The organism is Azospirillum sp. 11R-A (assembly GCF_049472615.1).
GTDB lineage: Bacteria > Pseudomonadota > Alphaproteobacteria > Azospirillales > Azospirillaceae > Azospirillum > Azospirillum palustre.
Window position 1 is genome coordinate 1 of record NZ_JBCEBL010000041.1, and the last position, 55,224, is coordinate 55,224.

The following is a 55,224-nucleotide window of genomic DNA, read 5'->3' on the forward strand; positions in this document are numbered from 1 at the left end:
AACTCCCAGGGAATGCCCGAACGCAACACGAACAGGATACCGGTTAGCGCAGCGCGGTTGTCCAGCCGAGGCCGCCCGCCCTTCGGCTTGGGCGCCTCCGGTGGGAGCAACGGTTCAATCAGCGCCCAAAGGGCGTCGGATACAAGAGGGGAAGCCATACCCCTCTCAACCGCCCAAATGCCGTTTTGTTAGGTGCTCTAAGCGTCACGGTCCGCGTCATCCGCCTTGGGCGCCAGTCCCTTCAACGGACTGTCGATGGTGCATTTCCCCTCGATCTTCGCCCAATTGAGCATCGCGTTCACGTACTTGAAGTTCTGGATGATGGTGTTGTTCGACAACTCCATATCGGCCAGCGCATCGCGCCAGTCACGGACATCATCCCGAGTGAGGTCATCAACCGCCTTGTTGTTCAGGATTTCGGAAAAACGGGTCAACTTCGGCTTGGTGTTGGTGAGGGTACGTCCCTTCCATTCCCCGTCCCTGACCTTCGCTTCGGCGTAGACTTCCACCAACTCCGCCAGCGCCATGGATTGGGGTGTGCGATCAACCGGCGGGGCTACGGTGGTCGCCACGGGCGGCAGGGCGAACAACGGATCACGGGCGGGGTGCCCATAGTCGCCCACCCGCCGAGCCTTGGTCTGGTTCAGCAACTCCACCTGTGCCCGAAGGAGGGTGCGACAAAACCGCCCATAGGCATCGCTTGCCCGATCCACGGACAGCCCGCCTGCGGCCAAGAGTTCATCGGCCACAACCTCAATCTGCTTGTAGTCGTTGACGGCCAGCGCCTCCCGGCTGTCCCCGATCAGGTCGGACAAGAGCGTCAAGTCGGCCTGGATCGGCTCAATCTCGGGATCGGGGGCGGCATAGAGGGTTTCCCCTGCCCTGACCTTCTCCAAGTCGCGTTCCGCCGCGTCGAGTTCCTTCGCCAGCCAATCGCGGGCAATGGCGTTGATCCTGTCGGTGGTGAGGGCGGTATCGGTCATGGCGCTGGCGAACAACCTGTCGGCAACCGCGGTCAGCCTCCGTCCCCTGACGATGGCCGTGGCGCGATCCTTGGTCCGCAGGGACACCACCAGTTCCCGCTTAACAAACCGCGAACGCAGGCCCTCAGGCACCTTGCGCCGCCACCTGAACCCATCGCCCCGACGTTGGACGTGAAGCACCCCATGCCCTCATTCACGGGCGCCGACAGGTCGTTCCGGTGTACCTTTCCGGTGTACCTGCGGGCGCGGCTTAAGCCGTGCAATGAGAAAAATCTAAGGATTTCAAGACCATGCCGCACCCGATCGAGTACAAGATGTACTACTCGGTCTGATGTTGCCTCGCGGCGTCCGGCAACGGGCGCCGCGGTTGGTCACGCATCATTCGAAAGCCGCTCCCGGTTCGCGCCGGGGGCGGTTTTCTTTTTTGGCCTCTTCGATCCAGGCGCCGACATCCGGTGGCGCGCATCCCCTGCGTTCCGCGCAGTCCGCCTTCGCGCAGCTGCAGGCGGGGAACAGGCAGCCGTCGCCGTTCAGGTCGGTTGCCCGCACCGCAAGGTCATAGCGCACACCGCGCATGATGGCCGGTCCGGCGGTGCTGTAGCGCTCGTAATGCTCCACGACATGGCGGACGCGGGTGAGCAGTTCGCGCCGTTGATCGTGTCCCGGATCCATGCTTACGCCCCCAATCGCCATGATTGCCGACATCTACAGGGACGCCGGAAGGCCCTCTCCTGTTCCGCCATCCAAGCGCAGTACGGCGCATGGGCGACGGTGGAGCAGGGATAAGGGCCGGGAATGATGAACCGGCCCGGCTGTTACCACAGCAGTGATCAAGTTGGGTGACCAAGACGGGAGAGCATCATGGACCGCGATAAGCTGCGCCGCGTCGCCAAGGCGCTGGGCGACGTCCGCCTTTACGAAAAGCATCACACCGGCGAACTCATCACCATGCGCCTGCGCGACTCCCTGGCCGACAATCCCGGCTATGACGAGGAGGAGGTGGACAGGAAACTGCTGGAACTGGCGCAGGTGGCATTGGAGGCTGCCGAATAGCGGGGCCGGGGGTAACGATGCGGCGGATGGCCTGTTGGTGGGGATGAACCGAGCCAACGAAGGAGCGAACCGCCATGGCCGACGAGAAGACGTCCGATATGCCGCAGAATGACCGGTCCGCCAGCGACCGTCCGGCGAGCAAGCCGGTCCCGGTGAAGCCTGCGGTCGAACCGATGGGCGACAAGGATGAAGCGCCACCGGGCACGCCGGGGACGGGCGAGAACATCGATCCGAAGACCGGCGAGACCTATGTTCAGGGCATCGGCGGAGCGTAAGAGCCGCCACCCCCAATCCAAACGAAAAGGGCCGGCTCGCAGGAGCCGGCCCTTTCGCTGTCAAGACACCCGCGTCACGCCACGAAGGGCGGAACAGCGGTGAAGTTGGCGGCCTTCTCGACGACCTGACCAACGCGCAGCAGCGTCTCCTCGTCGAACGGGCGGCCGATCAGCTGGAGGCCGAGCGGCAGGCCGTCGGCACCCAGACCGGCCGGGACCGACATCGCCGGCAGGCCGGCAAGGTTGATCGGAACGGTGAAGACGTCGTTCAGGTACATCTGCACCGGATCGTCCATCTTCTCGCCGATGGCAAAGGGCGTGCTGGGGGCGGTCGGCGTCAGGATGACGTCGCAGCTCTTGAACGCCTCGTCGAAGTCCCACTTGATGCGCGTGCGCACCTGACGGGCCTTGTTGTAGTAGGCGTCGTAATAGCCGGCCGACAGCACATAGGTGCCGATCAGGATGCGGCGCTGCACTTCCTTGCCGAAGCCGGCGCCGCGGGTGTTCTCGTACATTTCCGCGAGGTTGCCGCCCTCGACCCGCAGGCCGTAGCGCACGCCGTCATAGCGCGCGAGGTTGGACGACGCCTCGGCCGGCGCGATGATGTAATAGGCGGCCAGCGCGTATTTGGTGTGCGGCAGGCTGACCTCGACCGGCTCGGCGCCGGCCTCCTTCAGCCAGGCGATGCCCTGCTCCCACAGCGCGGCGATCTCGGCCGACAGGCCCTCGACACGGTATTCCTTGGGAATGCCGACGCGCAGGCCGCGGATGTCGCCGGTGAGGGCGGCGCGGAAGTCCGGCACCGGCATGTCGACCGAGGTGGAGTCCTTCGGATCGAACCCGCACATGGAGCGCAGCATGATTGCCGCATCCTCGACCGTGCGGGTCATCGGCCCGGCCTGGTCCAGCGAGGAGGCGTAGGCCACGATGCCCCAGCGCGAGCAGCGGCCGTAGGTCGGCTTGATGCCGACGGTGCCGGTGTAGCCGGCCGGCTGGCGGATCGAACCGCCGGTGTCGGTTCCGGTGGCGCCCAGCGCGGCACGCGCGGCGATCACCGCGGCGGACCCGCCCGACGACCCGCCGGCAACGATCTTCTTCTCCCAGGCGCCCGGGGCGCCGGGGCTCCACGGGCTGACCGTCTCGCCCTGATGGGCGGTGATGGTGGCCGAGCCCATGGCGAACTCGTCCAGGTTCACCTTGCCCAGCATGACGGCGCCGTCGCGCCACAGCTGGGAGGTCACCGTGGACTCATATTCCGGCTTGAAGCCGTCCAGGATGTGGCTGCCGGCGGTGGTGGCGACGCCCTTGGTGCAGAACAGGTCCTTCACCGCGATGGGCAGTCCGTCCATCGGACCGGCGGTCCCCTGCGCGCGGCGCTCGTCGCTGGCCTTGGCCATCGAGAGGGCGGCGTCGGGGGTCTCGGTGATGAAGATGTTGAAGGGACGCACGGCTTCGACCGCGCGCACATGCGCCTCGGTCAGCTCGACCGCGGTGAATTCCTTCTTGCCGAGGCCGTCCAGGGCCTCGGCCATCGTCAGATGCGTGAGCGCCGTCATCACTCGACCACCTTGGGCACGACAAAGAAGCCTTCGGCCGTTTCCGGACCGTTCGACAGGACCTGCGCGGCGTAGCCGCCGTCGGTGACCTCGTCCTTGCGGCGGCGCAGCTTCTGCGCGGCGACGCTGGTCATCGGCGGCACGTCCTTCGTGTCGACCTCGTTGAGCTGTTCCACGAAGGTCAGAATCTGGCTCAGTTCCCCAGCCAGGGATTCCAGTTCCTCGTCCGGCACCTTGATGCGGGCCAGATGCGCGATCTTGGCCACCGTGGCCTTGTCGAGCGACATGCCTCTACTCTCTTCCAAAACATTGGAAATCGGCCGCGAAGCTAGCACCCGCCGGCTTCATCCGCAACGATTGCGGCCATTCCGCCGCTCAGAAGGCGCCGGCATCCCCTTTCGCAAGCCCGGCGGCCAGCGCCAGCGGGCATCCGCAGGACGGGCATTGGGTGCGCTGCAACGCCTCCATCACCCGCGCGTCGGGGAGAAGAGCGCCCAGAGTCGTCTCCACAGCGGCGATCTGGCGCTTGTGGTCGGCACTGGCGCCGCAGGCGGCATCCAGCATGGCGCCGTAATCCGAACTGGACTGCGCGGTGATCGCCTTCGCCCCACCGGCGGCAAACAGCCCGGCACCGCCGGCGACAAGTCCGGCCAGCACCGCACGCCGGTTCGCATCCGCGCCCAATTTGCTCATCCGTCCGCTCCGTCGATGGTTCGGGCCGTCCGTCCGGAACAGCCACGTCCACAGGCGACCGACTATACGCCTCATGTCCCGCCCCGCCAGCGGCCCAATCATTAAATATTCGGAAGGTCAGGCGGCGATGGGAGCGGCCGAACACCAGCTCGCATGGTCCACGCTCAGCTTGAACAGCGCGACCGGCTGGCCCCAGGGCGTCACCCGCGTCTCCAGCGCGATGGGCGCCATGCCCAGCTTGGCATAGAGCAGCAGGGCCGGCGTGTTGGTGTTGAAGCAGTAGAGCGTCAGTTCGGGCAGGCGGTGATGGTCGAAGGCGCGGTCGATCATCGTCCGCACCAGATATTCGGCGATGCCGCGCCGACGCAGGGCCGGATCGACACTGACATTGCCGATGCTGGCGGTGCGGCCATCCTCGAAGGTGGCGTAGTTGGCATAGCCGACCACACGCTCCCGCCCGTTCTCCGCCAGAGTGACGACGGTGGGATCGCGGCGGATGCCCAATGTCGCCCTGACCTGATCCGGGGTCAGCGGCCAGACCGCCCGCGGAAACAGGAAATACAGTTCTTCGGCCGTGCGGGGAAAGCCGCAGATCGTGGGGATGTCGGCGTCGGCAAGCGGCCGGTGCGACAGGACGGCATGGGAGAGGGAACTGCTCATACTTAGAAGAGTAAGTATCTTTGAGATCAACTCAAGCGATCTTGCGGTGACAAGGCCGCGGCCCTATGGTCGGGCGATGATTCACACCCTCTCCGAACTCGCGGCCCGGCTGGGCAAAAACCAACGATTGCTTGGCCTTGACGTCGGCACCAAGACCGTCGGGCTGGCGGTGGCCGATCCCGGACTGATCGTCGCATCCCCCATCGGCACGCTGAAGCGCACCAAATTCACCCAGGACGCACGCGAGCTGGGCAAGACCATCCGCGATTACAGCATCGGCGGGCTGGTGGTCGGGCTGCCGTTGAACATGGACGGGACGGAAGGGCCGCGCGCCGAGTCGGTGCGGGCCTTTGCCAACAATCTGCTGGAGCGCTCCGATCTGCTGGGCTGGGACGCTGAGATCGCCTTCTGGGACGAGCGGCTGTCGACCTCCGCCGTCGAGCGCTTCATGATCGGCGAGGCCGACATGACCCGCAAGCGCCGGGACGAGGTGGTCGACAAGATGGCCGCCGCCTACATCCTCCAGGGCGCGCTCGACATGCTGGCCAACCAGCGCCGCCTCGCCGCCGAAGCAGACGAGGACGAGCGGGACGAAGACTACGACGACCGCGACTGACCGAGGCCCTGGCGGCGGTTCGGTCAGCCCTGGCGTTCGGGCTGAAGCAGTGCGGCACGGCGCAGCAGTTTGGACGGGTCAACCCCCTGCACCAACATCAGGGCGCTTGCCTTGACGAGAGCGGCCGGCGTGCCGGGGGTCAGCGCCAGCGCGCGACAGTAACAGCCCTCCGCCAGATCGGCGTGGCCGGAAGCGGCCAGCGTCTCCGCCGCCGCCAGCAGGCCGTCCATCGCCATGGCGAGATCGCCGTCGAGGTTCAGCGCCCCGGCGAAGGCCTGCACCGCACCCGGCAGATCGCCCTGGCTTTCCATCACCAGCCCATAGGTGGCCCACCAGACGGCGACGCCGGGACGGGCGGTGATGGCTTGGGCAATCGCCTCCTGCGCCTCGGCCCAGCGGCCGGCCTGCGCGGCGATCAGGCCTCGGCGATAGATGCTTTCGGCCTGATCCGGCGTCATGGGTCCAACTCCCCTCTTACGCTTCGCTGCGGCCGAGCTGGTCCATCAGTTCGCGCCACTCGCGCTTGGACAGGCCGCTGGCCTCCTGGCTCACCGGCTCGCCGGCCAGCAGGCGCTTCACCACGTCCAGGCCGGTGCGCGACAGGTGGGCGCCGCCCATGCGGTATTCGGTGAAGGACTCGTATACCGCCGGGACCCAACGCTTCACCACGTCCAGCATCGCGTCGGCATAGACGCGGATCTCATACTGGGCATGGGCATCGGCGCGCAGCGACAGGAAATGCAAAAGGTTGTGGAGATCGACCTTCCAGTACCATTGCGTGTAGTAGTTCAGCGACAGGTTCATCCGCGCCAATTCGCGCGCCAGCCCCTGGCGGGAAGGATCGATGACCGAACCGTCCTCGCGGTTGTTCAGCATCTCCTCATAATGGCTGTAGGCGCGTTCGGAATCCTCGCGCAGCAGCCGCATGACGTTGGCGGCCTCCTCGCCCTCCAGCACGTCGCCGCGGCCCTGGCGGTTGACCACGGCCTGGGCGCCCAGCTGTTCCGGCGCCGGCACGTAGAACTCGCGGTCGAGGATGGAGTAGCGCGCCGAATATTCGTTCACGTTCGCGGTGCGGTGGCGAATCCACTGGCGGGCGACGAAGATCGGCAGCTTCACATGGAACTTGATCTCGCACATCTCGAACGGGGTCGAGTGGCGATGGCGCATCAGATACTTGATGAGGCCGGAATCCTCGCTGACCTTCTTGGTGCCCTTGCCATAGGACACGCGCGCCGCCTGCACGACCGCAGCATCGTCGCCCATATAGTCGATGACGCGGACGAAGCCGTGGTCCAGCACCTCCAGCGGCTGATAGAGGATGTCCTCCAGGGCCGGGACGGTGGCGCGGCGGGTGGTGGCGGTGACGGCGCGCAGGCGATCGATTTCGTCGCGCTGCTCGGGCGTGATCGGCATGGTGACTCCGGGGCTGCAACGGCCGGACTCTTAAGCAGTGCGGGACGAGGGTGCAAGCCGCCTTTCTGGAATGCGTCCTACCCGCGTCACCGCAACGCATTTGGCGATCACGTCACACAAGCCCTTCCCTTGCCGGGCGGGAGTGCCTATATTCGCGACGTCGGTTCGCCGACTATGGCGATAAACGCCTTGTGGAATAAGCGTTGTGGACCCGGGGGCGGTACCCGGCGCCTCCACCAACCATACACCGGACTCGTTGACCGGGGTCGTTGGGGGCGAAACAGGATCGACACGCGTAGTAAAGGCATGGTTTTCGCTCGGCATGGTTCCGCCGTTATCGGGCCGTTGCAATAGTTGCCAACGACAACGTTGCTCAGGCTCGCCTCGCTGCCTAACGGCGGCTGGTAGCCTAAACCTAATCCCCGAGGGTTAGCGCCTAAGGGTGGGGCCGTGGGCCGCCTAGCAACAGAAGGCCCACACCTCTTCCCAGCGTTTCGTGCCGGCCCTTGGCCAAGGCGGGACGCAAGACCGATCGCGTTACCAGGGACCCGCCCAAGCATGCCGAAAGAGCAGCTCCGCTATGACCGGATGGTCGAAACCGCGTTGCGCGGCGTTGTCCGCGACGCGCTGACCGAGGTTGCCGAGCGCGGCTTGCCGGGCAATCACCATTTCTACCTGACCTTCCGCACCGGTTTCCCCGGTGTCGACATTCCGGATTACCTGTCCTCGCAGTATCCGAACGAGATGACCATCGTCCTCCAGTTCCAGTATTATGGGCTGGACGTGACGGACGATCATTTCGAGGTCACACTGAGCTTCAACAACGTGCATGAGCGGCTGGTGATTCCGTTCGCCGCCATCACCACCTTCGCCGACCCGTCGGTGAACTTCGCCCTCCAGTTCCAACCGCTTGCCGCCGCCGAATCGGCGGAGGTCGCGACCATGCCGCCCCGTGCCGCCGTCGAGCGTGCGGAGGAGAAGGCAGAGGAAAGCGCCCCGGCCGAAGAGCCGAAGCGTGGCGAGGTCGTGGCCCTGGACGCCTTCCGCAAGAAGTAACCTTCCAAACAGATGCCCGCCCAGCAGCCCAGTGAGTATGTCGCGACACTCTGCGAGATGCTGGCGCCGCTGGGCGACGTGCGTGTGCGCCGCATGTTCGGCGGCTACGGCCTGTCCATCGACGGGCTGACCTTCGCGCTGATCGCCGACGAAATTCTGTACTTCAAGGCGGATGACGTGAACCGCGCGTCCTTCGCGGAGCTGGGCCTGGAGCCCTTCCGGCCGATGCCGGACAAGCCCACCACCCTGTCCTACTACCCGCCTCCCGATTCGGCATTCGACGACCGCGATGAACTGCTGCCCTGGGCCCGGTCGGGGTTCGAGGCGGCGCTGCGGGCCGCGGCGAAGAAGGCCGCCAAGGCGAAGCGGACATAAAGCGCCCTCTCCCGCGTCGGGAGAGGGCGTATTCCCCTTAGATATTTTCGGCCATATGGACCGTGGCGTTGCTCGCCTGGGCGCCGGTGGTGCGCTGGCGCATCTGGCGGGCGAAACGCAGCGGGTTGGGGATGAGGTTCAGCATCGAGCCGAGCTTGCCGACCGACGAGGTCGCCTTGCCCACCGCCATCACGTCGGCCAGACGGCGGTCGATGAAGGCGCGGGTCTCGGCATGGTCGTCCGACTTGTCGTCCAGCCAATAGAAGGTGGAGGAGCTGACCACCGCCGCCAGCAGCGCCCGCTTGGTGTAGTGGTTGTAGTCGGTCGAACTGTCGCCGGCGGCGAACCACATGGCATCGACCGTGCGGTAAAGCAGCCGCAGGCCGAGCGCCACATTCTGCGGCATGGCCAGATAGGACAGCTGCCGGCGCTTGGCCTCGCGGTACGGCTCCAGCACCTCGAAATAGGTGCGGACGGCGAGCGAGATGCGTTCGCGCACTTTCATCTCGGCCAGCGGCTGGGCCTCCAGCCGGTCGAGCATCTGGCGGTCGGCCCAGTCGGCGAAATGCTCCACCGCATCGGTGACGCCGCCGGGAAAGGCGCGCAGCAGCGCCGACGGCTCATGTCCCGCCGTCTGGGTGCCGTCGCGCAGGGACTGCAGGCTCCAGCCGTCGAAAACGACGTTGGGCAGGCTCGCCACCAGGATCTCGTCGCGAAGCGTGTCGATGCTCATAGCAAACTCTCCCTGCGCCGGCCCTCAGGTCCGGGACGGCGCGTCGGTGTCACGAGTCGCCGCGGCCAGCGCGGCGTTGAGGTGATGCATCTCCTCGGTGCAGACCAGGAGCTGCAGATCGTCCATGCGATCAAGATAGAGCACGCCATCCAGGTGGTCGACCTCGTGCTGGACCACACGGGCATGGAAACCCGACGCCTCCCGCTCGATCCGGGCGCCGTCGAGGCCATAACCACGGTAGCGGATGCGCTTGTAGCGCGGCACCAGCCCGCGCAGGCCCGGAATCGACAGGCAGCCTTCCCATCCCAGAACCTTTTCGTCGGTCAGCGGCTCGATCACCGGATTGACCAAGACGGTGTTCGCCACCTCCTCCCCCTCGCCACGGTCGGCGGGGACGCGGAAGACGACGATCCGGCGCGGCTCGGAGATCTGCGGAGCGGCAAGGCCGACTCCGGGCGCGTCCAGCATGGTGGCGATCATGTCGGCCGCCAGCCGGGCGACTGCCGGATCGGTCGGGTCGGCGATGGGCTCCGCGATCTTGCGGAGTACGGGATTGCCCATCCGGGCGATTGGAAGCACTGGCATGTCTCTATATCTGGAGTGCGGGCACGGCCGGGGCAACCGTTTCCTGTGGTTCCCAACAGGGCTTATGGCCGGGCTTATGCTGGTGAACCGAAGACTCTCCTTCACAAAGGCGATGGGGCGTGCTACACACTGCGCCCACACAAGGGGTGCGCCCGCCGCGCATGCCTATTTGTTGCCTTGGCGCAACATGCTTCACTTGGAAGGGTGACGGTTAACGTGCAAGTTCTGGTCCGAGATAACAACGTCGATCAGGCCCTCCGCGCGCTCAAGAAGAAGATGCAGCGCGAGGGCATTTTCCGTGAAATGAAGCTCCGCCGTAACTACGAGAAGCCCTCGGAGAAGCGTGCGCGTGAGAAGGCCGAAGCGGTGCGTCGCACCCGTAAGCTGCTCCGCAAGCGGATGGAACGCGAGGGCTACTAATCGTCGGTCGCGCTTAGCGACTGCGAAGGGCGCGTGTGATGCGCGCCCAAGACCCCTTGTGTCTTGCACCCGACCGTCCCGCGAACCTCGCGTGGGCGGTTTTGGTGTATCTGCGCCATTTTTCTTGGTTCGACTGTGCGTCGGCCAAGCGTATTGAATGGTCAGCGAGCTGGACCGCCCCCCTTCGGCCCGCTGCATCCAGCCTTGGAAAGGCCCGATCATGAGCGCTTCCAACCTCACCGCCCGCCATTCGGTCCCGGCGCTGCGCGCCCGCAAGGGGGGCGAGCCCATTGTCTGCCTGACCGCCTACACCGCCCCGGTGGCCCGGCTGCTCGACCCGCATGTCGACATCCTGCTGGTCGGCGATTCGCTGGGCATGGTGGTCTATGGGCTGGACAGCACGCTTCCGGTGACGCTGGACATGATGATCGCCCACGGCGCCGCCGTGGTGCGCGCGTCGGAGCGCGCCTGCGTGGTGGTCGACCTGCCCTTCGGCAGCTATCAGGAGAGCAAGGAGGCGGCCTTCCGTGCGTCGGCCCGCGTGATGGCCGAGACCGGCGCCCAGGCGGTCAAGCTGGAGGGCGGCATCGAGATGGCCGAGACGGTCGCCTTCCTGACCGCCCGCGGCATCCCGGTGATGGGCCATGTCGGTCTGACGCCGCAATCGGTGAACACGCTGGGCGGCTACAAGGCGGTCGGCCGCGATGCCGAGGCGGCGGAGCGGATCGTCGCCGACGCCTGCGCCATTGCCGAGGCCGGAGCCTTCACCCTGGTGATCGAAGGCACGATGGAGGCGCTGGCCCGCCGCATCACCGATGAGGTGGCGATCCCCACCATCGGCATCGGCGGCTCGCCGGCCTGCGACGGTCAGGTCCTGGTCACCGACGACATGCTGGGGCTGTTCGGCGCTTTCCAGCCGAAATTCGTCAAGCGCTACGCCAATCTGGGCGAGACGGTCAGCGAGGCTGCCGCGACCTATGCCGCCGAAGTCCGGGCGCGCGCCTTCCCCGGACCGGAGCATTGCTTCGGGATGAAGAAGGCGGCGGCGGTCTAACCACCCCTACTTCGTTCTTCCTACGTTCCAGGCGATCCATTACAGTCCGGCCGCCATGGATGCATCCCCCCCTGCCTTGATCCCGCCCAACGTCGCCGCGTGGTTCCGGTCGCGCGGCTGGGCACCCCACCCGCATCAGGTCGCGATGGTGGAGGCAGCCGAACGGGGCGAAAGCGCGCTGCTGATCGCGCCGACCGGCGGCGGCAAGACGCTGGCCGGCTTCCTACCCTCGCTGATCGAACTGGCGGAACGGCCGCGCGAGGGGCTGCACACCCTCTATATCTCGCCGCTGAAGGCGCTGGCGGTCGACATCCAGCGCAATCTGGAACAGCCGATCGCCGAGATGCGGCTGCCGATCCGGGCGGAGAACCGCACCGGCGACACGCCGGAGGCCAAGCGCCGCCGCCAGCGCACCCATCCGCCGCACATGCTGATGACGACGCCGGAAAGCCTGGCGCTGCTGCTCTCCTACACCGACGCCGACAAGCTGTTCCGCACTCTCCGCTGCGTCATTATCGACGAACTGCATGCCCTGGCCGGCACCAAGCGCGGCGATCTGCTGGCGCTCGGGCTGGCCCGGCTGTCGCGGCTCGCCCCTGCCGCCCGCCGCGTCGGGCTGTCCGCCACGGTGGCGGAACCGGAACGGCTGCTGGCCTGGCTGTCGCGTCGCGGCCGGCATGACGGAAGCGACTCCGACGATGTGCGCCTCGTGCTGGGCCGCAGCGGCGCCCAGGCGGAGGTCGAGATCCTGACCTCGCAGGAACGGGTGCCATGGGCCGGCCACATGGCGATGCACGCCATGAAGGAGATCTACGAGCGCGTCCGCCGCCAGCGCACCACCCTGCTGTTCGTCAACACCCGTGCCCAGGCCGAGCTGGTGTTCCAGGCGCTGTGGCGCGTCAACGACGACAATCTGCCCATCGCGCTGCACCACGGCTCGCTGGCGGTGGAGCAGCGCCGCAAGGTCGAGGGCGCTATGGCGCGCGGCGAACTGCGGGCGGTGGTCGCAACGTCCTCGCTCGATCTCGGCATCGACTGGGCGGCGGTCGATCTGGTGGTGCAGATCGGCGCGCCGAAGGGGTCGAGCCGGCTGGTCCAGCGCATCGGCCGCGCCAACCACCGGCTGGACGAGCCGAGCCGCGCCCTGCTGGTCCCCGCCAACCGTTTCGAGGTGCTGGAGTGCCGCGCCGCGCTGGAGGCGGTGCACGACCACACGCTGGACGGCGAAGCGCCGCGGCCGGGCGGGCTCGACGTGCTGTCCCAGCATCTGCTCGGCATGGCCTGCGCCGCCCCCTTCCTGCCCGACCAGCTGTATGAGGAGGTGGTCTCCGCCGCCCCCTATGCCGCGATGACGCGCGACGAGTTCGACGACGTTCTGGATTTCGTCACCACCGGCGGCTACGCGCTCGGCGCCTATGACCGGTTCCAGCGCCTGAAGCTGCGCGAGGATGGCCGGATGGCGGTGGCCGGCCCGGCGGTGGCGCGCCAATACCGCATGAATGTCGGCACTATCACCCAGGAGGCGCTGCTGCGCGTCCGCCTGAACCGCGGCCCGGTGCTGGGCGAGGTGGAGGAGTATTTCATCCAGGGCCTGACGCCCGGCGACACCTTCCTGTTCGCCGGCCAGCTGTTGAAATTCCTCGGCGTGCGCGAGATGGAGGCGCAGGTCGCCAAGGGCGGCACCGGCGATCCGAAGGTTCCCGCCTATGCCGGCGGGCGTCTGCCGCTGTCCACCCATCTTGCAGAGCGCGTGCGCGCCATGCTGGCCGATCCGCGCCAGTGGGATGGCTTGCCGGAGGATGTGCAGGAATGGCTGCGGCTTCAGCGCCACCGCTCGGTCCTGCCCAACCGCGACGGGCTGCTGGTCGAAACCTTCCCCAAGGCGGGAAAGCAGTTCCTCGTCGCCTATGCCTTCGAGGGGCGCAATGCCCACCAGACGCTGGGCATGCTGCTGACCCGGCGTATGGAACGGTTCGGTCTGGGGCCGCTGGGCTTCGTCGCCACCGATTACGTGCTGGCTGTGTGGTCGCTGCGCTCGCCGACGGACATGGACGCGCTGTTCGATCAGGACATGCTGGGCGACGATCTGGAAGCCTGGATGGACGAATCGTCGATGCTGCGGCGGACCTTCCGCAATGTGGCGCTGATCGCCGGGGTGATCGACCGCCGCCATCCGGGACAGGAGAAGACCGGACGGCAGGTCACCTTCTCCTCCGACCTGATCTATGACGTGCTGCGCAAGCACGACCCCGGCCATGTGCTGCTGCGGGCGACGCGGGCCGATGCCGCCGGCGGGCTGACCGACATCCGCCGCCTGTCCGATTTCCTGGCGCGGGTGCGCGGGCGCATCACCCACAAGGCTCTCGACCGCATCTCACCCCTCGCCGTGCCGGTGATCCTGGAGATCGGCCGCGAGCGGGTGGACGGCAGCGCCACCGACGAACTGCTCGCCGCCGCCGAGGCCGAACTGCTGGCCGAGGCGATGCCGGAACTGGCTCCGCCGCGGCCCGCGAAAACGAAAACGGGCCGCCCGCAGCAGGGACGCCCCCAGCAGGGGCGGCTGTCGTTGTGACACCGCCCCATGCCGATCGCAGGTTACTTGCGCAGTTCCGGCTCCACGCCCGGTTCGCCGCTGAACTCGACCAGAATGGTCTCGTCACGGACGATGAACTGGCAGGCCAGACGGTAGGGCGGCGGACGGTGGGCGTTCTCCGCCGCCTCCAACAGGTCCCGGTTCAGCTTGCCGTTAACGGACAGGGTGACCTTCTCCTTTTCGGTCAGATCGATGGCCATCGGGGTCTTCCCGTCCAGATAGGTCACCTTGACGAGGCAGGATCCGCACTCGCCGTCCTGGCACTGGAACGGGATCGGGATGTCGTGCTTCTTCGCCAGCGCCAGCAGAGTGCCGGTATCGCCGGCGACCGCGTAGACGGTCAGGTCCTTGGGCATGTTCAGGCCGGTGAACGTCACTGTGGCCATGGGTATCCTCCGGGTATGATTGTGATCCGCCATGCCTCCACGGCGGCGGCCCATCCGGCTGCAAACATCATGCCCACAAAAATTTCATGGAAATTGGCCATTTCCGATGATCGCCTGTAAACGAATGTTGTCAGCTTCCTCCCAAGCTCCCGGCCCTGCCTGTCAGGGCGATGACACCCGCGCCGCCCTGACACTCCGCGGTGCCAACCTGCTGGCCGATCCATCGGGCGCTCTGCTGTGGCCGGATGAGAGCATCCTCGCCGTCGCCGACCTGCATCTGGAAAAGGGCTCCGCCTTCGCCGCACGCGGCCGGATGTTGCCGCCCTACGACACGCGGGCGACGCTGGACCGGCTGGCCGGGCTGATCGCGATTGCGCGGCCGGCGCGCGTGCTGTGCCTGGGCGACAGCTTCCACGACCGCCGGGCGGCAGAGCGGATGGACCCGGCGGATGTCGGGCGGCTGCGCGCCCTGACCGACGCAGTCGCCGACTGGGTGTGGATCACCGGCAACCACGACCCCGAACCGCCGCAGGGCTTCGGCGGCCGGGTGGTGGAAGAGCTGTCCATCGGCCCGCTGACCTTCCGGCACGAGGCCGAGCCGGGAGCCGTCGGCGAGCTGTCGGGCCACCTGCATCCGGCCGCCGCGGTGGCGCTCGCCGGGCGGCGGGTGCGCGAGCGCTGCTTCGCCCATGACGGCGCCAAGCTGATCCTGCCGGCCTTCGGCAGCTTCACCGGCGGGCTGAATGTGCTGGACGTGGCCTTCGACGGGCTGCTGGCACCGGGGTTCGAGGTGCTGATGACGGCGCGCGGCCGGGTCTACCGCTTCCCCTGCGCCCGTTTGTCGCCGGACCGCGCGCGCTGACTCTGCCGAACGCTCTGGCCGAAGCGTGAGCGCAGCCTATATCGGGTGGTCCGGAGACATCCAACCGAGCGCTGTGCATGTCCGCCTCTCCCATCATCGTCTGGTTCCGCAACGACCTGCGCCTTGCCGACAACCCGGCGCTGACCGCCGCCGCCCAGGCCTCCGCCGAACGCGGCGCACCGGTCATCCCGCTCTATATCCTGGAAGAGGAGACCGGCGATCCCTGGCCCTTGGGCGGGGCGCAGCGCTGGTGGCTGCATGGCAGCCTGGAGCGGCTCGCCACCTGCTGCGCCCGCCATGGCTCGCCACTGGTGCTGCGCCGGGGTGAGCCGGAGGCGGTGCTGGAAAAGCTGATCGCGGAAACCGGTGCGGACTGCGTGCTGTGGAACCGCCGCTACGCCCCCGCCCAGACCGCCCGCGACGCGGCGATCAAGGAACGGCTGAAGGCGCGCGGTGTCGATGCCCGCAGCTTCAATGCCGGCCTGCTGGCCGAACCCTGGACCGTCAAGAACAAGAGCGGCGGTCCGTTCAAGGTCTTCACCCCCTTCTGGCGGCATCTGTCGGCCACACTCGACCCGCCGCTGCCGACCCGCGCCCCCGCCGCGCTGACGGCACCGAAATCCGCGCTGGCCAGCGACGCCCTCGAAAGCTGGGACCTGTTGCCGGCCAAGCCCGATTGGGCCGCGGGCCTGCGCAAGCGCTGGGTGCCGGGGGAGACGGCCGCACGCTCGCGTCTCGCCGATTTCCTCGACGGGCCGGTCGGGGTCTATGGGACGGAGCGCGACCGGCCGGACCATCCCGGCACGTCCGCCCTGTCGCCCTATCTGGCCTTCGGGGAGATCGGGCCGCGGCAGGTCTGGCACGCCGCCCGCCATGCCGCCGACGCCCGGCCGGAACTGGCGCCCGGAGTCGAGGTCTTCCTGCGCGAGATCGGCTGGCGCGAGTTCCAGCATCACCTGCTGCACCATGCGCCGGAGCTTCCCGACAGCCCGCTCGACCGCCGCTTCGCCGACTTCCCCTGGCGCAAGGACGCGGCCGGCCTGCGGGCCTGGCAGCGCGGGCGCACCGGCTATCCCATCGTCGATGCCGGCATGCGCCAGCTGTGGGAAACCGGCTGGATGCACAACCGGGTGCGGATGATCGTCGCCTCCTTCCTGATCAAGGATCTGCTGCTGCCCTGGCAGGAGGGGGAGCGCTGGTTCTGGGACACGCTGGTCGACGGCGATCTGGCCCAGAACGCCGGCAACTGGCAGTGGGTGGCCGGCTGCGGCGCCGACGCCGCTCCCTTCTTCCGCGTCTTCAATCCCGTCCTGCAAGGCGAGAAGTTCGACCCCCAGGGCGATTACGTCCGCCGCTACGTGCCTGAACTGGACCGGCTGCCGTCGCGCTGGATCCATCAGCCCTGGGCGGCCCCGACCGAGGTTCTGCGGCAGGCCGGCGTCCGGCTGGGCGACGATTACCCGCGCCCGATCCTCGACCATGCCGTTGCGCGCGACCGGGCGCTGGCCCTCTACAACGAGCGCAAGGGCAAGGCGGAGACGGCCGACTGACGGGCAATCTTCATCGAACGGTCACGGCCAAGCCCGCAAACGGTCATGCCGGCCCGCTATCCTGCCAACAGCGGCCCGGTGCGGTCGCCCTGCCCGTCCCAAATGGGCCAGCGAGAAGGACGGCGACCCCTGCCCCGCGGTCGCGCCACGTCCCGGCTCTTGAAAAAGACGGCCCCAAGAAAAACAATCGCCACTCGGCAAGGCGGTCCCTCCCCCGGGGCCGCCTTTCCCTTGACCGGGTTGCAACGGCCGACAGAGTGTTATAAAGTAACACCCATGTCCGCGCTTCACGACCATACCCACTGCATCGCCGATGCCCTGACCCGTGCCGACGCGCTCTGCGCCGAACGGGGGGCGCGGCTGACCGCGCTGCGCCGCCGCGTGCTGGAACTGGTGTGGTCCAGCCACCGGCCGCGCGGCGCCTATGCGATCCTGGAGGATCTCAGCCAGCAGGAGGGCAAGGCGGCAGCGCCGCTGACCGTCTACCGCGCGCTGGAGTTCCTGGTCGAACAGGGGCTGGTCCACCGCATCGAATCGCTGAACGCCTATGTCGGCTGTGCCGCGCCGGGGGATGTCCATTCCGGGCAGTTCCTGGTGTGCGAGGCCTGCGGCGACGCCGCCGAGATCGACGATCCGGATGTCGGCGCCGCCATCGACGCCGCGGCGGCCGGGCGCGGCTTCCGTGTCCAGCGCCCCACCGTCGAGGTGCGCGGCCTGTGCAAATCCTGTCAGGAGAATCCCCGTTGAGCGCTCCCGCCGCCCCTCCCGCCCGTCTTCCCGTCTCGGTGCTGACCGGCTTCCTCGGCAGCGGCAAGACCACGCTGCTCCAGGCGCTGCTGCGCAACCCGGCCATGGCCCGCACCGCCATCGTCATCAACGAGTTCGGCGAGGTCGGGCTGGACCATCTGCTGGTCGCCAAGGCGTCGGAGAACATGGTGCTGATGGACAGCGGCTGCCTGTGCTGCACCATCCGCGGCGATCTGGTCGACACGCTCCGCGACCTGTTCCTGAAGCGGGTGAAGGGCGAGATCCCCGATTTCGACCGGGTGGTGGTTGAGACGACCGGCCTCGCCGACCCGGCCCCGATCATCCACACCCTGATGTCGGACCCGCTGCTGGCCGCGCGCTTCCGCCTGGACGGCGTCATTGCCACGGTCGATGCGGCGCACGGCTCGCTCCAGCTCGACCGTCAGCCGGAAAGCGTGAAGCAGGCCGCCGTCGCCGACCGCATCGTGCTGACCAAGACCGACGTTGCCACCCCGGCGGCGACCGTCGCCCTGATGCAGCGCCTCGCCGCCATCAACCCGGCCGCCCCGGTCATTCCCGCCGCCCATGGCGACATCGATCCGGCCAAGCTGTTCGACGCCGGCCTCTACAATCCGGAGACCAAGAGCCCCGACGTCGCCCGCTGGCTGCGCGAGGAGGCCTATCGCGACGAGCAGGCCAAGACGCATGAGCATCATGATCACGGGCACGAGCATCATGACCATGATCACCATGGGCACGATCACGGCCATCACCACGATCACGACCATGGCGACCATTGCGGTCCCGACTGCGGCCATGAGCATCACCACCACGACGCCAACCGCCATGACGACCACATCCGCGCCTTCTGCATGGTGATCGACCGGCCGATTCCCTGGAACGGCTTCGTCGATTTCATGGAGGCGCTGATCGCCCAGGCCGGCGAGAACCTGCTGCGGGTGAAAGGGCTGCTGAACGTTCAGGAAAGCGAGCTGCCCGTGGTCGTCCACGGCGTCCAGCACATGTTCCACCCACCGGTCCGGCTGGAGGACTGGCCCAGCGACGACCACCGCACCAAGCTGGTTTTCATCACCCGCGACGTCGGCCAGCCGGTGATCGAGCCGCTGTTCAACGGGCTGGTCTGGGGCGAAGGGAAAGAGGGATAAGGTCGAAGGCAGGGCGCCACACCCGCTGCATGTGTGGCGCCCGCTCTTTCCTTTACCTGTCCACAACCCGGCGCAACGGGCTGTCGCCGGCGGCCCACACCCCGCGATCCACCGCCTTGGCCCCCTCGAACACCAGCCAGCTTTGCCGTCCGTAATGCGGCAGCGGCCGGAGCAGCGCGCGCAGGGCCTCGGCATCGGCGCCCGATACCACCAGCGCCGTCCGGCCGTCCGCCGCACGCGACACCCACACCCTGGCACTGCCGCGTCCGGCCAGTTCCGCCGGCACCGGGGACAGACCGCGTTGCGCCAGTTCCCGTGCCACCGCCGCGTCGGTCCCCACCAGCAGCACCGGCGCCGCCTTGTCGCCGCCCTCTTTTCCGGCACCGTCGATCAGCCAGCCGGCCAAAGTCCGGGCCGCGTCCGCCGCGCCACCATCCGCAGCGATCACCCGCTCGGCACCCGGCCGCAGGGTAACGTCGCGCAGGATCGGCGGCGCCTCCCCCGGCGCCAGACGGCGGAACAGGTCGAAATCGGGGTCAACCGACACAGCCCTTACCGCCGTCTTGGCGGGCAGCCGTAGCGTCGCCTGCCGGCCGTCGAGGCGGACGACGCGGCCCTCCACCCCGGCCGCCGTCTCCAACCGCACCGGCACCGCCAAAGCATAGGGCGCGTCGGCCTCCTGCCGCAGGGTCAGCAGCACACCGTCGCCGTCGGTGCGGACATCGGCCAGGGTCAGCATCGGCGCGCCCCGCCGCTCCACCCATTGGCCGAACAGCCCGCCGAGGTCGCGGCCGGACGCCGCCTCGAAGGTTCGGCGCAGGTCCGTCCAGCCGGCATTGCGGAAGGCGAAGCCGCTCCAGAATTTCCGGATGCCGGCGTCGAAGGCGTCGCGGCCGATCTCCGCCTCCAGCATGTGGAACAGCATCGCCGCCTTGCCATAGCCGACGATCTGCGAGGCATCGTGCGTCTTGGACAGGAAATCGGTCAGCGGCCGGTCGCGCTCGGCCGGCAGGGCGGCATAGTCACGCAGCCAGTCCAGCCGCATCGCCTGCGCCGCGTCGCCGCCGCGCGCCTGGGCCGCCGCATAATCGGCCATATAGGTGGTCAGCCCCTCCGCCCAATTGCCGCCCTCGCCCACCCTGACGCCGTTGCCCCACCAGTTGTGCATGATCTCGTGGGTCAGCGACTGGCTGCGGATGAAGGGCAGCGGCAGCACCGCCCGGCCGATGGCGGTCAGGCCGGGAAAGCCCAGCCCGACCGGGGGCGGAACCGAGACGATGCTGAAACCGTCGAAGGGATAGGCACCGATGCGGGCAGCCCCCGCCGCGATCACCTGCTCCGACAGGCCGAGATAGCCGTCGGCCAGCCCGGTCTGCTCCGGATGGCGGTAGAGGCGCAGGCGCAAGGGTCCAGCCGGCCGCTCCTCCACCGTCCAGGCCCCGGCGAAGATGGACGGTTCCTCGACGCTGCGATCCTCCGCGAACACCGCGCGGTAACCGCCGGCCTCATTCCCCTCCTCCACCAGCCGGCCGGTGGCGACCGCGACATAGGGGGCCGGCACCCGCACCGACAGGCGCCAGCTCGGCGGCTCGTCGGCGGCAGAGGCCGGATCGGGCAGCCAGCCGCCCAGCCCCGGCAGGAAGGCGCCCTCGCCATCCAGCGCCAGACCGGTGCCGGCGGCGAAGCCGGGCAGCCGCCCGCCATAGCGGATGGTCACCGCCTCCACCCCCTCCGGCACCACCAGCCGCAGGCGGTCGCCGCGCCGATCCACCGGAACCGGCCTGTCGCCGGCCCGCACCTCCTGCACCGTCAGCGCCGGGTCCAGCCGCAGGGACTGCGCCCCGGCCGGCAGGGTCAGCCGGTCCACCGCCTCCATCCGTCCGGCGGCGGGATCGAGCGTCAGGTCGATATCGTGATGGAGCGGTGCGGCGCCGGCCGGGGCGACCACGCCCAGGACCAGCGCCGCTCCCGCCAAGGCCAGAGCCGGGATGCGCAGGATCGTCATGCCCATGAAGATGGTCGCCCCGACAACGGAGCGCCAGCGTGGCGTCACGCCACCCAGATGTTGTCCAGGATGCAGTCCGCCTCCCTGAACGACCGCCGGATCACCCCGGAACGCCACGCACCCGATCGTACAGCTTCGACAGCCGGGCGTCGCAGATGCCAAGCTCCTTCAGATGCTCGACCGTGTTGGCGAGGTAATCGATGTTGGGGCCGCGCTGGCCGCAGCAGTCGGCGATGCGGCAGACGACCGACGCCTCGTCCAGACCGCGGCAATATTGCGGATGGCTGCGGTCGACGATGAAGCAGCAGGCGCTGACAGACTCCCCCCCTTCAGCAGCCCCGCCATCGCGCAGGCGCACCCGCAGCATCCTCGGCAGATAGACCCGGTTGTCCATCTCCCGCTCCCACAGGTAATCCAGCGTGGCCGGCACATCGGCCGCCACCACCCGGAAGACGATGCCGCGGCAGGAGCCGCCGCGGTCCAGCCCCAGCACCAGCCCCGGCCGCTCCGGCGTCCCGCGGTAGCGGTGGGAGGCGACGCAGAAGCTGCGGTGGTATCCCGGCAGGGTCGCCGGGTGCCGCTCCACAAAGGGGAAGCCGGGGTTCCACATCAGCGAGCCATAGCCGAAGACCCACAGGTCGGCGCCGGGTTCGACGGCGATGTCGTGCGTCCAGGCGGGATGCGGAAGCGATGAGTCGGGGGCCATTGAGGGTCGCTGAGGAGGATCGCTGGGAAAATTCGCAGGGAAAACGGAACCGAATCGGCAGCCACCGAGCCTAGCATGCGGGTTCCGGGGTCGCTATAACGGTACGGAGATGGAACGGACATGCCACCGATGCAACCCAACGCCCTTTCTCCCACGCCCCGCCGCCTGCTGACCGGCCGCCGGATCGCGACCATCCTCGTGCTGATGATGGTGCTGCTGCCGGCCGTCGCCTATTCGCTGTGGTGGTGGCAGGCGGCCCGCACCGTGCGCGACGGGCTGGAGAGCTGGGTCGCCGACCAGCGCGCCAACGGCGCGGTGGTGGAGCATGGCGGACTGACCGTCCATGGCTTCCCCCTCACCCTGCGGGCGGAGCTGGACAAGCCTCATCTGGCCACGCGCGGCGCCGAGTGGCAGGGCGCGCGTCTGGTGGCGGAGGCCGCACCCTGGAACCCCACCCGCATCGCGCTGACCTTTCCCGGCGACCATCGCCTGTCCGTCGTCCAGCCCGGCCAGCCGCCGATCGACATCCTGGCCCCGAATGGCGGAAACGGCGACCTGACCATGCGGATGTCGGGCACGCTGGAACGGCTCGCCCTGCGCTTCACCGGCCTGACCGCACAGGTCGCGGGCCAGACGGTGCCGGTCGCCGCGCTGGACATCGGCGCCGCCCAGCCGGAACAGCCGCCGGCCGAACGCGGTATCGCCGGCCTGACCCTGACGCTGACCGCCGACGGGCTGACCCTGCCCGACGGCATGCCGCCGAACCTGGGCCGCGAGGTGAAGCGGACCGAGCTGACCCTGCGCGTCATGGGAACCCCGCCGCGGCCGGAGCCGGCCAGCCTGTCGGCCTGGAGCCGCGACGGCGGCACGGTCGAGGTCGACCGGCTGGCGCTGGACTGGGGGCCGCTGGGGGCGGTGCTGTCGGGCACGCTGGCGCTGGACGCCCAGTTGCAGCCGCAGGCGGCGCTGACCGCGGAAATCCGTGGCGCCCCCGCGGTTCTCGATGCGGTCAAGCCGATGATGCGTCCGAACGAGGCGGCCATCGCCAGGACCGTGCTGACCATGCTGGCCCGTCCGACCGGCCCGAACGGCGAGCCGGTGGTCACCGCCCCGGTCACCGTGCAGGACCGGTCCCTGTTCGTCGGACCGCTGCGCGTCGCCGCCCTGCCCAAACTCGTCTGGTGACAAAAACGGGGCAGCCCCTGTCCGAACGGCGGAAATGCAACACCTGCCGCAGCGCATGACGGTTCCGTGACCGGCGCATCTTGTTTCACACGGCGCATCGGGTCAAATTGACGCAGTCCTTGTCGCGGCTGCCATGGTGCGTCGGTCGATGTGTCGGTTTCTTGCCTATTGCGGCGAGCCTGTGTTCCTGGAAACGCTGGTCTGCACGCCCTGTCATTCCCTGATCGAACAGTCGATGCACGCCGCGGAGGCGAAGACCGAGACCAACGGCGACGGCTTCGGCGTCGGCTGGTACAGCGAGCGGACCGAGCCCGGCCGCTATTGCGAGATCCGCCCGGCCTGGTCGGACGAGAATCTGCAGTCGATCTGCAGCCATGTCCGCTCTCACCTGTTCTTCGCCCATGTGCGGGCGGCGACCGGCACCGCGGTCAGCCGGGCCAACTGTCACCCCTTCAAGGCCGGGCGTTTCCTGTTCATGCACAACGGGCAGGTCGGCGACTGGCCGCGCCTGCGCCGCCGGGTCGAGGCGATGATCCCGGACGAGCTGTACAGCACCCGCACCGGCACCACAGACAGCGAAGCGATCTTCCTCGCCGCCTTGGGCCAGGGGTTGGAGCGCGATTCGGTCGGCGCCTTCCAGCGCGTGCTGCACGCCATCCGCGACGAGATGCGGGCGCTGGACATCACCGCGCCGCTGCGCTTCACCGCCACCTGGACCGATGGCGACCGGGTGTGGGCGGTGCGCTGGGCCTCCGACGACAAGCCGCCGAGCCTCTATTGGCGCCGCGGCGAGAATGGCCTGGTCGTGGTGTCGGAACCGGTCGATTCCCAGCGCGACCAGTGGCGTCCGGTGCCGCCCAGCGGCGGGCTGGTGGCGCGCGTCGGCGCCGCGCCGGAGATGTTCACTTTTCATTGAGCCAGGGAGATCGGGGAGGAAAGCGTCCGCCGTCCTCCCCTTTCCTTACAGCAGCCGGTCCTTCGGCAGCAGGATTGTTACCGCCGTCCCGCGGCCTGACACGCTGTCCAGTTCCACCCCGCCGCCATGCAGTTCGGCGAAACGCCGCACGATGGGCAGGCCCAGCCCGACCCCTTCATGCTGGCGCACCAGCGAGCGTTCGGCCTGGGTGAAGGGGTTGAAGATGCGGCCCATCAGTTCGGTCGGGATGCCCGGCCCGTCGTCACGCACGGTCAGCCCGACGAACTCGCCGCGATCCTCGACCGTCACCGCGACATGGCCGCCGGACTGGGTGAACTTCACCGCATTGTCCAGCAGGTTCAGCACCATCTCGCGCAGCCGCCGACGGTCGATGCGCATGCGGAAGGACGGACAGGGCTGGACGGTCAGCGACAGCTGCTTGCCCACAGCCTTCGGCGCCAGCATGTCGGCGCAGCCGGCCAGCAGTTGCGGGATGTTGACGTCGCTTTCCTGGATCTCGATGGAACCGGTGGAGCCGCGCGTGTAGTCGAGGATGTTGTTGACCATGGTCAGCAGCGACCGGCCGCTTTCCTCGATCAGCTTCACATATTCCAGGTAATCGGGATGGCCCAGCTTGCCCATCCCCTCGGCCGCCAGCACGTCGGCGAAGCCGATGATGGAGTTCAGCGGGGTGCGCAGTTCGTGGCTCATCACCGCCAGGAAGTCCAGCTTGGCGCGGTCGGCCTTGCGCGCCGCCTCCAGCGCGTCCGACAGCTCCGCGGTGCGTTCCGTCACCCGGTGTTCCAGCTCGCGGTTCTGCTCGGCGGCGCGGCGGTAGAGCTTGCGGATCTCCACCATGTTGCGGACACGGTGCAGCAGTTCCCAGGCGATGAAGGGTTTGGTCAGGAAATCGTTGGCGCCCAGCTCCAGCGACTTGCGCCGGGTTTCCTGATCGGTCTGGGCGGTCAGCACGAGGATCGGCACGTAATCGTCGCCGAAGACCGGCTTCAGCCGCTCCATCAGATCGAAGCCGCTCATGTGCGGCATGCGGATGTCGATCAGCAGCAGGTCGAACGGCTCGGCCGCACAGAGGTCGGGCACCTTGCGCGGGTCGGTCTCGCCGCGGACCCGGCTGTACCCGTCATGGCTGAGGATTTCCCGCAGGAGTTCGACGTTGGACGGGTTGTCGTCCACGATCAGGATGCTCGCGTCCTTGACCTGCTGGGCGAGCGCCGGGTCGATCTGGCTCCTGTTCATCGGAGCATGCACCTTTGAACCGTCCGCATAGGCAATCAATTTTGCCTCTGAACGGATCGAATGCAATGGAAATGAACGGACACCGTCAAAGGCAGCCACTCAGGCACGCTTTTCCCAGCCGCCGCGGTCGGTCTGCTGCCAATAGGTCAGGCTGTGGCCGGCTGTCTTGCAGGCCTTCCAGCGCTGGCGGGCGGCCAGCACCGCCTCCTCGTCGTTGCCGTCGAACAGGTCGCAGACGAGGTCGTACCCATCCATCCGGTCGCTGACGCAGCCGTCCACCGTGACCAGCACGGTGGCGCTGTTCGGATTCTCGTCCGTATCGGTCAGCCACACCGGCTGGCGCTCGGCGAAGCCGTCGCGCGCAGCCCCGTGCGGCAGGAAGGAGCCGGGATCGTAGGTCCACAGATGCTGGTTCAGCATGTCCACCCGCTCGACCGAGCCGGCCAGCACGACGGCACGCCAGTTCCGCTCAAGAACCTTCTCCAGGATCTTGGGCAGCGCCTGTTCCATTGTGCGCCGTTGCAGGTGGTAGAAGCGGACTTCGGTCATGGCTCCGTCACGCACTCAGATGATCAACCCTCGTGGAAGTCGGCCACGAAGCGGTCGAGCAGCCGCACGCCGAAGGCCGACGCCCCCTTCGGAACCGTGGCGCCGTCCTTCTTCGCCCAGGCCACGCCGGCGATGTCGATGTGCGCCCACGGCGTGTCGTTGACGAAGCGTTTCAGGAACTGCGCGCCGACGATGCTGCCGGCGCCGCCGCCCGAGCCGGTGTTCTTCATGTCGGCGGCCGGCGACTCGATTTCCTTGTCATAGGCGTCGCCCATCGGCATGCGCCACACCGGCTGGCCCACCTTCAGGCCGGCGGCCGTCAGGTTCATGGCGAGATCGTCGTTGTTGCAGAACAGGCCGGCATGCTCGTGGCCCAGCGCCACGATGATGGCGCCGGTCAGGGTGGCGAGATCGACCATCAGCTTGGGCTTGTAGGCGTCCTGCGCGTACCACAGGCAGTCGGCCAGCACCAGGCGGCCTTCGGCGTCGGTGTTGATGACCTCGATGGTCTGGCCCGACGCCGAGGTAACGATGTCGCCCGGACGCTGCGCGGTGCCGGACGGCATGTTCTCCACCAGCCCGACGATGCCGACGGCATTGACCTTCGCCTTGCGGGCGGCCAGCGCGTACATGGTGCCGATCACGGTGGCCGAGCCGCCCATGTCCCACTTCATGTCTTCCATGCCGGCCGCACCCTTGATCGAGATGCCGCCGCTGTCGAAGGTCACGCCCTTGCCGATGAAGGCGACCGGACGCTTGTCGTCGGCCTCCGAGTTGCCGTTCCAGCGCATGACGACGACCCGCGGCTCGCAGGCGCTGCCCTGGGCGACGCCCAGCAGGGCGCCCATGCCGAGCTTGCGCAGCTTTTTCTGGTCGAGGATCTCGACCTCGACGCCGAACTGCTCCAGCTCCTTCGTCTTTTCAGCGAGGCTTTCCGGATAGATGACGTTGGCCGGCTCAGACACCAGATCGCGGGTGAAGCGGATGGCGTCGGCCAGCGTGTCCAGCTTCTTGAAGGTCGATTTGGCCGCACCGTCGTCCTCGACCAGCAGCGTCAGCTTGCGCAGGCTGGGCTTCGGCTCCTTCTTGTCGGACTTGCGGTCGTTGGTGCGGTACTTGTCGAACTTGTAGCTGCGCAGCTGTGCGCCGAAGGCGATCTCGGCCGCGGCGGCGGCGGGCGACAGGGTGGTCCCCTCGGGCAGCTCGACCAGCAGCGCAGCCTCGTCGGCGGCCTTGTCCAGCTGCACGGCGATGGCGCCGCCGGCGGACTGGAGAACCAGATCGGTCAGGTCGGCGCCCTTGCCGATGCCGACCAGCAGGATGCGGTCAAGCTCGGTCCCGGCCGGGGCGAGCAGCGTCAGCGTCTCGTCCTTCTTGCCATTGAAGCGGGCGGCGGCCATGGCGCGGGCCAGCGCCCCGCCGGTCTTCTGATCCAGCTCGCGCCCGATCGGGCCGAGGCTGCGGTCGGCGGCGACGGTCACGGCGAGCACGCCGGAGGCCGGCAGGGACAGCTTGGCGAAGGAGAACTTCATCTGGTCCTCTTGAGGGGTTGGGCGAACGCGCCCGGATGGTCTCGACGGCGGAAAGCCTACTCCACCGATAAGGAGCGCGCCACCCCGGCTGTCAAGGGTGGGGAGGGGGAGATGCCCCCTCCCCTTCGCTCACGCATCGATCGCCTTGCCCAGCTCGACGGGATCGACCTCGCCCTGCTCGATGCCGACGTCGGAAACGCTCTCCTCCGACACCGTCTCCTCGGCGCGGCGTTCCAGCACGGCGGCGAAGAAGCCGTCGGTGTCGTGCTTGGCAGGCGTCAGGCGCAGGTACGGACCGTCGACCGGCGGCGGCGCGCCGACCTCCTCCTCCGCCCAGACCTCGGCGACCGGCTTCACAATGAAGTCGTGGTGGGTCTGCAGGAAAGCCTCGACCTGAGCCTCGTTCTCGTCATGCAGCATGGAGCAGGTGGCGTAGATCAGCCGCCCGCCCGGCTTCACCAGACGCGCCGCGCTGTCGAGGATGTTGGCCTGAAGCGGCAGCAACTGCTCCAGCCCCGGACCGAGCTGGCGCCAGCGGGCGTCGGGGTTGCGGCGCCAGGTGCCGGTGCCGGAGCACGGCGCATCGACCAGCACGCGGTCGAACTTGCGCTTGTGGCGCTTCACCCAGGGATCGCGCTCGCTGGTCAGCGGATGCGCCTCGATGTTGTGCAGGCCGGCGCGGCGGAACCGCTCGGCAGCGCGCTTCAGCCGCTTGTCCAGCACGTCGCAGGCGACGACCCGGCCCTTGTTCTTCATCAGCGCCGCCACGGCCAGCGTCTTGCCGCCGGCACCGGCGCAGAAATCCACCACCTGATGGCCGGGCTTCGGCGCCACCGCCAGCGCGACCAGCTGCGAGCCCTCGTCCTGGATCTCGACCAGACCGTCCTTAAACGCATCGACGCTGCCGAGCGGCGGACGGCCCTTCACCCGCAGGCCCAGCGGCGACCATTGCGTGGTCTCCGCCGTGATCTGCGCCTTGGCCAGCGCCTTGATCGCGCTCTGCTGGTTGGCCTTCAGCGGGTTGATGCGCAGGTCGAGCGGAGCCGCCTCCAGCAGCTTCTCCATCTCCACCCCGAAGCGGTCGCCCAGCGAGGCGCGCATCGCCGCTTCCGCCCAGTCCGGACATTCCACCCGCACCGTTTCCGGCATGTCGGGATGGTCCATCGTGTGGCTTTCCAGCTTGCCGACCATCGCCAGCTCGTCGTCGGTCAGGCGGGCCGGGGCGAACTTGCCGCCGCTGAACATCTCCAGCACGACGCCGGCGTTGCGGTTCTCCTCCAGCAGGAGATAGGCCAGGACGCGGGCGCGCGGGGTGGCGCGCTCGTAGCCGCCGCGCTCGATCCACCAGCCGAGCCGGGCATGGCGGCGCAGGATCGCGTAGGCCATCTGGGCGACGGCGGTGCGGTCCTTCGAGCCGATGTAGCGGCGGTTGCGGAAATAGGCGCTCATCACCGCGTCGGCGGGGCGAGGGGTCTCGTCGATCTCGGTCAGCAGATCGATGACCGCCTGGAGGCGGGCGGCGGGTGTCATGGCGTCTTGTCCCTCGGGAGTCTCACGGCGACGAACAGGACCGGCCGCCCGCATCGTCCCCCCGTATGATCCGGGGGCGAGATGCGTTTTCGAACGGTCCTTCGCGTATGGGCTGTCGATACCGCGTTTGTCGCGTTCTGTCACGTCTCGCCACCGCGCGGCAGCTCCGCTCGGCCCCCAAACCCTCCTGCCGCGCCCACGCCCGTGACAAGCGGACGCGACCTATCCGAAAGTGCAGGTTGGGGATTGACGACTCGGGGTAACCACCGGCACAAACGGTCGGGTGATGTGACCTTGTCGTGACCGGACCGCCAGGGGCGGGAGACCGGTCGGGGGTCTTCGACGGACATATCGGATGCTGGTGGCGGAGTGCGCGATGGCGGCTGCGGCTGGGGTGGCGTGTGCGCGTGAGGTGAAGAAAGCCGCAGGCCGTGGCCTGCGGATGGCGCTGATCGGAGGGCTGCTGGCGACGCTGGCGGCCTGCGCCGGCACGGCCCCGACGGTGGACGGGCAGCGGCGGACCGCCCAACGCCCGACCTGGGATCAGGTCTCGCCCGATTTCCGCCACCTCGCCGGCTGGATCGACGACGACCATGCCCAGGCGGTCCCGGCGGTGCAGCGGACCTGCGGCTGGGTGAAGAACCAGCCGCCGGGCAAGTCGCTGGGACAGCTGCGCGCCGCCGGCACCACCGACGACTGGCGCGCCATCTGCGCCGCCGCCCGCGACCTGCCCCCCGGCGACAGCGAGGCGGCCCGCCGCTTCTTCGAGACCTTCTTCACCCCGCGCGACGTCAGCAACGGCGAGAACGGCCTCTTCACCGGCTATTACGAGATCGAGCTGCACGGCAGCTGGACCCGGACCGAGCGTTACAACGTCCCGCTCTACCGCATGCCGTCACGCGGCAAGAACGGCATGCCCAGCCGCGCCCGCATCGAAAACGGCGCCTTGAAGGGTAAGGGCCTGGAACTGATGTGGGTGGACGACCCGGTCGACGCCTTCTTCCTCGAAATCCAGGGCTCCGGCCGGGCGATCATGGCCGACGGCTCGGTGGTCGGCATCCATTACGCCGGCCAGAACGGTCACAGCTATTACCCGATCGGCCGCCATATCATCGACATCGGCGACACCACGCCGGAACAGATGTCCTTGCAGACGATCCGGCGCTGGCTGAAGGACCATCCGGCCGAGGCCCAGCGGGTGATGAACCTCAACCCCTCCTATGTCTTCTTCAAGGTGAAGCCCGAGGTCGGCGCCCGTGGCGCCCGCAACATGGAGCTGACCCCCGGCCGCAGCCTTGCGGTGGATGCCGAGCATATCCCGCTGGGCGTGCCGCTGTGGCTGGAGGTGCGCGACGCCCCGGTTCCGGGCGGCGCCATCAACCGGCTGGTGATGGCGCAGGACACCGGCGGCGCCATCAAGGGCCCCGTGCGCGGCGACCTGTTCTGGGGCCACGGCCCGCAGGCGGAGGAAGGGGCCGGCGTGATGAAGGCGCGCGGTCACTACACCATGCTGGCGCCGCGCACCCTGTCGGTCGAGACCGCCCAGCGGAAATGACCGCAGAGGACCGCATCCGGCTGGAACGGCTGACCGCCCTGCCCGACCGCGGGGCGGCGCTGGTGGCATTGGAGGAGATCTTCTTCGCCTCCACCACCCGGACGGAGTTCGCGTCCGCTGCCGGGCGCGCCGCCTTCCTCGCCACCTGGACCGGCTGGTTCGTGGATGAGGCACCGCGGGACATCTGGATGGCGGTGGCGGCCGACGGACAGGCCGTCGGCTACCTCACTGGCTGCAAGGACAGCGCCGGCTCGGTCGAACTGGCCCGGCGCATCCCGAAATACGAGATCTTCGCCGATCATTTCGCCGCCTACCCCGCCCATTTCCATGTCAATGTCCGGCCGGGCTGGCGGGAGCATGGGCTGGGGCGGCGGCTGGTCGACCGGTTTGCCGAGGATTGCCGGGAGGACGGCCTGCCCGGCGTGCATCTGGTCACCGCCGTCTTCGCCCGCAATGTCGAGTTCTACCAGCGCGCCGGCTTCACCGACGCCTGCCAGCGCGGCCCCCTGCTGTTCCTCGGCCGCCGCCTCAACACCTGACTTCCGCGGCGCTGCTGTGCTAGGCAGGGGCATCTCCCTGCCGGAAAGCCTGCTGCCATGACCCGTCCGCCCCTGCTGATCGAAAGCCCACAGAACCCGCAGTTCAAGCTGTGGGAATCGGCGCTGGAAAGCCGTGGGCTGAAGAAGAACGGCAAGTTCCTGCTGGCCGGCCTGAAGACCGTTCCGGAAGCGCTGCGCCAGCATCCGGAACGGTTCGAGCGGCTGCTGTTCACCGACCCGGCGCAGATATCCTCCTGGCGCCTGCCGCCGGGGGTGGAGCCGGTGCAACTGGCTCCGGCGCTGTTCCGGATGCTGGACGTGTCGGGCACCGGCTTTCCGCTGCTGGTCGGCGCCGTGCCGAAGATGCCGGCCATCGATTTGTCGCAGCCGCCGCAGGGGCTGGAGCTGCTGTGCGCGCTGGGCGATCCCAGCAACCTCGGCGCCCTGCTGCGCAGTGCCGCGGCCTTCGGCGTGTCGCGGGTCGTCCTGCTGGAGGGGGCGGCGCACCCCTTTCACCCCAAATGCCTGCGCGCGGCGTCGAACGCGCAGTTCACGCTGACCCTGCTGCGCGGACCGCGCTGGACGGCGGTGAACGAGGCGGCGGGGCCGCTCTACGCCCTGGACGGCGGCGGAGAGGATCTGACCCGCTTCGACTGGCCGGCGGACATGCGGCTGATCCTGGGCGAGGAAGGCCAGGGCGTGCCGGCCGACTGCCCGGCAACGCGGCTGTCGGTGCCGACCACCGGGGCGGTGGAGTCGCTGAACGCCACCGTGGCGGTCAGCGTGGCCCTGTTCGCACGGTATGCGGCGGTCAAGGGGTAAGGCGGCGGAGCTTGGGCGACGGTGGTCAGGCGACGGGCGCCCTACCCCATCACGGACGCCAGCACCTGCACCACCTGATCCGACCCGTACGGCTTCTTCAGCACCGGCACGTCGGCGAACCGCTCCGGCACCGCGGCGCTCTCGCCATAGCCGGTCGCGAACACGAAGGGGATGCCCAGCTCCCGCAGCCGTTCGGCGACCGCGACCGACGTCTCGTTGCCCAGATTGATGTCCAGCACGCCGACCACCGGCGGATCCTCGTCGATCAGGCGCAGGGCGTGGCGGACGCCGGCGGCGGTGTTGACGCGGCTGGCGTTGAAACTGAGCAGCACGTCCTCCGTCGCCATGGCGATGATCATGTTGTCCTCCAGCAGCAGCACCGGGCCGCCGATGGAGAAATCGGCAGCCGGAACCGGCATGCTGCGCCGGCTGCCGGTGGGCAGGCTGTCGGCTATGGTGACGAACCGCGCCGGGATCATGAAGCGGGCGCGCAGACCGGACAGGGCGTAGGTCACTTCCGCCTCGCCTTGCAGGTCGTGGGGAACCGACCGCTCGATCACCGTGGTGCCGAAGCCGGTGCGCGACGGCGCCCGCACCGGCGGGCCGCCATTCTCCTGCCAGTCGATCAGCAGCCGCCCGCCCTCGTCGATGGACCAGTCGGCCTCGACCCAGCCGCTGCTGTCGCTGAGCGCGCCGTATTTGGCCGAATTGGTGGTCAGCTCATGCACCACCAGCGCGAAGACGGAGAAGGCCTGCGGCGCCAGCAGCACCTCCGGCCCGGTCAGCCGCACCCGCTCGCTCCTGGCCGACAGATAGGCGCCGATCTCCGCCACGATCAAAGCCCGCAGCGAGGCCGGCCCCCAATTGTCGGCGGTGATCTGGTCATGGGCGCGGGCCAGCGCCTCGATGCGGCCGGCGACGATGGCGGCGAACTGCTGCACCGTTTCCGCTCCGGACTCGCTCTGCCGCACCAGGGCGCGGACGAGGCTGAGGATGTTGCGGACGCGGTGGTTCAGTTCGGCGATCAGCAGCTCCTGCCGCTCGGTCGCCTCCTTGCGGGTGCGCCCGGCGATGTCGGCCAGCCGCAGCACCACCTCCAGCAGGGTCACCCGCAGGGATTCGGCATTGCGCTCGTCAAGCTCGGTCCAGGGCTTGGAGCGGCCATGCACCGTCTCCTTCCAGGCCTCGAAGCTCTTGCGCGGAGTCAGGCGTGGACCGTTGGGGCCATACTGCGCCGGCTTGGTCGGATCGCCGCCCCAGGTGACGGTGCGGACCAGCTCCTTGCGGAAGAAAACCAGATAATCGCGCGGCATCCGCGACACCGGGATCGCCAGCAGGCCGCAGGCCCGCTCGGTGAAGTCGCGGGCCGGCGGATGCACCGCCCCAAGCTGGTCGGTCAGATAAATCTTGCTGGGCGGCGTCCGGTGCAGGAACCGCATGACACCCAGCGTCTCCTCCCGCGTCGGCGTCTCGCCTTCCATATGCAGCTGGCCGTCGATGCAGCAGGCGAAGCCGTCGCAGTCGATCAGCGCCCGCAGCTCCGTCGCGAAGGTGACCAGACTGTCCAGCGGCGATTCGCTGTCGGCCAGCATCGACATGATGCGGACATGGGCGCGGCGGGCCTGGGCCTCCTGCTGGCTTTCCTGCTCGCGCTCCCGCCCCTCCAGCAGCAGCGAGACCATCTGGCCGAACAGCTCGGCGGTGGTCCGGCGCTCGAAGGAGAGCGAGCGGGCATGGCGGTGGTGACAGGCGAACAGGCCCCACAGCTTGCCGTGCCGCAGGATCGACACCGACAGCGAAGCGTTCACCCCCATGTTGCGCAGATACTCGACATGGATCAGCGAGACGCTGCGCAGCAGGCTGAGCGACAGGTCCAGCGGCTGGCCCATCGGATCGACCGTCGGCACGATCGGCACCGGCGGCGCGTTCACGTCGGAAATGCAGCGCAGCCAGCTTCGCTCATACAGACGCCGGGCCTGCTGCGGGATGTCGGACGCAGGGTATCGCTGGCCGAGGAAGCTGCCGATGCCGTGCACCGCCGATTCCGCGATCACCTCTCCCGACCCGTCGTCGGCGAAGCGGTAGACCATCACGCGGTCGAATCCGGTGAGCGCCCGCATCTGGCGCGCCGCCTCGCGGCAGAAGCCATCGAAGCCGCGGGTGTTCTGGACCCGCGCGATCATCGAGCGCAGCAGCGATCCCGAATCCTGCGGCCCCTCGCCCTCGCTCGGCTCCGCCTCGATGACGATGGTGGAGCCGGACAGATGGACCGCCACGTCGCAGACCGGGGCGATGTCGGACAGATGGACGCTGAAGGCGCGCTCGACGCTGCCGTTGATGTGGGCGACCTGCAACCGGCCGCGGATGGTGTGCAACGCTTCGCCCGTGATGAAGGCGGCCAGCGGACGCCCCAGCAGATCGTCGGGCTCTACCCCCAGCCAGCGCCCGATGTTGGCGGAGACATGGACGACGATCCAATCGGCCGTGACGGCGATCAGGAAACCGGTCGGTTGGATAAGGCCCAGCTGGTGGATGGGCTCCCGGTCGCAATCGGTGAGGTCGACAGACCCCGTAGGAACCGGGCCACTCATCGAACGAAGACTTCAGACAAACGCGACCTCTAGCGGAAGCTGGACCGGCGTCGTTTGTCACGCGCAGCCAAGGGAATTCATCAACAATCTAGGCAGGAGTCTGGAACGCTGCAACGCTCCAAAATGGCTATTCCTGCGTTCTAATTAAGGGTCGTTAACTTAACATAGGATAAGATTTGGAACGTGCTTGCGTATGATAATGGCTATCCGGCTTCGGCAGCACCGGCAGCGCTTTCGCTTCGCAAGGACTTTTCTTCAACTGCGAATAAGCACTGTTGCCGAGGGTCGGCGGCAGCCACAAATTTCCGCAAGGCGCCCTTTCATCTTCGGCGGGCTGCCTGCAAGCCGCTCATGACGCAGGGTAACGGCCGTTCCATGACCATCGGGGTGCGCCATGACAATCCTTTCCTCTGCCGACGATTCCATTGCCTCGGACCAGCGCATCCGCATCCGCGATGTCACGCTGCTGTCCGACGACTGGTATGTTCTGAAGAAAACCACCTTCGACTATCGGCGGAGTGACGGCAGCTGGCAGACACTAAGCCGGGAGACGTATGACCGTGGCAATGGGGCGGCCCTGCTGCTCTACGATCCGACCCGCGGCACCGTGCTGCTGACCCGGCAGTTCCGCTTCCCGGCTTACGTCAACGGTCATCCGGAACCGCTGCTGGAGGTCTGCGCCGGCCTGCTCGACGACCGCAGCCCGGAGGAGGCGATCCGCGCCGAGGCGGCCGAGGAGCTGGGCGTGATCGTCCAGGCACCACGCCGGGTGTTCGACGCCTTCATGAGCCCCGGCTCGGTGACGGAGCGGCTGGCCTTCTTCGTCGCCGAATACCGCGCCGCCGACCGCAGCGAGGGGGGCGGGCTCGCCGAGGAGGGCGAGGACATCGAGGTGGTCGAGTTGACCTTCGCCGATGCCCTTGCCATGGTCGGCAGCGGGGCGATCCTGGACGGCAAGACCATCATGCTGTTGCAGTATGCCGCCCTTCACGGCCTGCTGCCGCGGTGACGGCCTCCGCCCGCCCCGCCGGACTGGGTGATTCGGACGGGGACTGGATGATCGACGACGCGAATTTGGATTGGGAGGATATCCGCGCCTTCCTGGCCACGGCACGGTGCGGCAGCCTGACCGGCGCGGCCCAGCGGCTGAGATTGAGTCCGCCGACCCTGGGCCGCCGGTTGAAACGGCTGGAGGACGCGGTGGGCGGTCCACTGTTCGACCGGCTGCCCAACCGGCTTGAGCTGACGGCGCTCGGCCGCTCCGTCCTGGACAGCGCGGCGGCCATGGGCGATGCCGCTGCGGCCTTCGCCCGCAACGCCGACCGGCTGTCCGCGACGGCACAGCCGGTCCGGGTGACGGCGACGACCTCCGTCTCCGCCTTCCTCACCCTGCATCTGGCCGACCTGCTGGCGGAGACCGGCGCCGACCTGACCATCCTCAGCACCCGCAACGCCCTGAATTTGGCCCAGCGCGAGGCCGACATCGCGTTGCGCATGGACCGGGTGCCGGCCGAAGGCGATCTGATCACCCGCCGGCTGGGAGGCTTCGGCTTCACCCTCTACGCGATGCGGGGGCTGCGCGACGACTGGTCCGGACGCTGGGACGGCGCGCCCGTGGTCGGGCTGCCGGAAACACGGCGGCGGCCATCGCAATCGGGATGGGTGGACGACACGGTCCGGGACCGCGGCGCCCGCATCGTCGCCCGGCTCAGCGAACTGCCGATGCGGCTCGACGCCGCCCGGCGCGGGATGGGGCTGACGCTGCTGCCCTGCGTTCTAGGCGACGCCGAGCCGGCGCTGGTCCGCGTCGTCGATCCACCGGCCGCCCTGCGTGAGGATGTCCATCTGCTGGTCCACCGTGACCGGCGCGATGCGCCGGCGGTGGCCGCAGTGGTGGATGCCCTGGTGCGGCTGTTCCGCCGCCACGCCGAGGCGCTGGCGGCGGAATAGCATGTCTTTTCGGAGCATACGCTCCGAGGGATCAGCCGCGGCCGGCGATCAGGCTGTCGGCCGCCGCACGGGCCTCGGCGGTGACGGTGGCGCCGGACAGCATGCGGGCGATCTCCTCGCGCCGCTCGTCGCCATCCAGTTCGGCGACGCCGGTGGTGACCTGCTCGCCCTTCTGCGACTTCTGCACCTTCAGATGGACGGCACCGCGCGCCGCGACCTGCGGGCTGTGGGTGACGACCAGCACCTGCAGGCCATGGCCCAGCGTTTCCAGCCGCTCGCCCACCGCGGCGGCGACGGCGCCGCCGATGCCGGTGTCCACCTCGTCGAACACCAGCGTGCCGACGGTGGAGGTCTGGGCCAGCACCACCTTCAGCGCCAGCATGAAGCGCGCCAACTCACCACCCGACGCGATCTTGTTGAGCGCGCCCGGCGGCGAGCCGGGGTTGGTCGCGACCTGGAAGGCGACACGGTCGATGCCCGACGCGCTCCATTCCGACTCGTCGACCGGCTCGACCAGCGTACGGAACTTCGCCTTCTCCATCTTCAGTGGCGCCAGTTCGCCGGCGACCGCCACGTCCAGCCGGCCGGCAGCCTCGCGGCGGGCGGTGCCCAGCGCTTCGGCGGCCTTATGGAAGACAGCGCGGGCCTGTTCGGCCTCCTTGGCCAGCTTGGCCAGCAGGTCGCCCTGATCCTCGATCAGCAGCAGGCGGCCGGCCATCTCCTCGCGCAAGGCGGCAAGCGCATCGACATCGACGCCATGCTTGCGGGCGGCGGCGCGCAGCGCGAAGAGCCGCTCCTCCAGCTTTTCCAGCGCCCGCGGGTCCATGTCGACACCGCTGGAGACGGCCTGAAGAGAAGCAATCGCCTCCCCCGCCTCGGTCGCGGCCCGGTCGAGGGCGGCGATCACCGGATCCAGCGTGCCGCCGGCCCGGTCGGCGATGCGGCTGAGCGTGCGGATGGCCGAGGACAGGGCGCGCTCGACGCCGCGGTCGCCCGACAGTTCAGCATAGGCGGCGTTCATGCCATCGACCAGCTTCTCACGATGCATCAGCACCGCGCGGGTCTCCGACAGTTCCTCCTCCTCGCCGGTCTTGGGGGCGAGGGCGTCCAGCTCGGCCACGGCGTGACGGAGATATTCCTCTTCGGAGCGGGCGCGGGCGATGTCGGCGGCAGCGGAATGGCGCGCATCCTCCACCTGCCTCCAGGCACGGTGGGACGCGGCAACCTGCGCCGCCTGGGCCGACAGGCCGGCATAGGCATCGAGCACGCCGCGGTGGGTCTGCGGGTTCAGCAGCCCGTGGGTGTCGAACTGCCCATGCACCTCGACCAGTTCGGCGCCCAGCGTCTTCAACAGGCCGACGCCGACCGGCTGGTCGTTCACCCAGGCGCGGCTGCGCCCATCGGTGTTGACGGTGCGGCGGATCACCAATGCACCGTCGCCGGAATCGGAGTCGAGACCCTGTTCCTTAAGGATGGCGAAGGCCGGGTGGTCGCCCGAAAGCTCGAACTCCGCGGTGACGGAGGCCTGATCGGCGCCGTGGCGCACCAGACCTGAATCCGCGCGTGCACCGAGGGCCAGCCCCAGCGCGTCGAGCAGGATCGACTTGCCGGCGCCGGTCTCACCGGTCAGGGCGCACAGGCCCTTGCGGAAGGACAGGCTCAGTCGCTCGATCAGGACGACGTCCCGGATCGTCAGCGACACGAGCATGGAGCGTCCTAGAACAGGGAGTTCCAGGCTCGATTGAGCCACGACTTCTCGTTTCGCTCGGGACGCAGATTGGCGTCCACCAGCAGTGCGTAGCTGTCCGTGTACCATTCGCTGCCGGGGAAGTTGTGGCCGAGCACGGCCGCGGCGGCCTTCGCCTCGTCGGTCACGCCCAGCGCCAGATAACACTCCACCAGGCGGTGCAGCGCCTCAGGCACATGGGACGTGGTCTGATAGTTTTCAACGACGGCGCGGAACCGGTTGATCGCGGCGGTATACTGATGCTGACGCAGGTAGAAGCGCCCGACCTCCATCTCCTTGCCGGCAAGGTGATCGTTGGTCAGGTCAATCTTCAGCTTCGCGTCGCGGGCATATTTGCTGTCGGGGAAGCGGCGGACCACCTCCTGCAGGGCGTCGAGCGACCGGCGCGTCATCCGCTGGTCGCGGCGCACGTCGGTGATCTGCTCGTAATAGCACAGCGCCCGCATGTAATAGGCGTAATCGACATCCGGGCTGCCCGGATGAAGCTGGATGAAGCGGTCGAGCGCCAGGATGGCGTCGTCGTACTTCAGATCCTGGTATTGGGCGTAGGCGGCAAGAAGCTGCGCCTTGCTGGCCGCATCCGCATAGGGATGCTGGCGCTCCACCTCGTCGTAGAGCTTCGCGGCCTTCTTGTAGGATTCCTCGCGCATCGCCGCGTCGGCTTCCGACATGAGCTGGTCGGCCGGACGCTCGACATATGCGTCCTCCTTGGTGGAGGAGCAGGCGGAGAGGGCGGCGGACAGGAGGATGGCCGTCAGCGGCAGGCGGTACGGGCGAGGAAGCATCGTCGTCTTGGGCGCTTTCGAAGTTGCCCCTGTATAGCACGCCGGGGTAAGGGCGCCGCAAGCGGTAACGCGGGGGTGGGCGATATGCCCCTCCCCGCCCGCGGCGGAATTTGGATCGGAAGCGCCTTAGCCGAACAGCGCGTCGATGTCGGCCTGGCTGATGTTGCCGCTGTCGGGCGTCGCCTCGGCCGGACCGTGCAGGTCCAGGTTCTCGTCCTTCTTGGTGACGGACGGCGGCAGCGGCATCGCCTCGAACTCGCGCCTGTTCCACAGGCCCATCATCGCGTCGACCCGCTCCTCGATGAAGGACATGGCGCGGACGACCTTGGTGATGCGCTGGCCGGTCAAATCCTGGAAGTTGCAGGCCTCATAGATGCGGACGATCACGTCGACCATGTCGTTGACCCGGTCGTTGTGATAGCCCTCCGGCAGCGACGACTTCAGCTCCGACACCACCTCTTCCAGCTCTTCGGCGCAGGCCATGATGGTGTTGGTCGCGGCCTCCGTCGCGGAAACGACGGCGCTCAGTTCCTGGCTGGCCTGCTGGAACTTGTCGTCACCGGCCAGCGGATGGCGGATGGCGGCCATTTCCACCTTGGTCGCCTTGATCCGGCCGGAAATGTCGGCGATCTCCACCTGGATCTGGTCGATCTGCACCGCATCCATGGTCAGGAAGCGGTCGAGCTTGGCGCCGAGATCGCCGATGGCCCGCAGCACCTCGGTGTTGTCGGCCTGAACCACCTGCGCCGGCACCGGAAGGGCCGCCGCCGCGGCGCCATCTTCGATCAGCGCCTGGAACGGGTGCCCGGATTTGCGGGCTTTCTGAAGCTCGGCCATGAAGGGCTTGGTCATCTGCTTCATCCTCGGTCCCGCCTCTCGGAAACGGCCGCCTTGTGGCCTGTGGTGGTGGATGTCTGGTCGCGCGTCGGTTCTGCGTTCTGATCGGCTGACCCGTGCCCCATCCGGCCATCGGCAGGCCGGGGCGGTCAATCCGGGAAACCCATGAGGTTCTGTCGGCTCGGCTTTGTCGGCTCAGCTGTCGGTTCGGATCTGCCGGCTTGACGCCGGCCCTTACCCGAACAGGGCGTCGATGGCCGCCTGATCCAGCGGGGCCGGCGGTTCCGCCGCTGCGGGCGGCGGGGGCGGCGGTGCGGGCTTGGCGGCGGCCTTGGCCTTCGGGGCGGCGCCCGGCGGCTTCGGAACCGGCTTCTTCGCGGGCGCGGGCGCGTCGAACATGCTGTCGATGTCGGACTGGCTCGCCACCGCGGGGGCGGCTGCCGGGGCCGGGGCATCGAACATGCTGTCGATATCCGCCTGGCTGGCCTTGACCGGAGCGGCCGCGGGGGCCGCAGCGGGCATTGGCGCGTCGAACATGCTGTCGATGTCGGCCTGGCTCGACTGCACCAGCGCCGGTGGCGGCGGAGGTGGAGGCGGAGCGGCAGGGGCTGCCGGAGCCGGACTGTCGAACATGCTGTCGACATCGGCCTGGCTGACGCCATGGCCATCCAGCTGCGGACCGTTCAGCAGATGGGCATCCGGACGGGTGTCCGTCTGCTCTTCCTTGACCATGATGCCGGCCAGCCCATCCTCGCCCCAGATGCTGATCATGGCCATGACGCGCTGTTCGATGTAGCGGAGCGCGTTGACGACCTTGCTGGTGCGCTGGCCGGTCAGATCCTGGAAGGAACAGGCGGTGAAGATGTCGTTGACCTGGGTGTCGATGTCGCTGCAGATCGCCGGATCGGCGCCGCCGGCCCGCAGCTTGCCCGACAGATCCATCAGCCGCTCGGCGGCGTTCAGGATTTCGAAGGACGCGCGTTCGGTGGAGATCACGATGGCGTCCAGCTCGTTGGTCGCCGACAAAATCTTGTCGCCCGACCCGTCGGGGGGACGCAGCGCCGCCACTTCCCGTCTCGCCTGCTCGATCGAGGCGGCCATTTCCATCAGCTCGCGGCGCAGAACGCCGACATGCTTGCCGGCCTCCACCGCTTCATTCTGCCGGCTCCAGGAGTCGCGGAACTCCTGAAGCATGGCGCGCACTTCCTCCGTCGCGGCCCCAAGGGACCGCCGGTGGAGCCGCCGCAGGAATGCCCTGCCCTTCGCCGATCGGGCAATGGCGTCCTCGATCTGCTCGAACTCTTCATCGGACAGCTGCGGAAGCTGCTCCAAACCGGTCCACTCCCCAAACTGGATCAGCCGGCCGCCCCGCTGACCCGGGCGGCCGAACCGGGCGCCGGACGGCGGGTGCCGTCCTTGCTACCCCCACATCGCAAGCCCGAAGATCAGCCGCCGATGACGGCCTGGATCTTCTGCTTCAGCGTGTCGGCGTTGAAGGGCTTGACGATGTAGTTGTTCACGCCGGCCTGCTTGGCGGCGATGACGTTCTCGGTCTTGCTCTCGGCGGTGACCATGATGAAAGGCGTCGCCGCCAGCTTCGCGTCCGCGCGGATTTCCTTCAGGAGCTGCAAGCCGGTCATCGGCTCCATGTTCCAGTCGGAGATGATGAGGCCGAACTTGCTCTCACGCAGCTTCGCCAGCGCCGACACGCCGTCGCCGGCCTCGTCGATGTCGGTGTAGCCGATCTGGGTCAACAGGTTCCGCACGATGCGCCGCATGGTGGCGTAATCATCGACGACGAGGATCTTCATCTAGACGTCTCCGCAATATTCCGTTGCCGGTGTCTGACCGGCCGTTACGCCCACCCGGCGCGGGGGCTGCGCCGTAATCCGGGAAGTGATGCCGACTGTAGTGCCCTAACTGCCGCCAAAAGTCATCCCCTTGGGGTCACACTGAAGCAGCTGGGTAAAGAACGTGTTACCACGGGCGGCAACATCTTGCGGAATCAGGGGCGCCCCCAGCCTCCGGCCGACAATTGATACAGCCGCCCGCTCCGCTCACAGGGGTGCGGTCGCCTGCTCCAGCCAGCGGCGGGCCGCCTCGTCGAGCAGCGGCGACAGCGACTCGCGCACCCTTGCATGATAAGCGTCGACCCAGGCGGCCTCGGCATCCCTCAGCAGCGCCCGCTCGATCAGCGCGCGGTCGATCGGCACCAGGGTCAACGGCTCGAACTCCAACACCGGGCGCTCGGCCCCGGCCAGCTCGCCCGACAGCTCCTCAACCGGCCGGACGACGATCAGATTCTCGATGCGGATGCCATAGGCGCCGGTCTTGTAATAGCCGGGCTCGTTGGACAGGATCATGCCCGGCTGCAAAGCGACGGTGTTGCCGACCTTCGACACCCGCTGCGGCCCCTCATGCACCGACAGGAAGCTGCCGACGCCGTGGCCGGTGCCGTGGTCATAGTCCAGCCCCGCCTGCCACAGCGGCAGACGCGCCAGCACGTCCAACTGCGAGCCGGTGGTGCCGCGCGGGAAGCGCGCGGTGGACAGGGCGATGTGGCCCTTCAGCACGCGGGTGAAGCGGTCGCGCATCTCCGCCGCCATCGCCGGGTCGGGCTCGCCGACCGCCAGCGTGCGGGTGACGTCGGTGGTGCCGTCCAGATACTGGGCGCCGCTGTCCAGCAGGAACAGGCTGCCCGGCTCCAGCCGGCGGTCGGTCTCCGGCGTCACCCGGTAATGGACGATGGCGCCGTTCGGCCCGGCCCCGGCGATGGTGTCGAAGCTGACGCCGCGGAAGCGCTCGTTCTCGCGCCGGCAGGCCAGCAGCCGCTCCACCACCGCCAGCTCGGTCAGGGTACCGGTCGGCGCCGCTTCGGAGAACCAGTGCAGGAAGCGGACGAGGGCGGCGCCGTCGCGGACATGGGCGGCACGGGTGCCGGCCAGCTCCGCCGCGTTCTTGCAGGCCTTGGGCAGGGCACAGGGATCGCCGTCGCGCTCCACCCTGGCGCCGGCCAGATGCAGCCGGTCAACGATCCAGGCCGAGGTGCAGGTCGGGTCGGCCAGCACGCGGGCGGAGCCGCGGGCGACGGCGTCGAGCGCGGCGCCGAACTCCTCGACCGGCCGCACCCGCACCCGATTGCCCAGATGGGCACGGGTCTGCGGCGCCAGCTTGCGCGGGTCGAGGAACAGCTCCACCGACGCATCGGCGGACAGGATGGCGAAGGACAGCGGCAGCGGCGTGCAGGGCACATCGGCGCCGCGGATGTTCAGCAGCCAGGCGATGCTGTCCGGCTGAGTCAGCACCGCGGCGGCGATGCCCTTCTGCCCCAGCTCGTCGGCCAGCCGCGCCCGCTTGTCGGCGGAACTTTCACCGGCGAAGGCCTCGTCCTGCGGCACCACCGGGGTGAGCGGCGCCGGCGGCTGGCCCTGCCACACCGAATCGAGCGGGTTGTCCTCGCACGCCACCAGCAGGATGCCGGCGCGCTCCAGGGCGGCGCGGGTCTTCTCCACCCAGCCGATGGTGTGCAGCCAGGGATCGAAGCCGAAGCGTCCACCTTCGGGCAGCGCCGCGACGATCCAGTCGGCCAGAGGATCCTCGATCAGATGCCTGTACTCGTACAGGTCGGCCGGCACCTCGCTGCGGACCTGGAGGGTGTAGCGGCCATCGACGAAGATCGCGGCCTGCCGGGCGGTGACCACCGCGTTGCCGGCCGAGCCGGTGAAGCCGGTCAGCCAGCCCAGCCGCTGGGCGCGCGGCGGCACATATTCGCCCTGATGCTCGTCCCCGCGCGGCACGATGAAGCCGTCGAGGTCACGGCGCTTCAGCGCGGCGCGCAGATCGTCCAGCCGCTGCGCCGGACCGGGATTGACCGTCGGTGCCTCGGCGGCGAGCTGCGCTTTCAGCGCGTGGAGCTGTTCGGCCAGGGCCGGCGGGAGGCTTTCGCCAACCAGGACGGTCCAGGCGGCGGGCTCCTCCCCCTCCGGCGCCGCCAGCACGCCGGCCAGCAGTGCGCGGACATCGGCGGGAGACCGGCCGGTCCCGGCCTCGGTCAGCAGGGTCGCAAGGGCGTCGTCGCCACGATAGGCAGCGGAGGGAATCGCGCTGGGCACGGAACCTGTTCCTCGGAAGAGTGAATCCTGTGGACACAGGCTAGGCACCCCGCCGGCCCTGCGCAAGCGGCGGGGTGGTGGCTATGCCGGTTGGAGTGGGGCCGGTTGGGGTGGGGCACGGTGGGAATGGGGGGCGGTTCCGGCCCCCACCCGATCCGTCACACCGGCAGCCCGGCGTCGTCCGGCAGCCCCAGACGCGCCAGCACGCGCTTGCGGGCCTCGCCGCGCTCGACGTCGGAGATGTGCAGCAGGCCGCCGATCCGCCGCAGCAGGCTCGATTCCAGATCGTTCAGCACGCCGTCGGCGTAGGCGACCTCCCACAGCATCTCGATGATCCAGAGGCGGTGGCCGGGCGGGCAGCGATCCATGATGACGCTGACGTAGCGGAGATAGGGCGAGACGTCCTCGGTGTCGAACACCGCGGCGGACAGCAGGTCCTGCGCCTCCTCCTCACTCAGTTTGAAATGGCTGCGGACGACCGACAGGATGCGGTCGCGCTCCGCCTCGGAGATGGTGTCGTCGGTGCGCGCGGCCTCGACCATCAGGGCGGCGGCGGCGGCCTGCAGGGCATCCTCGCCCGGCTCGACGCCGTCGTCGCCTGTGAACAAAGACCGGATGCGGTTCAGCATGGTGGCTCCCCAGCAAGATTTCGGAACATCGTCCCTAGGGGAAGTCGCAAGCCGGCCCTTTTGTTTCAACGGCCCCCGAATTAACGCCTCACTGGATTAGCGCTTCACCACGAGAGTGGTCCATTCCCCGACCGGAATGCGCGCGACCAGACGCAGGCCCTGGTTGCGGTGGGCCTGGATGACGTGGCGTTCCTGCCGGTTCAGCAGGCCGGCAAGCACGGCATAGCCGCCCTTCTTCAGGTGGCGGCGCAGCTGCGGCGCCATGCGCGACAGCGGGCGGGCAAGGATGTTGGCGGTGATCAGGGTGTAGGGCTTGTGCCGGCCGACGATGCGGGTGTGATAGCCGTCGCCGCCCTGGGCGCGGATCATGCCCTTCTGACCGTTCAGCGCCGCGTTGATGCGGGTGACGCGCACCGCCTCCGGGTCGATGTCGACCGCCGTCACCGGCACGCGCCAGCGCTTGGCAACGGCCAGCGCCAGGATGCCCGAGCCGCAGCCCATGTCGAGCGCGCCGCGTTTCCCGCCGCGCGGCAGCTTCAGGTGGCGCGACAGCCGGTCGAGCGCCTGGAGGCAGCCGTTGGTCGAGCCATGCTCGCCGGTGCCGAAGGCGGTCGCGGCATCGACCAGCAGCGGGATGCTGCCGGCCGGCACGATGCCTTCATGGTGGGAGCCGTGGACGAAGAAGCGCCCGGCGCGAATCGGCGGAAAGCCCTGGTAGCTGTGTGACACCCAGTCGATCGGCGGCAGGTTCTCGACAGCCAGCCGCGGCTCCTCGATGCCCAGGGCCTTGGCCAGCACGGCGACGCGGGACTGCAGCCGCGCCTCGTCCGGGGCGCCGTACAGGGTCGCCTCCACCAGCCAGTTGCCGCCTTCCTCCAGTTCGAAGGTCGACACCGCATCGGCATGGTCGCCCACCGCCTCGGCAAAGGCGGGCGCATGGGCTTCGGGAACGACCAGCGCGATGCGCCAGAGCGGGGTTTGCGACATGACAGGGGCTTTCCGACAACGACGCGAGAACAGAAGCGGCGTTTTTAGCATCAAGCCCGAAAGAGACCAAGGATTCCGGAGACCGTCCCGTTTCGATGAAAACCCCTACCGGCCATCCTCCTAACGACCCGCCAGCCGGTCGGCGATGTCGTGCATGCCCTGGGCGCGCAGGACCGACTGGCGATGGCGCAGCAGGCGGCGCTCCAGCGCCTTTTCCATGGCCGCTCCGCCGAGCGTCGCACCGTCCGCTCCCTTCAACCGGTCGGCGAGGTCATGGGTCAGCACCGCTTCCACCTTGGCGTCGCGGCGGTCGAGCGGCTGGTCGCCGGCGATGCTCTGGCGCAGGCGCTCCACCAGGACGGCCCGGCTCTGCGGCAGGCGGCCTTCCAGGGCAAGGCGGCAGACCCGGCGCAGCGAGGGGGCCATCGGCGCCAGCGCCGGCACCAACGCCGGATCGGGATCGCGGTCGAACAGGGCGTCGGCAAGGGCGCCGAGTCCGGCATGCAGGCTCGGCTGTGCGCCCAGCAATTCCTTCACCGTGTCGGCGGATCCCATGATGTCGGCGATCACGCCGTCGAGCAGGACCAGATGCCGCGGTTCGACATCGTCGCCCGTCAGCGCCAGCAGCATGTCCAGCTTCCCGGCGAGCGGCCCGCCGGCCTCCAGATGCTGGGACAGCAGCACGAGGAACAGCGCGTCATGGCCATCATGCCCGACCGCTCCGTCGATGGCGCGGCTGGTACCCGGCAGGTCGGCGGCATCGAAGTGCGGCAGCCGGCGCCGCTCGGCCAGGGCGTCGCGGGCGGCCCCGCTGATCGCCTCCACCAACTGGCGCAACTCGCGGGCGCGGGTGGCGTGGGAAACGCCGTGGACATCGGCATGGTGGCGGGCGGCGGCATGGATGGCGGCCCCCAGCAGCGCCCCCTGCTCCTCCAGCCGGCGGAACAGCGGCCAGGAATGCAGCAGTTCGGTCGGGGTGATGCGCTGGGCATCCAGATAGGGGCGCAGCAGCCGGCCGATCACCACCCGGCTTTCGAATCCGCGCAGGTCGTCCGGCGTGCGGCAGAAAGGCGCACCCTCCGCGGTGCCGCCCAGGGTCAGGCCCTTGCGCTGGGTCTGGGGCACCGTCTTGTGCAGGATCACCGTTTCCAGCGACAGGCCGGCGACGGTGCGGAACTTCACCACCTTCGCCTCTTCCACGCCCGTCGCCGCCAGTTGCGAGCGGGCGGCCGACAGCGCAGCCTCCTGGTCGGTATAGGCCCCCTCGATGCGCCAACGGCCTTCGCGGCGGCTCTGCACCTCGTAACTGACGCTGCCCGTTCCGAACACGGTGGTTGGCCTCCGGCTCCGTTGCACCGCTGCGATCTTGGGCGGCTGCGGCCGCCGCGGCTGTGACGGCCGTCACAGTGCGGCAAGCCGTCCAGTGCCGTGTCCCGGCATAGCGCACCGTGCCGGCGGGCGCAGCTTAGGATCGACCCGCCTTGCCGGCGGGCAGCCCCCGTGACTCAGCCTGCCCTGTGACTCAGCCCGCCTTGTCGGCGGGCACGACGAAGCTGTCCATCACCTTCTTGCTGCCGGAATGGTCGAAGTCGATCTCCAGCTTGTCCTCCGACACGCCGACCACGGTGCCGTAGCCGAATTTCTGGTGGAAGACCCGCGCGCCCTTGGCGAAGGGCGCATCGGGCCGCGGCCGCGGCGCCACCGCATAGGCGCCCTGGTCCAGCGTGATCGTCTTGGGCGCCGGCGCCTGGCGGGTGGAGCCGCGGAACTGGAAGCCGCCGCCGAAACCGCCCGCCGACCCGCCGGCCCCGTAAGCCCCTGCCCCGCCAGCGAAACCGCCGCGCCCGCCGCTGCCGGCGAACAGGCCGTTGGCCGCCTCGGCCTCCACATTGTCCTGCGGGATCTCCTCGACGAAGCGGGATGGGACGGCGCTGACCCAGTTGCCGTAGAGCCGGCGGTTGGCGGCATGGCTGACATAGGCGCGGCGGCGCGCGCGGGTCAGGCCGACATAGGCCAGCCGCCGCTCCTCCTCCAGCCCGGCGATGCCGGTCTCGTCCAGCGCGCGCTGGTTGGGGAACACGCCCTCCTCCCAGCCCGGCAGGAAGACGTGGTCGAACTCCAGCCCCTTGGCGCCGTGCAGGGTCATCACCGTGACCTGCTCGATGCCGGCGGCCTCGGCATTCTCCATCACCAGCGCGACGTGTTCCAGGAAGCCCGGCAGGTTCTCGAACTCCGCCATGGCGGTGATCAGTTCCTTCAGGTTCTCCAGCCGGCCGGGAGCCTCCGGCGTCTTGTCCTCCTGCCACATGCGGGTGTAGCCGGACTCGTCCAGGACGGTGCGGGCAAGCTCGGTGTGCGGCACCGTCGCCATCAGCGTCCGCCAACGGAAGAAGTCCTGCAACAGCCCGCGCAGGGTGGCGCGCAGCTTCGGCTTCAGCTCGTCCGTTTCGGTCAGCGCCCAGCCGGCTTCGGTCAGCGACAGCCCCCGGGCGCGAGCGGCGGTGTAGAGGCTCTGCATCGCCGCCGGACCGACGCCGCGCTTGGGCAGATTGACGATGCGTTCGAAGGCCAGATCGTCGTCGCCGGAATTGACGACGCGGAAATAGGCCAGCGCGTCGCGGATTTCCTGCCGCTCGTAGAAGCGCGGGCCGCCCAGCACCTTGTAGGGCAGGCCGAGCGTGATGAAGCGTTCTTCGAACTCGCGGGTCTGGAAGCCGGCGCGGACCAGCACGGCGATCTGCGCCAGGGAGGTGCCCTTGCGCTGGAGAGTCTCGATCTCCTCGCCGACCCAGCGCGCCTCCTCCTCGCCGTCCCACACCGCCTTGACCTTGACCCGCTCGCCGCCGTCGGCCTCGGTCCACAGCGTCTTGCCCAACCGGCCCTGGTTGTTGGCGATCAGACCGGAGGCCGCCGCCAGGATATGGCCGGTGGAGCGGTAATTCTGCTCCAGCTTGACGATGGTGGCGCCGGGGAAATCGGTCTCGAAGCGCAGGATGTTGCCGATCTCAGCTCCACGCCAAGCGTAGATCGACTGATCCTCGTCACCCACGCAGCAGATGTTCTTGTGCGCCTGAGACAGTATTCTAAGCCACAGATACTGCGCGACGTTGGTATCCTGATACTCGTCGACCAGCAGATATTTGAACTTGCGGTGATATTCCGCCAGCACGTCCGGATGGTTCTGGAAGATGGCGAGGTTGTGCAGCAGCAGATCGCCGAAATCGCAGGCGTTCAGGGTGCGCAGGCGCTCCTGATAGGCCCGGTAGATCGCCACCACACGGCCGCCCGCCACATCGCCGCCGTCGGCGTCGCCGAGCCGGTCGGGGGTCAGGCCGCGGTCTTTCCAGCGCTCAATGGCGCCCAGCACCTGACGGGGTGGCCACTTCTTGGAATCGATGTTCTCGGCTTGCAGCAGCTGCTTGATCAGGCGGACCTGATCGTCGGTGTCGAGGATGGTGAAGTTCGACTTCAGCCCGACCAGCTCGGCATGGCGGCGCAGGATGCGGGCGGCCAGCGCATGGAAAGTGCCGAGCCACCAGCCCTCAGGCTCGATCCCCATCAGATGGCCGACACGCTCGCGCATCTCGCGGGCGGCCTTGTTGGTGAAGGTCACCGCCAGGATCTGGAAGGCGGCGGCGCGGCGCGTCATCAGCAGATGGGCCAGCCGGGTGGTCAGCACCCGCGTCTTGCCGGTTCCGGCGCCGGCCAGCACCAGGACCGGTCCGTCCAGAGCCTCGACCGCCGCCCGCTGTGTCGGGTTGAGCCCGTCCAGATAGGCGAAGCGCTGCGCTGCCGCCGGAAATCCCGAAGCGGGACCGGCGGCGGGAGCGGCGTGGCTCAACGGATCATCATCATAAGCGTCTGACATGGCGTCCCGGCCTGGGGATGGACGAAAGGGAATGGACGGAAAAATCGGCGGAAGCGTGCGAATGCTCTGTCGCGGCTGGAACGTATACAGCACAGAGCGCCCCGGCACGACCCCCGTCGATGGCGGCATACCCCGCCCGGCGACGGAGAGCGGCACGGCCACGCTTATGCCTAATGGCAAATTTCCGGGATATAGGACTCCAACCATCGGGCGATGACGTAGTTCTGCCCGGCCGAGGCCCTTCGTCGCGGAAGTCACCCGACACTATCGTTCAGTGTCCTTACGAAGTCACGGCATGACCGTTAACGATTTCCCCTTTTCTGTCACAGACAGTTATTCCACCTGACCAGGGCTGGCTGCATTATGTCCTCATCTTGTCTTATGCGGGCTTACGGCATATGCCCATTGCTCGACGCGAAATTTACCTAAGCGAAATTTTGCGCGGCGCAAATCGGGGGTATCTATGGATCACAAGGAGGCACCCCCGAACCCTGAGGGGGAGCGGACCGGACGCAGGAGCGGAAGGTCGGGGATGCCTCCGAAGCGCCACCCGGCGCCACTTTGATCGGAACGGAACAAAAGGCGGGCTTGGACCATGGATGCCATCAACGTTTTCCTCATCGATGCCAACAAGCTTTTCCGTGAGGGCATGAAGCGTCTGTTCGAAGGCACCCCCTTCAACGTCGTCGGCGAGGCCGGCAGCCTGCGCGAGGGCCTGTCGACGCTCGGCACCGGCCAGAACCCGGACCTGATCCTCATCGACCTGCCGAGCGGCGCCGACGAGGAAGTCGAAGCGATGCGCAGCCTGCGCGAGGCTCACCCGTCGATCCGGATCGTCATTCTGACCAACGATCTGGAAACCCGCCGCCTGTCGGCCGCGCTCGGCGCCGGTGCCGGCGGCTACCTGCTGAAGGACATCGCCTGCGAGGCGCTGATGCAGTCGCTGAAGCTGGTGATGATGGGCGAGAAGGTGTTCCCGACCCACCTCGCCGAACTGCTGGTCAGCGGCCGCACCGAGGACATGGGCGCCGAGCTGCCGACCCGACGCAAGGGCCTGTCGCAGCGTGAGGTGCAGATCCTGCGCTGCCTGCTGAACGGCAACAGCAACAAGATGATCGCCAACCACCTGAGCATCACGGAAGCCACCGTGAAGGTTCACCTGAAGAGCCTGCTGCGCAAGATCAACGCCTCCAACCGCACCCAGGCCGCCATCTGGGCGCTGAACAACGGCATCGGCGATCAGGCCGCCGAAACCGGCGTCGCCGCCACCGTCTGATTGCCGCCCGATCCGACGGATCGGCATACCGCTCTGCCGAATGGCCCCGCCCGCCTTCCGTCCCGGCCGTCCGCCCCTTCCATCCGGGGCAGGCGGCCGGCGGAGCGGGACGTTGCCTTTTGCAGCGCTTTTCCGTTCCGCAGGCCGTCCGGACAGCCCCCAGCCAAGACCCATGGCCGGCGAAGACGGCAGGCATAGAGGAAGCGGTCTAAGACCAAAAGCGAACTACAGCGTGAGAATGGACGTGCTTATGTGAACTGCGGGCCGATGACGCCATCCCGGTGTGAGATCGCCGCAACCTTCTGGAAATGCCCGCGATGAACGTGCTGATCGCCGACGATCACCTGCTGTTCCGAGACGGTCTGCGCCGACTCCTGGCGCAATTCGACGCCGACATGACGTTTTTCGAGGCGAGCACCTATGACGAGGTGCGGGCGCTCTGCGACGGCACCAGACCGTTCGACCTGATCCTGCTCGATCTGGGGATGCCCGGCTGGACCGGCTTCTCGGCGCTGGGCGACATTCATGTCAACCTGCCGAAGGCGCTTCTGGTGGTGGTGTCCGGGTCGGAAAAGCGGTCCGACCTGCTGGCGGCCCTGGAAAACGGCGCTGCCGGCTATATCCCGAAATCTTCCAGCGCCAAGGTCCTGCTGGGCGCCCTGCAGCTGGTGCTCGCCGGTGGAATCTATCTTCCCGAACAGGCCATCCGCGGCGCCGACCGTGTCGAACAGACGCATGGCGGCTATGGCGGGCACGGTTCCGGCGAGGCGATGGACGACAATGCCGGGATGGCCAATGCCAACGGCGACCAATTGACGCCACGTCAGCGCGATGTCCTCGCCCGGCTGCGCGACGGCAAGTCGAACAAGCAGATCGCCCATGAGCTGGGGCTGACGGAGGGCACGGTGAAGGTCCATGTCACCGCCATCCTGCGGCACCTCGGCGTCCGCAACCGCACCCAGGCAGCGCTGACCGCCCAGAGCCTGTAAGAAACTCCCTTACCGCTGCGCCCGCTCTACGGCGGAGACCAGCGCCAGCAGGGCGCCGCGCAGTTCGGTCGCATGGGTGCGCGGGCGGATGGCGGCGGCGTCGGACACGGCGACGACCGTCAGGGTGCGGCACCCCGTCAGCCCGCTTTCGAGCCGCATAAACAGTCCGGCCGGGTCGCTGCCCTGGATCAGGGTCACCGGCACCCGCACCGCCGGCAGTTCGGATTCAAGGTCCCCGAGATCACCCGTCGGCATCGTCGGCAACGGCCGGCCGAAACAGGCGGCCAGCGCGTTCCAGCGCCGGCGCATCGGCGATTCGGCGCCGACATCGTCGACGATCATCACGCCGCCGACCTGTTCCGGAAAATCCAGCGCCGCGGCGATGGCGAGCGGCGCCGTCACCGCACCGGCGACCAGAACCGGCCGGCGCCCGCCACGCTCCACCAGCAGCGGGGAGAGCATCGCCGCTCCGGCGGCGGCCGGCACGGTCAGCCATTCCTGGCCCGCCGGAACATGGTCCAGCAGGCGCCACCACGCCCCCTTGCCGGGATGAAGGAAGATCACCCGCCGCCCGGACGGATCGCCGGCGCGGTCGGCCGTGCGGTCGCCGACCCAGGCAGCACCCACCCCGTCCGCGGTCAGACCGTTCACCGGACAGCGGGCGGCGTCTGCCCGTCCGGCGCGGACGGTGGAAGGCTGGGTGTGAAAGAACACGGTCGGGTCCCCGATGGTGGCGTTCCGCGATGGGACCGTCCCACCGCCGAACCCAACCGTAACGAAGCCGAACCGAAGTCGTCCCGTTCGATAAATCGGGCAAAACCCTGAAAAGGGGCCAAAACCCCACCCTGCCCGCAAAAGGTTTCAGCCACCGTCGAAACACGACAAAAGCAAAGCAAATTCCATGACTTGCCGGCCGGCTCCCGGCCGTTTTCGATCACAGGCGGTCGGCCTGCCGATCACCGGCCCAATCACCGGCCGGGACAAACGGCCATGGCGACCGGTCAATGCAGCGTCACCTCCTCCCCTTCGGGGTCGGGAGCGACCGCCAGGGGACGGCGCAGCTCGCCGACAAGGCTGCGCCACTCCGGCGCTCCACCCAGCTGTTGCAGCAACTGTGCGGTGAAGGCGAAGACCGCGGTTTCCAGCGGTCCGTTGTCCTCCGCATGGGCATTGACGGTCAGGCAGGATTCCGCTGCGCTCTCGAAGATGGCGGCGGCGGCGCTGGCACCCGGCCCGGGATCCGGCAGCGGGACGGCCTGCGGCTTCTCTCCGCTGACGCGCAGGCGCGACAGGTTGTCGGCCAGCAGGCGGGTGCGGATGGCGTTGTCGACGGCGGCGGCCATGGTGTAGCCGGCCTCTTCCTCGACGGTGGCGCGCAGAATGCGCAGACCCGCGATCAGCCCGCGGACCACATCGCCATTGCCGCCGCGCTTGGCCGCGGCCGCGACGGCGGTGCCGAGGATGGCGGCGACCACCGGCGAGAGCGATTCGCCCTCGCCCGGCACGTTCGGCGCGTCGGCGCCGGCGTCGGTGTTCAAAGCCTCGTTCATGCGGCCTCCGATCCGTGTGATCCGGAAGGCGGCCCGCCGGCGGTGCTGCCGGCAAAGGGCCCGTCCGGATGCGTCGTCATGATGCCTGATCAGGATCTGTGGACCGTACGGATCCGGTTCAAGGCATGGATGGCATGAGGCTCCCCCTCTTTCGCGCCGCCGGACGGGGTGCCCCATCTTCGCATCTGCCGATATCTGTCCGGCCCACCTCTAGGCGCGCCGTATGAGCGTCCCCACATCTGCGGCGAAAGGGAGGGTAACTGTCATGCCTCTGCTCAGTCTTCTCCTCAATCTGCTCTGGCTGGTCACGGGCGGCATCTGGATGGCGCTCGGCTGGGTTTTGGCCGCGGTCCTGATGGCCGTGTCCATCATCGGCCTGCCCTGGGCCCGCTCCGCCCTGACCATCGCCCATTACACCCTGCTCCCCTTTGGACAAACCGCCGTGCGCCGGGATGAGTTCCGCGGGCGCGAAGACATGGGCACCGGCGCGCTCGGCTTCATCGGCAACATCGTGTGGTTCGTGCTGGCCGGCTGGTGGCTGGCGCTCGGCCATCTGGTCGCGGCGGTGGGGCTCGCCATCACCATCATCGGCCTGCCCTTCGCCTGGGCGCATCTGAAGCTTGCGCTGCTGGCGCTGTGGCCGGTCGGAACCGAGATCGTGCCGTCGGACGGCGTCGAACGGCGGGTGACCGGCCGCATCTGATCCCCGCCTGCGGCATTTCCGACAATTTTATCGAAACCGCACGGTCACCCGCATTCCGGTGCGCAGGAGTCCCATGCCTCCCCCGTACTGCCTCTTGTGAGGCTATCCGTTGGAGAGTGCCATGTCGGTATCCATGGTGAGTGCGTCGGCCGTCGGCCAGACCTATCAGCGGCCGCAAGGGCCGGGTAAAGAGATCCGCGAGGGCGTCGACAGCCTGAAGAAGGCGGTGGAATCCGGCGACATGACCGCCGTCCAGTCCGCCTACGACTCCCTGTCGAAGCTGCAGTCCGACAAGCAGGGCAGCAGCAGCGGGTCAAGCACCAGCGCCAGCACCGGTAAGGACCCGCTGTCGAAGCTGCTGTCCAGCGTGGGAGAGGCGCTGAAGAGCGGTGACATCGGTCAGGTCCAGCAGGCGATGTCCAAGAACGGCCCGCCCAGCGGCGGTCCGGGCGGTGCCGGCGGCCCCGGTGGAGGTCCCGGCGGAGCGGGCGGCCCACCGCCGAACGGTCCGCCGCCGGGCGACGAGGGCGGGTCGGACGAGCTGCGCAGCACCGTCGGCAGCCTCGCCCAGTCCCTGCAATCCGGCGACGTGTCGGGCGCGCAGGACTCGCTGTCGGCTCTGTCGGACATGCTGAAGAGCGCCGCCGACAGCGACAGCGGGGACGACAGTGGCAGCGACAGCAGTTCCACCGACTTCCTGGGCACCCTGAAGAAAAATCTCAGCAGCCTGAGCAGTTCGCTCAGCTCCGGCGACCTCTCCGGCGCGCAGAGCCTGTTCGCCAGCCTGACGCCGCGCGGCTCGCAGGGCGTCGACATCACCGCCTGACCGGCTGGATCACGACAGGGCGGCGGCGGTCTCCGGTTCCGTCGCCTGCCCTGCCTTTTCCCGCGCCTTCATCGCCTTCAGCATGACCGAGGCGCGCCAGAACCCCAGCCCGGCCCCATCGACGAAATGCACATGACGATCGGCCGTCACGTCGCCGACCAGACAGGTGACGGTGGTCGCATCGGCCCGCGCGGTGCCGTAGCGGATCGAGCCGGCCTGCGCCGCCTGGGCCAGCAGCGCCTCGATGGCATCGGCCTCCCCCTCCGTCACGTCCAGCACCAGCCGCGGCCCGCCGGCCGATTTGCGAAAATCGGTGCGCTCCGCCATGTGGCGGCGGTAGCGCTGCGGATCGAAGTTGCCGAGCGACAGGCCCAGCCTCAGCAGCAGGACCAGCAGTCCCGACCCGGCCAGCGCCTTGAACACCCGGCGGACGCGCGTGCCCAGACTTGGCCCGAGACCGGCATCATCCCGGCCGCCGCGTGCCTCCATCAGCAGGGAGCGCCAGTCCGGCGGCCAGCGCGCCTCCAGCCGTTCCCCCACTCCCAGCGGGGCGGCGCCGGCGGTTGGCACGATGGCCTCGATGGCGCGCTGGACACGGGCAAGCTCCAGCAGCCCCGCGGCCCCCGGATCGACCGCATCGACGATCACGCACAGCACGGTTCCGCGCCGCGGCGGCACCGGGTTCCAGCGGCAGGAGACCGACTCCAGCCCGGGCAACGGCCCCTGCTGCGGCGGCAGGCGCCAGCGCGCATCCTCCTTCACCCAGGCATCGGCCGCCACCACCCCGGCACCCAGGAACAGGCCGAAGCTGTTGCTGTTGCCGACATCGTGCAGCGCCGCCATCACCTCCAGCCCCTGGTCGAGCAGAGCCTGCACAGGCACCAGCCCGACGCGCAGCGGCACGTCCATCACCTCCGCCGACCAGTGGGCAAGTGCGGACAGCGCCGCCCGCGCCCCGTCCTCCCGCCCCGGCGGCACCGCGGCGATGGCGCCATCGCC

At 68.5% G+C, this 55,224-nt stretch carries 55 protein-coding genes and 1 other RNA gene; 24 read left to right on the forward strand and 32 right to left on the reverse strand.

Annotated features, from left to right (window positions below):
* The 3 genes from VH569_RS32780 to VH569_RS32790 form a co-directional block, all read right to left on the reverse strand.
* Window positions 1-158, reverse strand: a 158-nt coding sequence (locus tag VH569_RS32780; RefSeq protein ID WP_423321247.1) for a transposase, incomplete at its 3' end; no start/stop codon positions are given.
* A 39-nt stretch (window positions 159-197) separates the two neighbouring features.
* Window positions 198-1,163 (reverse strand): DUF6538 domain-containing protein, encoded by a 966-nt coding sequence (locus VH569_RS32785; protein WP_423321166.1) that lies wholly within the window; start codon window positions 1,161-1,163, stop codon window positions 198-200.
* A 198-nt stretch (window positions 1,164-1,361) separates the two neighbouring features.
* Window positions 1,362-1,655, reverse strand: a complete 294-nt coding sequence (locus VH569_RS32790; protein WP_423321167.1) for a hypothetical protein — start codon at window positions 1,653-1,655, stop codon at window positions 1,362-1,364.
* Window positions 1,656-1,844: 189 nt separating this feature from the next.
* On the opposite strand from VH569_RS32790, the gene VH569_RS32795 reads away from it, so the two are divergent.
* The gene (locus tag VH569_RS32795) at window positions 1,845-2,036 is read left to right on the forward strand and encodes a hypothetical protein (protein WP_423321168.1); all 192 of its coding nucleotides are present in this window, start codon (window positions 1,845-1,847) and stop codon (window positions 2,034-2,036) included.
* 74 nt (window positions 2,037-2,110) lie between these two features.
* On the forward strand, window positions 2,111-2,311 hold the full coding sequence (locus VH569_RS32800; RefSeq protein ID WP_423321170.1) for a hypothetical protein: 201 nt from the start codon (window positions 2,111-2,113) through the stop codon (window positions 2,309-2,311).
* A gap of 74 nt (window positions 2,312-2,385) precedes the next feature.
* On the opposite strand, the gene gatA is transcribed toward VH569_RS32800, so the two are convergent.
* From gatA to VH569_RS32820, 4 genes are all read right to left on the reverse strand, one after another.
* Window positions 2,386-3,867: an Asp-tRNA(Asn)/Glu-tRNA(Gln) amidotransferase subunit GatA gene (gene gatA / locus VH569_RS32805; protein WP_423321171.1), complete on the reverse strand. Its 1,482-nt coding sequence runs from the start codon at window positions 3,865-3,867 to the stop codon at window positions 2,386-2,388.
* Window positions 3,867-4,154, reverse strand: a complete 288-nt coding sequence (gatC, locus tag VH569_RS32810) for an Asp-tRNA(Asn)/Glu-tRNA(Gln) amidotransferase subunit GatC (RefSeq protein ID WP_042691134.1) — start codon at window positions 4,152-4,154, stop codon at window positions 3,867-3,869. The genes gatA and gatC overlap by 1 nt, the downstream gene beginning before the upstream one ends.
* An 88-nt stretch (window positions 4,155-4,242) precedes the next feature.
* Window positions 4,243-4,560 (reverse strand): hypothetical protein, encoded by a 318-nt coding sequence (locus tag VH569_RS32815; RefSeq protein WP_423321173.1) that lies wholly within the window; start codon window positions 4,558-4,560, stop codon window positions 4,243-4,245.
* Between the two features lie 117 nt (window positions 4,561-4,677).
* Window positions 4,678-5,220, reverse strand: coding sequence for a GNAT family N-acetyltransferase (locus VH569_RS32820; protein ID WP_423321175.1), 543 nt, complete (start codon window positions 5,218-5,220; stop codon window positions 4,678-4,680).
* 76 nt (window positions 5,221-5,296) lie between these two features.
* On the opposite strand from VH569_RS32820, the gene ruvX reads away from it, so the two are divergent.
* On the forward strand, window positions 5,297-5,836 hold the full coding sequence (gene ruvX / locus VH569_RS32825) for a Holliday junction resolvase RuvX (RefSeq protein WP_423321177.1): 540 nt from the start codon (window positions 5,297-5,299) through the stop codon (window positions 5,834-5,836).
* A 23-nt stretch (window positions 5,837-5,859) separates the two neighbouring features.
* Here ruvX and VH569_RS32830 read toward each other — a convergent pair whose 3' ends face one another.
* Both VH569_RS32830 and thyX read right to left on the reverse strand, forming a co-directional pair.
* The gene (locus VH569_RS32830) at window positions 5,860-6,294 is read right to left on the reverse strand and encodes a hypothetical protein (RefSeq protein WP_423321179.1); all 435 of its coding nucleotides are present in this window, start codon (window positions 6,292-6,294) and stop codon (window positions 5,860-5,862) included.
* Window positions 6,295-6,310: 16 nt separating this feature from the next.
* Window positions 6,311-7,252, reverse strand: coding sequence for an FAD-dependent thymidylate synthase (gene thyX / locus VH569_RS32835; RefSeq protein WP_423321181.1), 942 nt, complete (start codon window positions 7,250-7,252; stop codon window positions 6,311-6,313).
* A 120-nt stretch (window positions 7,253-7,372) separates the two neighbouring features.
* On the opposite strand from thyX, the gene ssrA reads away from it, so the two are divergent.
* From ssrA to VH569_RS32850, 3 genes are all read left to right on the forward strand, one after another.
* Window positions 7,373-7,733, forward strand: a transfer-messenger RNA (tmRNA) gene (gene ssrA, locus VH569_RS32840).
* Window positions 7,734-7,810: 77 nt separating this feature from the next.
* The gene (locus VH569_RS32845; RefSeq protein WP_377809083.1) at window positions 7,811-8,308 is read left to right on the forward strand and encodes an SspB family protein; all 498 of its coding nucleotides are present in this window, start codon (window positions 7,811-7,813) and stop codon (window positions 8,306-8,308) included.
* A gap of 12 nt (window positions 8,309-8,320) precedes the next feature.
* On the forward strand, window positions 8,321-8,683 hold the full coding sequence (locus VH569_RS32850) for a TfoX/Sxy family protein (RefSeq protein ID WP_423321182.1): 363 nt from the start codon (window positions 8,321-8,323) through the stop codon (window positions 8,681-8,683).
* Between the two features lie 37 nt (window positions 8,684-8,720).
* Here VH569_RS32850 and VH569_RS32855 read toward each other — a convergent pair whose 3' ends face one another.
* The gene (locus tag VH569_RS32855; protein ID WP_109050292.1) at window positions 8,721-9,416 is read right to left on the reverse strand and encodes a COQ9 family protein; all 696 of its coding nucleotides are present in this window, start codon (window positions 9,414-9,416) and stop codon (window positions 8,721-8,723) included.
* Window positions 9,417-9,440: 24 nt separating this feature from the next.
* Entirely contained in the window at window positions 9,441-10,001 is a 561-nt protein-coding gene (gene def, locus VH569_RS32860) for a peptide deformylase (RefSeq protein WP_377809081.1), read from the reverse strand.
* A gap of 216 nt (window positions 10,002-10,217) precedes the next feature.
* Here def and rpsU point away from each other — a divergent pair, with 216 nt between their 5' ends.
* The 3 genes from rpsU to VH569_RS32875 all read left to right on the forward strand — a co-directional run bounded on the left by rpsU (window position 10,218) and on the right by VH569_RS32875 (window position 14,047).
* The gene (rpsU, locus tag VH569_RS32865; RefSeq protein ID WP_012974546.1) at window positions 10,218-10,421 is read left to right on the forward strand and encodes a 30S ribosomal protein S21; all 204 of its coding nucleotides are present in this window, start codon (window positions 10,218-10,220) and stop codon (window positions 10,419-10,421) included.
* Between the two features lie 220 nt (window positions 10,422-10,641).
* On the forward strand, window positions 10,642-11,475 hold the full coding sequence (panB, locus tag VH569_RS32870; protein ID WP_423321185.1) for a 3-methyl-2-oxobutanoate hydroxymethyltransferase: 834 nt from the start codon (window positions 10,642-10,644) through the stop codon (window positions 11,473-11,475).
* A gap of 55 nt (window positions 11,476-11,530) precedes the next feature.
* Window positions 11,531-14,047: a ligase-associated DNA damage response DEXH box helicase gene (locus VH569_RS32875; protein ID WP_423321187.1), complete on the forward strand. Its 2,517-nt coding sequence runs from the start codon at window positions 11,531-11,533 to the stop codon at window positions 14,045-14,047.
* A gap of 23 nt (window positions 14,048-14,070) precedes the next feature.
* Here VH569_RS32875 and VH569_RS32880 read toward each other — a convergent pair whose 3' ends face one another.
* Window positions 14,071-14,454 carry a 2Fe-2S iron-sulfur cluster-binding protein gene (locus VH569_RS32880; protein WP_423321189.1) on the reverse strand — a complete coding sequence of 128 codons (384 nt, stop codon included), beginning with the start codon at window positions 14,452-14,454 and terminating at the stop codon, window positions 14,071-14,073.
* A gap of 124 nt (window positions 14,455-14,578) precedes the next feature.
* Here VH569_RS32880 and pdeM point away from each other — a divergent pair, with 124 nt between their 5' ends.
* From pdeM to VH569_RS32900, 4 genes are all read left to right on the forward strand, one after another.
* Entirely contained in the window at window positions 14,579-15,316 is a 738-nt protein-coding gene (pdeM, locus tag VH569_RS32885; protein ID WP_423321191.1) for a ligase-associated DNA damage response endonuclease PdeM, read from the forward strand.
* A 77-nt stretch (window positions 15,317-15,393) separates the two neighbouring features.
* A complete protein-coding gene (locus VH569_RS32890; RefSeq protein WP_423321193.1) occupies window positions 15,394-16,866 on the forward strand; it encodes a cryptochrome/photolyase family protein in 1,473 nt (490 codons plus the stop codon).
* A gap of 276 nt (window positions 16,867-17,142) precedes the next feature.
* Entirely contained in the window at window positions 17,143-17,613 is a 471-nt protein-coding gene (locus tag VH569_RS32895) for a Fur family transcriptional regulator (protein ID WP_423321195.1), read from the forward strand.
* On the forward strand, window positions 17,583-18,779 hold the full coding sequence (locus VH569_RS32900; RefSeq protein ID WP_423321197.1) for a CobW family GTP-binding protein: 1,197 nt from the start codon (window positions 17,583-17,585) through the stop codon (window positions 18,777-18,779). The genes VH569_RS32895 and VH569_RS32900 overlap by 31 nt, the downstream gene beginning before the upstream one ends.
* 52 nt (window positions 18,780-18,831) lie before the next feature.
* Here VH569_RS32900 and VH569_RS32905 read toward each other — a convergent pair whose 3' ends face one another.
* Window positions 18,832-20,832, reverse strand: coding sequence for a M1 family metallopeptidase (locus VH569_RS32905; RefSeq protein ID WP_423321199.1), 2,001 nt, complete (start codon window positions 20,830-20,832; stop codon window positions 18,832-18,834).
* Between the two features lie 52 nt (window positions 20,833-20,884).
* Entirely contained in the window at window positions 20,885-21,490 is a 606-nt protein-coding gene (locus tag VH569_RS32910) for a gamma-glutamylcyclotransferase (RefSeq protein WP_423321201.1), read from the reverse strand.
* Between the two features lie 120 nt (window positions 21,491-21,610).
* Here VH569_RS32910 and VH569_RS32915 point away from each other — a divergent pair, with 120 nt between their 5' ends.
* Window positions 21,611-22,675 (forward strand): DUF2125 domain-containing protein, encoded by a 1,065-nt coding sequence (locus tag VH569_RS32915; RefSeq protein ID WP_423321203.1) that lies wholly within the window; start codon window positions 21,611-21,613, stop codon window positions 22,673-22,675.
* Window positions 22,676-22,823: 148 nt separating this feature from the next.
* Window positions 22,824-23,591: a class II glutamine amidotransferase gene (locus VH569_RS32920; RefSeq protein WP_109449178.1), complete on the forward strand. Its 768-nt coding sequence runs from the start codon at window positions 22,824-22,826 to the stop codon at window positions 23,589-23,591.
* Between the two features lie 45 nt (window positions 23,592-23,636).
* Here the strand turns inward: VH569_RS32920 and VH569_RS32925 are convergent, their stop codons facing one another.
* The 4 genes from VH569_RS32925 to VH569_RS32940 all read right to left on the reverse strand — a co-directional run bounded on the left by VH569_RS32925 (window position 23,637) and on the right by VH569_RS32940 (window position 28,459).
* On the reverse strand, window positions 23,637-24,848 hold the full coding sequence (locus tag VH569_RS32925) for an ATP-binding protein (RefSeq protein ID WP_423321206.1): 1,212 nt from the start codon (window positions 24,846-24,848) through the stop codon (window positions 23,637-23,639).
* A gap of 99 nt (window positions 24,849-24,947) precedes the next feature.
* Complete coding sequence (locus tag VH569_RS32930; RefSeq protein WP_423321208.1) at window positions 24,948-25,397, reverse strand: DNA polymerase III subunit chi; 450 nt, start codon at window positions 25,395-25,397, stop codon at window positions 24,948-24,950.
* A 23-nt stretch (window positions 25,398-25,420) separates the two neighbouring features.
* Complete coding sequence (locus VH569_RS32935) at window positions 25,421-26,929, reverse strand: leucyl aminopeptidase (protein WP_423321210.1); 1,509 nt, start codon at window positions 26,927-26,929, stop codon at window positions 25,421-25,423.
* A 129-nt stretch (window positions 26,930-27,058) separates the two neighbouring features.
* Window positions 27,059-28,459 (reverse strand): RsmB/NOP family class I SAM-dependent RNA methyltransferase, encoded by a 1,401-nt coding sequence (locus VH569_RS32940; protein WP_423321212.1) that lies wholly within the window; start codon window positions 28,457-28,459, stop codon window positions 27,059-27,061.
* Window positions 28,460-28,871: 412 nt separating this feature from the next.
* Here VH569_RS32940 and VH569_RS32945 point away from each other — a divergent pair, with 412 nt between their 5' ends.
* From VH569_RS32945 to VH569_RS32955, 3 genes are read left to right on the forward strand one after another with little or no spacing between them, the layout of a single operon-like run.
* Window positions 28,872-30,014 carry a murein transglycosylase A gene (locus tag VH569_RS32945; RefSeq protein WP_423321214.1) on the forward strand — a complete coding sequence of 381 codons (1,143 nt, stop codon included), beginning with the start codon at window positions 28,872-28,874 and terminating at the stop codon, window positions 30,012-30,014.
* Window positions 30,011-30,553, forward strand: coding sequence for a GNAT family N-acetyltransferase (locus VH569_RS32950; RefSeq protein WP_423321216.1), 543 nt, complete (start codon window positions 30,011-30,013; stop codon window positions 30,551-30,553). The genes VH569_RS32945 and VH569_RS32950 overlap by 4 nt, the downstream gene beginning before the upstream one ends.
* A gap of 57 nt (window positions 30,554-30,610) precedes the next feature.
* Complete coding sequence (locus VH569_RS32955; protein WP_423321218.1) at window positions 30,611-31,375, forward strand: TrmH family RNA methyltransferase; 765 nt, start codon at window positions 30,611-30,613, stop codon at window positions 31,373-31,375.
* Between the two features lie 41 nt (window positions 31,376-31,416).
* Here VH569_RS32955 and VH569_RS32960 read toward each other — a convergent pair whose 3' ends face one another.
* Window positions 31,417-33,966: an HWE histidine kinase domain-containing protein gene (locus tag VH569_RS32960; protein ID WP_423321220.1), complete on the reverse strand. Its 2,550-nt coding sequence runs from the start codon at window positions 33,964-33,966 to the stop codon at window positions 31,417-31,419.
* A gap of 394 nt (window positions 33,967-34,360) precedes the next feature.
* Here VH569_RS32960 and VH569_RS32965 point away from each other — a divergent pair, with 394 nt between their 5' ends.
* Together VH569_RS32965 and VH569_RS32970 are read left to right on the forward strand one after the other, a co-directional pair.
* A complete protein-coding gene (locus tag VH569_RS32965) occupies window positions 34,361-34,975 on the forward strand; it encodes an NUDIX domain-containing protein (protein WP_423321221.1) in 615 nt (204 codons plus the stop codon).
* Window positions 34,976-35,022: 47 nt separating this feature from the next.
* A complete protein-coding gene (locus VH569_RS32970) occupies window positions 35,023-35,916 on the forward strand; it encodes a LysR family transcriptional regulator (protein ID WP_423321223.1) in 894 nt (297 codons plus the stop codon).
* 31 nt (window positions 35,917-35,947) lie between these two features.
* Here VH569_RS32970 and recN read toward each other — a convergent pair whose 3' ends face one another.
* From recN to VH569_RS33020, 10 genes are all read right to left on the reverse strand, one after another.
* Window positions 35,948-37,624: a DNA repair protein RecN gene (recN, locus tag VH569_RS32975; RefSeq protein ID WP_423321225.1), complete on the reverse strand. Its 1,677-nt coding sequence runs from the start codon at window positions 37,622-37,624 to the stop codon at window positions 35,948-35,950.
* An 8-nt stretch (window positions 37,625-37,632) separates the two neighbouring features.
* On the reverse strand, window positions 37,633-38,448 hold the full coding sequence (locus VH569_RS32980) for an outer membrane protein assembly factor BamD (RefSeq protein ID WP_109050313.1): 816 nt from the start codon (window positions 38,446-38,448) through the stop codon (window positions 37,633-37,635).
* A 126-nt stretch (window positions 38,449-38,574) separates the two neighbouring features.
* Window positions 38,575-39,300 (reverse strand): protein phosphatase CheZ, encoded by a 726-nt coding sequence (locus tag VH569_RS32985; protein WP_423321228.1) that lies wholly within the window; start codon window positions 39,298-39,300, stop codon window positions 38,575-38,577.
* A gap of 219 nt (window positions 39,301-39,519) precedes the next feature.
* Window positions 39,520-40,617, reverse strand: a complete 1,098-nt coding sequence (locus VH569_RS32990) for a protein phosphatase CheZ (RefSeq protein ID WP_423321230.1) — start codon at window positions 40,615-40,617, stop codon at window positions 39,520-39,522.
* A 113-nt stretch (window positions 40,618-40,730) separates the two neighbouring features.
* On the reverse strand, window positions 40,731-41,096 hold the full coding sequence (locus tag VH569_RS32995; RefSeq protein ID WP_012974572.1) for a chemotaxis response regulator CheY: 366 nt from the start codon (window positions 41,094-41,096) through the stop codon (window positions 40,731-40,733).
* A 246-nt stretch (window positions 41,097-41,342) separates the two neighbouring features.
* Window positions 41,343-43,397 carry an aminopeptidase P family protein gene (locus VH569_RS33000; protein ID WP_423321232.1) on the reverse strand — a complete coding sequence of 685 codons (2,055 nt, stop codon included), beginning with the start codon at window positions 43,395-43,397 and terminating at the stop codon, window positions 41,343-41,345.
* 158 nt (window positions 43,398-43,555) lie between these two features.
* Entirely contained in the window at window positions 43,556-44,026 is a 471-nt protein-coding gene (locus VH569_RS33005) for a TerB family tellurite resistance protein (RefSeq protein ID WP_098739485.1), read from the reverse strand.
* Window positions 44,027-44,122: 96 nt separating this feature from the next.
* Complete coding sequence (locus VH569_RS33010) at window positions 44,123-45,013, reverse strand: 50S ribosomal protein L11 methyltransferase (RefSeq protein WP_109050318.1); 891 nt, start codon at window positions 45,011-45,013, stop codon at window positions 44,123-44,125.
* Window positions 45,014-45,133: 120 nt separating this feature from the next.
* Window positions 45,134-46,342, reverse strand: a complete 1,209-nt coding sequence (locus VH569_RS33015) for a hypothetical protein (protein WP_423321235.1) — start codon at window positions 46,340-46,342, stop codon at window positions 45,134-45,136.
* 193 nt (window positions 46,343-46,535) lie between these two features.
* Window positions 46,536-48,881, reverse strand: a complete 2,346-nt coding sequence (locus VH569_RS33020; RefSeq protein ID WP_423321237.1) for an ATP-dependent helicase — start codon at window positions 48,879-48,881, stop codon at window positions 46,536-46,538.
* A 595-nt stretch (window positions 48,882-49,476) separates the two neighbouring features.
* Here VH569_RS33020 and VH569_RS33025 point away from each other — a divergent pair.
* Together VH569_RS33025 and VH569_RS33030 are read left to right on the forward strand one after the other, a co-directional pair.
* Window positions 49,477-50,157: a LuxR C-terminal-related transcriptional regulator gene (locus tag VH569_RS33025; RefSeq protein ID WP_376956509.1), complete on the forward strand. Its 681-nt coding sequence runs from the start codon at window positions 49,477-49,479 to the stop codon at window positions 50,155-50,157.
* A 317-nt stretch (window positions 50,158-50,474) separates the two neighbouring features.
* Complete coding sequence (locus tag VH569_RS33030; protein WP_391348806.1) at window positions 50,475-51,146, forward strand: LuxR C-terminal-related transcriptional regulator; 672 nt, start codon at window positions 50,475-50,477, stop codon at window positions 51,144-51,146.
* Window positions 51,147-51,155: 9 nt separating this feature from the next.
* Here VH569_RS33030 and VH569_RS33035 read toward each other — a convergent pair whose 3' ends face one another.
* Together VH569_RS33035 and VH569_RS33040 are read right to left on the reverse strand one after the other, a co-directional pair.
* Window positions 51,156-51,860 carry an alpha/beta fold hydrolase gene (locus VH569_RS33035; RefSeq protein ID WP_423321240.1) on the reverse strand — a complete coding sequence of 235 codons (705 nt, stop codon included), beginning with the start codon at window positions 51,858-51,860 and terminating at the stop codon, window positions 51,156-51,158.
* A 287-nt stretch (window positions 51,861-52,147) separates the two neighbouring features.
* Entirely contained in the window at window positions 52,148-52,696 is a 549-nt protein-coding gene (locus tag VH569_RS33040) for a hypothetical protein (RefSeq protein WP_423321242.1), read from the reverse strand.
* Between the two features lie 265 nt (window positions 52,697-52,961).
* Here VH569_RS33040 and VH569_RS33045 point away from each other — a divergent pair, with 265 nt between their 5' ends.
* Together VH569_RS33045 and VH569_RS33050 are read left to right on the forward strand one after the other, a co-directional pair.
* Window positions 52,962-53,399 (forward strand): YccF domain-containing protein, encoded by a 438-nt coding sequence (locus VH569_RS33045; RefSeq protein WP_377809051.1) that lies wholly within the window; start codon window positions 52,962-52,964, stop codon window positions 53,397-53,399.
* 121 nt (window positions 53,400-53,520) lie between these two features.
* Window positions 53,521-54,225 (forward strand): hypothetical protein, encoded by a 705-nt coding sequence (locus VH569_RS33050; protein WP_423321243.1) that lies wholly within the window; start codon window positions 53,521-53,523, stop codon window positions 54,223-54,225.
* Window positions 54,226-54,234: 9 nt separating this feature from the next.
* Here the strand turns inward: VH569_RS33050 and VH569_RS33055 are convergent.
* A partial coding sequence (locus VH569_RS33055) for a DUF3095 family protein (protein WP_423321245.1) occupies window positions 54,235-55,224 on the reverse strand: 990 nt, incomplete at its 5' end.

Excerpts from the sequence above, each read along its gene's own strand:
- VH569_RS32980 (WP_109050313.1), bottom strand. The coding sequence starts at position 38,448 with ATGCTTCCTCGCCCGTACCGCCTGCCGCTGACGGCCATCCTCCTGTCC.
- VH569_RS33045 (WP_377809051.1), top strand. The coding sequence starts at position 52,962 with ATGCCTCTGCTCAGTCTTCTCCTCAATCTGCTCTGGCTGGTCACGGGC.
- VH569_RS32895 (WP_423321195.1), top strand. The coding sequence starts at position 17,143 with ATGTCCGCGCTTCACGACCATACCCACTGCATCGCCGATGCCCTGACC.
- VH569_RS32920 (WP_109449178.1), top strand. The coding sequence starts at position 22,824 with ATGTGTCGGTTTCTTGCCTATTGCGGCGAGCCTGTGTTCCTGGAAACG.
- gatA (WP_423321171.1), bottom strand. The coding sequence starts at position 3,867 with ATGACGGCGCTCACGCATCTGACGATGGCCGAGGCCCTGGACGGCCTC.
- def (WP_377809081.1), bottom strand. The coding sequence starts at position 10,001 with ATGCCAGTGCTTCCAATCGCCCGGATGGGCAATCCCGTACTCCGCAAG.
- pdeM (WP_423321191.1), top strand. The coding sequence starts at position 14,579 with ATGTTGTCAGCTTCCTCCCAAGCTCCCGGCCCTGCCTGTCAGGGCGAT.
- VH569_RS33020 (WP_423321237.1), bottom strand. The coding sequence starts at position 48,881 with ATGTCAGACGCTTATGATGATGATCCGTTGAGCCACGCCGCTCCCGCC.
- VH569_RS32970 (WP_423321223.1), top strand. The coding sequence starts at position 35,023 with ATGATCGACGACGCGAATTTGGATTGGGAGGATATCCGCGCCTTCCTG.
- VH569_RS32850 (WP_423321182.1), top strand. The coding sequence starts at position 8,321 with ATGCCCGCCCAGCAGCCCAGTGAGTATGTCGCGACACTCTGCGAGATG.
- VH569_RS32935 (WP_423321210.1), bottom strand. The coding sequence starts at position 26,929 with ATGAAGTTCTCCTTCGCCAAGCTGTCCCTGCCGGCCTCCGGCGTGCTC.
- VH569_RS32985 (WP_423321228.1), bottom strand. The coding sequence starts at position 39,300 with ATGACCAAGCCCTTCATGGCCGAGCTTCAGAAAGCCCGCAAATCCGGG.
- VH569_RS32855 (WP_109050292.1), bottom strand. The coding sequence starts at position 9,416 with ATGAGCATCGACACGCTTCGCGACGAGATCCTGGTGGCGAGCCTGCCC.
- VH569_RS32880 (WP_423321189.1), bottom strand. The coding sequence starts at position 14,454 with ATGGCCACAGTGACGTTCACCGGCCTGAACATGCCCAAGGACCTGACC.
- VH569_RS32795 (WP_423321168.1), top strand. The coding sequence starts at position 1,845 with ATGGACCGCGATAAGCTGCGCCGCGTCGCCAAGGCGCTGGGCGACGTC.
- VH569_RS33050 (WP_423321243.1), top strand. The coding sequence starts at position 53,521 with ATGTCGGTATCCATGGTGAGTGCGTCGGCCGTCGGCCAGACCTATCAG.
- VH569_RS32875 (WP_423321187.1), top strand. The coding sequence starts at position 11,531 with ATGGATGCATCCCCCCCTGCCTTGATCCCGCCCAACGTCGCCGCGTGG.
- VH569_RS32890 (WP_423321193.1), top strand. The coding sequence starts at position 15,394 with ATGTCCGCCTCTCCCATCATCGTCTGGTTCCGCAACGACCTGCGCCTT.
- VH569_RS32925 (WP_423321206.1), bottom strand. The coding sequence starts at position 24,848 with ATGAACAGGAGCCAGATCGACCCGGCGCTCGCCCAGCAGGTCAAGGAC.
- VH569_RS33010 (WP_109050318.1), bottom strand. The coding sequence starts at position 45,013 with ATGTCGCAAACCCCGCTCTGGCGCATCGCGCTGGTCGTTCCCGAAGCC.
- VH569_RS32940 (WP_423321212.1), bottom strand. The coding sequence starts at position 28,459 with ATGACACCCGCCGCCCGCCTCCAGGCGGTCATCGATCTGCTGACCGAG.
- gatC (WP_042691134.1), bottom strand. The coding sequence starts at position 4,154 with ATGTCGCTCGACAAGGCCACGGTGGCCAAGATCGCGCATCTGGCCCGC.
- VH569_RS32790 (WP_423321167.1), bottom strand. The coding sequence starts at position 1,655 with ATGGATCCGGGACACGATCAACGGCGCGAACTGCTCACCCGCGTCCGC.
- VH569_RS33030 (WP_391348806.1), top strand. The coding sequence starts at position 50,475 with ATGAACGTGCTGATCGCCGACGATCACCTGCTGTTCCGAGACGGTCTG.
- recN (WP_423321225.1), bottom strand. The coding sequence starts at position 37,624 with ATGCTCGTGTCGCTGACGATCCGGGACGTCGTCCTGATCGAGCGACTG.
- VH569_RS32930 (WP_423321208.1), bottom strand. The coding sequence starts at position 25,397 with ATGACCGAAGTCCGCTTCTACCACCTGCAACGGCGCACAATGGAACAG.
- VH569_RS33005 (WP_098739485.1), bottom strand. The coding sequence starts at position 44,026 with ATGCTGAACCGCATCCGGTCTTTGTTCACAGGCGACGACGGCGTCGAG.
- thyX (WP_423321181.1), bottom strand. The coding sequence starts at position 7,252 with ATGCCGATCACGCCCGAGCAGCGCGACGAAATCGATCGCCTGCGCGCC.
- VH569_RS32955 (WP_423321218.1), top strand. The coding sequence starts at position 30,611 with ATGACCCGTCCGCCCCTGCTGATCGAAAGCCCACAGAACCCGCAGTTC.
- VH569_RS32960 (WP_423321220.1), bottom strand. The coding sequence starts at position 33,966 with ATGAGTGGCCCGGTTCCTACGGGGTCTGTCGACCTCACCGATTGCGAC.
- VH569_RS32915 (WP_423321203.1), top strand. The coding sequence starts at position 21,611 with ATGCCACCGATGCAACCCAACGCCCTTTCTCCCACGCCCCGCCGCCTG.
- VH569_RS32815 (WP_423321173.1), bottom strand. The coding sequence starts at position 4,560 with ATGAGCAAATTGGGCGCGGATGCGAACCGGCGTGCGGTGCTGGCCGGA.
- VH569_RS32910 (WP_423321201.1), bottom strand. The coding sequence starts at position 21,490 with ATGGCCCCCGACTCATCGCTTCCGCATCCCGCCTGGACGCACGACATC.
- ruvX (WP_423321177.1), top strand. The coding sequence starts at position 5,297 with ATGATTCACACCCTCTCCGAACTCGCGGCCCGGCTGGGCAAAAACCAA.
- VH569_RS32820 (WP_423321175.1), bottom strand. The coding sequence starts at position 5,220 with ATGAGCAGTTCCCTCTCCCATGCCGTCCTGTCGCACCGGCCGCTTGCC.
- VH569_RS32950 (WP_423321216.1), top strand. The coding sequence starts at position 30,011 with ATGACCGCAGAGGACCGCATCCGGCTGGAACGGCTGACCGCCCTGCCC.
- VH569_RS32800 (WP_423321170.1), top strand. The coding sequence starts at position 2,111 with ATGGCCGACGAGAAGACGTCCGATATGCCGCAGAATGACCGGTCCGCC.
- panB (WP_423321185.1), top strand. The coding sequence starts at position 10,642 with ATGAGCGCTTCCAACCTCACCGCCCGCCATTCGGTCCCGGCGCTGCGC.
- VH569_RS32845 (WP_377809083.1), top strand. The coding sequence starts at position 7,811 with ATGCCGAAAGAGCAGCTCCGCTATGACCGGATGGTCGAAACCGCGTTG.
- VH569_RS32830 (WP_423321179.1), bottom strand. The coding sequence starts at position 6,294 with ATGACGCCGGATCAGGCCGAAAGCATCTATCGCCGAGGCCTGATCGCC.
- VH569_RS32995 (WP_012974572.1), bottom strand. The coding sequence starts at position 41,096 with ATGAAGATCCTCGTCGTCGATGATTACGCCACCATGCGGCGCATCGTG.
- VH569_RS33025 (WP_376956509.1), top strand. The coding sequence starts at position 49,477 with ATGGATGCCATCAACGTTTTCCTCATCGATGCCAACAAGCTTTTCCGT.
- VH569_RS32965 (WP_423321221.1), top strand. The coding sequence starts at position 34,361 with ATGACAATCCTTTCCTCTGCCGACGATTCCATTGCCTCGGACCAGCGC.
- VH569_RS33040 (WP_423321242.1), bottom strand. The coding sequence starts at position 52,696 with ATGAACGAGGCTTTGAACACCGACGCCGGCGCCGACGCGCCGAACGTG.